A 45,205-nucleotide genomic window follows, 5' to 3' on the forward strand; every position below is an offset into this window, starting at 1 on the left:
TGGCACCGGCGTTGACCGCATAACCCGACACGAGGAATCACGCGACGATCTCGCACACCACCTCACGGGACTTGACCGCGATCGGCCGGTCTCCGGCACCGTCCCGGCCCAGAAAACGCGCTCACCTCGGGATTCGAGGCTGACGGTGCGTAAACGGCAATTTACGACTCCGACCCCGCAGAAACCGTGGGTGACCACGCCACCTGAGTCCGATACGCACGATTAACCGTTTTTGTTGTCGGGATGCAGCGAAGATTAGCGAGATGGACCCGACAGGTTAACTGGATGCTGCGAGGGCTGTGCGCGCCCGACCTGCGTTTTCCCGCGTGCTGTGAACATGCCACGGTCTATGTAGAAGCGCCGCCCCGTCGAACCACTGGCCTGCCTTGCGCAGCACGGAGAATGGAGCTGGGCGGACGCCGCCGGACCGGTGATCGGGCTGCGTGCGTACACGGACCTGCGCCGCGTGGGTGTTCGGCTACCGGAGGCGGGAGCGGTCGAGGAGTTCGGCGACATCGAGCAGTTCCGGTGGGTTCATGTGCTGGCGCGGCAAGGCGTGCACCCCCGCAGCAGTGACCCACACAGTGCCGGCTCCGTCGACGGTGACATCCGGGCGAGGACTGCGGATCGGAGTGCTTGAGATCGGCTCCCAGGTGACCGGATCGAGGCGGGTGAACAGCCAGTATTGGTGGTGATCGGCGGGATACACGGCCGGTCCCGGCAGTGGCCACCACCGCCCATGGCCGGAACCGTCCGGGGGATGGCCGACGATCCAGAGCAGGTCATCGATCTGTCCGCCGCCGAGGACATGATCAGGCAGCGAGTTCGGCTGGGCGAGAGTGAGATCGTCGAGTATCCGGTATGCAGCGGTGCCGTCGACGATCGTCGGTGGAAGGCCGATCAGAAACGGCCGATAGGACATCACCGCGGTCTCCAGCGGCGGACCGACGGTTACGGCGCCGTGCAGATCGACCCGGACCAGGCGCGCCGCTCCGAGCGCGCCCGTGGACGGGTCACGCCGGCGAAACAGCAGGACAAACCCGTCCTCGCAGGTCGTCATCGATTCGAGGTCGCCCCACGGCTCGGCCGGGTGCCTCAGCAGGTCCTGTCCCGGGCGGGCGAAGATCAGCTCGGCTGTGCCGCGGTCCGGGACTGCCACGGCGAGCAAGGTCTGGGCATGGGTTGCGCCGTCTCGAATCGGTGTGTCAGTAATCGCCTCGACGGTGCCACCCCGGGGGCAGTGGAAGATTCCGTCCCAGCCGCCCACCCAGCAGCCGTCGGCGTGCGCCCACACCGAACGGGTGCGATCAGCCGGCGGAGCATCGAAGATCTGCCCGGGCACGATGTACTCGCGCACGCGCCGGCCGGCGTCGAGATGCACCACCAGGGGCAGCTCACGGTCGGCGATCCACAGGTCGCAGTCGTGCGCGGATATCGCGGCGGGGATCACGCTCGGCTGCAACGGCGGTGATGGCACATCGGTCAAGTCGAGATCCACCAACACGCCCACCTCGTGAATGCGTTCGACCAGCGGGTCGGGGCCGGTGGGCCGGGCAACATGGGCGAACGATCGCGGGGACGTGGTGACCTGCCGATAGCGACGGGTGCCGGACACCGGCCTGAACGGCGAGTGCGGCAGATCGACCTCGCGCCGGTACCGATCGGATGCGACGCGAATACGCCTGACCCGGCCGCGGATCCGCCCGGTAGTGGCATAGGACAAATCACCGATCAGCCGGCCGGTGACCTCGACCTGACCGAGCACCGGACGACGGGTATACCAGGTGGCCGTCCACCCCACACCGCGCAGCAGCACGGTCCAGTCCCACCACTGCCGTCCGCCCCCGGGCCGCTGCAACGCGGGCTTTCCCGAGTGCAGGGGCTCGGCCACAGCACCAAGCGTGACGATCGACGGATCCGCCGGATCGGCAGGCATCTCCTCGAACAACAACGGAAACACCGCGACGGCACCGATTTCCGGGGGCGGTGTCTCCCCGTCTTCGATCGACACAGCGGTCACCAACACCGGCAGCCGCGTCTGCGGACGCCACCCCTGGTCAGTCTCTGTCACCCTGCCAGCGTGCCCGACACGCTACCGCCGCGCACAATCGGCGATGCGGTCGACCAAGTCGTGCATTCTGCACGAGCGCTGCCGACACACCCGGGCGTGGCATGCTCCCATGCCGCCGCGGTGGGCCGGCTAACCGCGACGAACGTCCCGGGGCATCCGCTCGGCGCGGCCATCGCCGACTCAAGCCAGGGCGTCGGAAGCGTGTGCGGGGTGCACAGCAGCGGGTTGCGCAACGTGCGGGCCATCGCGATCGGCAGGTAGTGCAGGCTGTGGTTGTGCACGACCTCGAAAGCGTCGGCCAACGGTCCTGCGAGATCGAGCATCAACGACAGGTAGGCGTGGTGGTCGCCGAAGAAACCGTCCGCCGGCGGCATCGACATGTCGCTGCGGGCAAGTTCGCTGACCTCGAACGAGGGCACCTCGAGGAACTCGGCCGGCAGTGTGGGGTCCGATCCCGGAGCGGCGCAGAGCGTCACCTCGTGCCCGTCCTTGCCGAGCGCGTGCGCGAGATGCCGCACCTGTGCTTCGAGTCCCCAAGCGCAAGCGGCATGATGGTGCAGGTCATGACATGCTGCTCGTCGGATACCAATGAATTCTGTTCCGTGTCCCGTCACTCGGCGAGCGTGCTTGGCGAGGTGGGGTTTACAACTTCTCCGTCGAGTGCCAGCGCTGGTTGGGCCTGCTCACCGACAAGCCCCTCCGCGGCGGTCTTCATACCTCGGCCGATGCCCTCAAAGGAGATCGCCGGATGGATCGACGAGTGGAACGACAATCCGCATCCGTTCCGCTGGACCAAGACCGCCAACGAGATCCGCAGGTTTCTCGCGACTACCTAGCCAAGATCAACCCCACCACCACAGCAACAGATCAGTGACTAACCTGTGCAATTACTGACGCGGACACGAGTAGCCCCGACAGAGAGTTCGCAAGCCCAGTAATCGGCTATTGGCTCTGCGCGCTTCACATTGGCTCTGCTTACTTCTACGGTCGAGCGCGCACAGTAGTGGCGGGAGTCAAGCCCCACTCTGTTCGGCCGAGGCGGGAGGGCGCCGCCAGTCTCGCGAAGTCAGGCAGTCCGTCGTCGGCGAGAACCTCGTTCCGTATCGACACGTGCACCACGCGGCCCAAGATCAGCGAGCAGTTGCCCACGTCCAGTACCAGATGCTTTTTACACTCGAACGCGATCGGCGCTTCGGCAACCCGAGGCACCGATACCACGGCGCTCGCCTGAGGTGTCAGTCCCACCGTCTCGAACTCGTCCACCGCCGAATCGAATTCGGCAGAGGTGTCGTTCATCTCGTCGATCAACGACTCGGTCCCGATGTTGACGACGAATTCGCCGGTCTCGGTGATGTTGCGCCAACTGTCCTTGTGCCCCATGGACGTGAACTGAAGGATGGGCGGCTTTGTCGACGCAACAGTGAAGAAACTGTAGGGCGCGAGATTGAGCACCCCACCCCTGGATCGGGAGGAGACCCACGCGATCGGCCGGGGCACGACCGAGGCGGTCAGCAACCGGTAGAAACTCGAAGCACGCATCGACGAAGGATCGAAATACGTACGTTCGTCACAGAGACTGCCGAGGTCGTGCATGTGATATCCACTTTCGCTTGCAGGGTCGGTCGGCGGACCCGTCACGTAACTCGGTGCTGCACTCGATGAACGAGCTACTGCCGACAGAGTCGGATGAAGACGGCGAGTTCATCGATAGGGGTCACGACAAATGGCGGTCCGCCCGACCTGAACTACTTGAGATTCCCTGCACAGCAGCGCTTTCTGCGTCTCGCTTCGCAGACGTGGCCACAGGGCATGCAACACCAAAGAAGGCTCCAAACTGCATACAAAACTGGATTCAAACTGAGTGTAGTCGGAATCGGGCCGAGGTCAAGCGCGGCCGAGAAGTGGAGAACAACCGATGCCGACACCCCGATGGGAACTCCGTCGAGACGTCTGCGGTCGGTGCTGCTCGGCAGCTGTGGATCACGGATCCTCGCGTATTCTGTGATGCATGTTCGTCAAGGCTGCCTCGTGATCGAAGGCCTCGAGCGGGCCACACGGGTTCTGGCCCTCTTTTCTTCCGACGTTCCCGAATGGACGGTCAGCGATGTTTGCCGCGAACTGAACCTGCCGAAGACAACGACTTGGGAGTACATGCAGGCCATGACCGGCCTGGGCCTGCTTCGCCGCTCGGCGCGTGGCCGCTATCGGCTCGGGTGGAGAGCCTTCCAATTGGGACTCCGGGCGCGTATGACCTCGGAGATCTCCGGTCCTGCACGGGTGGAGATGAGCAGACTGGTCGAGAAACACTCCGAGACCGTTCAATTGACCTCGCGCTATCGCAACGAGGTGGTCTACCTGGAGAAGATCTCGCCCCGCACCGGCGTGCAGGTGAATCTGACGCGAGTGGGCGAGCGGGTCGCCGCACACTGCACCGCTGCCGGAAAGGTGCTTCTTGCCAACCTTCCGCCTGCCGAGGTGCGGGATATGTACGACGGTGTCGAACTGACACGTCTCACGGATCGTTCGATCGGGTCTCTGGCCGCACTGGAGGCCGAACTGGCCACGATTCGTGGGCGCGGATACGCCCTCGACGTCGAGGAGACCATCGAGGGCATGTGCTCTGTCGCAGCTCCGGTCAGCAACGAGGACGGTGACGTGGTCTGGTCCTTGAGCATGAGCTTCCTCGAGTACCGGCTGGCCACGCACGGCGAGATCTATGCCCAGGCGGTCGTCGACGCCGCAGAGCGACTGTCACATCCGAAAGGTCCGGCCCCCGTCGATGGCGGCATGCGATAGGTCCGCTCCCGGACCGTCCGCTGCGGGCAGCATCCACCTGTTCTGACCAGCGCAAACGTCCGCGTTCGGCTCAGGCGAACAGCGCCGTTGCGGTCTTCTGTGAGCCGGGCTACTTTTTGGACACGGAAGGACGAAAGCCACTCCCGGTCGAGGAGTCCACATCGGTTTCGACTGCTTCCCCTCTGAATTCTCTGGGGCCCGTCGCGTCCCGATGGCTCCCGACATTGCCCGAATCCACCATGAATCACTGCACGGAGATGTCTCAATGATGAATGCACGAAACAAGGCCGACCGCCGAGTCGGAATCGATATCGGGGGGACTTTCACCGATCTCTTCGTGGTGGAAGGAGACGGTTCCGGGCGAATCTACAAGTCGCCCACCACACCCCACGACCCATCCGAGGGCTTACTGAACGGACTGACCAAAGCTGCGGACGCCGTCGGTGAATCGCTGGAGGAATTTCTCGGCGGAGTGTCCACGATTGTGCACGGCACGACGATCGCGACCAACGCTGTCCTGACCCGCCAGGGCGCGAAGACCGGCTTCGTCACCACACGGGGATTCCGGGACCTGCTGAACATGCGCCGCGGCATCCGGGACCGTCAGAACGACTCCAAGTACGCGCCGCCGGCTGCGCTGGTGCCTCGCGACCTCGTTGCCACCGTGCGCGAACGCATCGACGTGATGGGCAACGAGATCGTGGAACTGCATGAGGACGACGTCAGAGCCGCGGCACAGCTGTTCCGGGAGCAGGGTGTCGAGGCCGTGGCCATCTCCTATCTGTGGTCCTTCCTGAATCCATCCCACGAACAGCGCACCGCAGCAATCCTGCGGGACGAGCTCCCCGGTGTCTTCGTGACGATGTCCCACGAAGTACTGCCGCAGATCCGCGCCTATGAGCGACACAGCACCACGGTGCTCAATGCGTTCGTGGGCCCCAAGCTGCAGAACTACCTGGCCAACATCAAGCGTCAGCTGGCCGACCGCGGTTTCGACGGAACCCTGCTCATCGTCCAATCCAACGGTGGTGTGATGTCGCCCGAGATCGCCAGTGAGATGGCCGTCAACGCCCTGATGTCCGGTCCGGCGGCTGCACCGGAAGCAGCCCTGCAGTACGCACGCCGCCACGGCTCGCAGGACGTCATCACCGTGGACATGGGCGGTACCAGCTTCGATGTTGCCCTTGTGCACGGCGGGGAGCCCCTGCTCACCAGCGACAGCGAGATCGGGGGATATCGTGTGGCCCTGCCGATGCTCGATATCCACACCGTGGGTGCCGGCGGCGGCTCGCTGGTGTGGGTCGACTCCGGCGGTATCCTTCGCGTCGGTCCGCAGAGCGCCACTGCCACCCCCGGACCGGCGTGCTACGGCCGTGGTGGTGAGAACCCCACCACCACCGACGCCGACCTGCTCATGGGCTACCTGAACCCGGACCTGTTCGGAGACGGCGCCTTCACCCTGGACGTGGAGGCCGCCCGCAAGGCCGTCGAGGAGAAGGTCGCCGGGCCCCTGGGTCTGTCCGTGACGGAGGCTGTCGAAGGGATCTACCGAGTGGTCAATGCCACTATGGCCGAGGCCGTCAATGCGGTGTCCGTCAAGCGTGGTTTCGACCCCCGCGAGTTCACCTTGGTTGTGGCCGGTGGCGCCGGGCCGATCCATGCCGTGCCAATCGCCCAAGAACTTGGTATCAGCAAAATCATCGTTCCCCGAGAGTCTTCCGTGTTCTGCGCCGTCGGTACCCTGTTGACCGACCTCAAACACATGTACGCCCGCACCTTCGTGTCCGAGATGCCCTCATTGGACCTGGACAAGGTCAGCGAGTTGTACCGGGAAATGCGGAACGAAGCCATCACCACGCTGCGGTCGGAGAACGTGGCCTCGAAGGCGATCGAGCTAATCTTCACCGCCGATCTACGCTACGTCGGACAGTTCGACGAGATCGAAGTTCCTCTGGAGTTCGACGGCGACCTCACGCCGTCGGCACTCAAGCAGCTCATCGCCGACTTCGAGGACAAACACGAGAGTCTCAACGGCTACTCGATGCCCGGAGAGGCCACGGAGCTGATCAACGTGCGCCTCACCGCGTTCGGCCGCACTAGCAAGCCTGCACTCACCGAAGACCCCTCGGCCGGTCCGGACCCGTCCACCGCGCACAAGGGCACCCGCGAAGCGATCTTCTCGGGCGCACGCATTCAGGCGGACGTCTACGACGGTCTCGCCCTGCGGCGTGACAACCGCATCGTGGGTCCCGCAATCGTCGAACAGCCCACGACCACCGTGGTCCTCATCGAGGGCTACGCCCTGACGGTCGATGCTCAGGGAACTTACGTCATCGAACCGGCCAACTGACCGGACCGAAAGGAACACAGCAGATGACACACGCACGAACCACGTCCGACCCCATCCTCGTAGCGGTGATCGGCAATGCCCTGGACGGCATCACCCGTGAGATCGGTCAGACCATGTTGCGCACGTCGCGTTCACCGATCTTCGTGGAAGCTCGAGATTTCGCCACCTCCATATTCAGCGCGGACTGCCGGCTGCTGGCGCAGACCCACTACATTCCCGTCATCGGCGGAGCCACCCCCTACGCGCAACGCGCCATCGTGGACTTCTTCGGCGACGATGTGCACGACGGCGACGTCTTCATCCACAACGACCCGTTCAACGGCGGCTCCCATCTGCCTGACATCACCATCACCCGGCCCATCTTCTGGGACGGCACGCTGGTCTTCTGGGCAATGACCAAGGGACACAACGCCGACGTCGGTGGCGGAGGCGTAGTCGGCTTCAATCCCGCAGCCCGCGACGTCCTGGACGAGGGAATCCGAATCCCACCGGTCCGCATCATCGACCGGGGCACGCTCCGTAAAGACGCCTGGGAGCTCATTCTCGCCAACGTGCGCATGCGCTCGCTCGTAGAGAGCGTCCTGAACTGCCAGATCGGCGCCACCGCTATCGGCGAGCGTCGGTTGCACGCACTCCTGGACAAGTACGGTGCCGAGACGCTCAGCGACGCCACCGATGAGCTGATGCGAGCCAGTGCACGCCAGGTCCGCGCGCAGATCGCCCAGATCCCCGATGGGGAGTACAGCGCCGAGAGTCTGGTGGACAACGACGGTCTCGACAAGAGCCGACCCTATCGGATTGCCGTGACCATCAAGGTCGACGGTGACAAACTCACCTTCGACTTCGGCGACAGCGACCCGCAGGCCCAGGGATTCATCAACAGCCCGATCGCAAATACGGTGGCCTCGGCCCATCTCGCCCTGTTCGGATCCATCGACCCGGACATTCGCTATAACAGCGGCGCAATCGACCCTATCGAGGTCGTCGCCCCCGCGGGCTCCATCGTCAATCCCAGCGACCCGGCACCTGTGGCAGCCTGCACCGTCCCTACCTGCGAAGCGATCGCAGGAGCGGTCTGGACGGCGCTGTCCCAGGCCATGCCGAGCCTGGCCCACGCCGGCTGGGCACGCTGGTGCACCCCCGCCACCATGGGGGTCAATCCCCGCACCGGGCGCCCGTTCGGCGATCTACACTTCCTGGGCAAGGGCGGCAGCGGCGCCACCGAAGGATTCGACGGCTGGGACCACCTCTCGCCCGCGAACACTCTGGGCGGACTGCGCACCCCGGACCCCGAACTCCATGAACTGGATACTCCGTACGTGCTGGAGGAACTCGAGTACCTTCCGGACAGCGCCGGCGGCGGCCAGTGGCGTGGTGGGCTGGGTGTGCGTTACCGGTGGAGGGTGCAGGCCGACGACATCGCGTGCGCAACCTATGGCAGCGGATTCCTGCCGGCAACCGCACCCGTGGGCCTGCTCGGCGGCCTGCCCGGCATCGTCCAGCGCCTGACCCTGGCCCACGGTGACGCCGATCCCGTCGAGATCGACACCAATTCCTTCTACACGCTCAACGAGGGCGATGTCGTGGAAGTCATCTCCAGCGGCGGCGGCGGATTCGGCGACCCGCATCTTCGCGACGCCGAACTGGTGCTGCGCGACGTCCGGGACGGCGTGGTCTCCGTCGACGCCGCGCGGATCGTCTACGGAGTCGCCATCGATCCGGACACGCTGGAAATCTGCCAGGACGAAACCCGGGATCTGCGCGCCGCCACTCGTTGACATCTGCGCACCACACCTACTTGGGCAGAGCGACCGGTTCACACGAAGCCAGACCAATACCACACGAAACAAAGGAGTTTCACTATGGCCACGACCGCGCTCGCGGTGGCCGCCAGCCACGCTCCAGGACTGATCGGCATGTTCGACCAGGCCCCGCCAGAGTCGCAACGGGTCGTGTCATCGGCCTACGGTTCCATTGCGAAGCAAATTCGTGAGGCCGATCTCGACGTGATCATCATGGTGGCGAACGACCACATGGCCAACAATCGAATTCGGGAGTACCCCGATTTCGTGATCGGCATGGCGCCGGAGCATCGCGGCCCAGCCGAATTCTTCAAGGACTGGTTGTCGTGCGGTGAGTACACAGTGCCCGGACGGCCTGACATCGCAGAAAAAGTCTTCAACGGTCTCAGCCGGCGGGGCGTACGCGCGTCTGCGACCCGCGATAACCTCAACTTCGACGACAACATTTCGGTTCCTGTGGTCAAGACCGAGATCGAAGCCAGCGGCGTTCCGATCATCCCCATCCTCCAGAACGTCACGGTTCCACCCCTCCCGGACCAGAACCGCTGCTACGAGATCGGTCAGCACCTCGCGGAGGTCATCGCCCACGACCTGCCGGACGATCTTCGCGTGGGACTGTTCGCCACCGGCGGCATGAGCCACGAGCCGGGCGGCATACGGGATTTCTGGATCGATGAGGAATTCGACAAGTGGTTCCTCGGACTGCTCGCCAACGGCGATCACGACAAGATTCTGTCCGAAGTGACACCCGAGCGTCTGGACCAGGCCGGCATCGGCGGCACCGGGGAACTGCTCAGCTGGATCCTGGTCATGGGTGCCATCGGCGAGCGGTTCTGCGACGTACTCGGGTACACCGCCTGGGACCAGTGGCGTTGCGGCATCGGCGCAGTCAGCTGGGACATGACATCAGCGCCTGCCGGCAACCAAAAGGAGCAATCATGAGTCTGGAGAACATCAATCGAGCTCTGGTCTCCCACGATCTGGTGCAGGACCTCAAGTGGAACCCTGACCTGCGTCGGGAATTCGAGGAGGACCAGGCGAGCGTCCTCGACCGCTACGACCTGACACCGGCAGAACGAACAGCCATAGAACAGCGGGACTTCCGGACCCTCTACGACCTGGGATTCCACCCCTACCTGGGGGCACAGTTCGCCCGGATCCTGTTCGCCAACAACAAGTCGGGTGCCACCAGTGCGGTCCAACTCCTGCTGGCATCGATCCGCCGAGAACCGGTACCGGACAGCCCTGAAACGAGTCAGCGATGACACCGAATTCGGTCTTGCAGACACCGGTCGAGTCTCGGGACGAGCCCACAGGAACCGGGGGACATCGCGTCCATCACCTGCCCGCCGGTCCAGACACCGTCCGGGTAGGCGTGATCGACGCGGCCGCGCCGCCGGTCCTCACCGTGAACTCCGGCGACGAGGTCACCATGTCCACCTGGGGACATTGGGGCAACCGGGTGACACCGGAGACGGTCATCGGGGACTTCCCGCGCATCCGCGAGGAATTCCCGGAGGCACTCGGCCCGCACTCGATCACCGGACCCATCCACGTGTGCGGAGCCCGCCCCGGCGATGTGCTGGTAGTCGACGTCCTCGAACTCGTCCCGGCCGCCCACGGGTTCAACCTCGTGGTGGCCCATCCCCGCGGACGAGGTGTGCTGCGCGACCGTTTTCCCGACGGCATGATCCGTCACTTCGACCTGGACCGCGAATCCATGACCACGACCCTCGGCGCGAACGTGACAGTGCCACTGAAGCCGTTCCTGGGCATTATGGGAGTTGCCCCCGCCGAGGACGGCCCGCGGAGCACCGTGGAACCCGGACCGTTCGGGGGCAACATGGACCTCTCCGCGCTGCTCGTCGGTGCTCGTCTCAGGTTGCCGGTATTCCGCGACGGCGCCGGCTTCTACTGCGGCGACGGTCATGCCGTCCAGGGCGACGGCGAGGTGAATCAGACCGCAATCGAGACCGGCATGGACCACGTGCGGCTGCGGTTCACCGTGGAGCGGGGTGCCCGGTTGCGGACTCCCCGTGTCGAAACCGCCGATCATTTCATCTCCACCGGCTTCGGGGGCACCCTCGAGGCCGCCGCGCATGACGCGGTGGAGGACTTGGTGAACTGGCTGGTGGACGAGGGCCTCAGCGCCGACGAGGCCTACAGTCTGTGCTCCATCGCCGCGGATGTCCGGGTGACCCAGATGGTGAACAACATCGTGGGCGTCCACACCGTCATCGAGAAACTCACCCGTCAATCCTGACCGACCAGCAGTAGAGCCCTCGGAATCCACTCATTCTCGGAGCACCGGCAGCGGAACTGACTGTCTGCCGGTGCCTCAGGGAATCAATTCCTACCGCTCCCCTACGCCGGAATCGCCGTTCATTCAGTGAAAGGAATGTCTGTGACAACCCTCCACATCCCCGACTACCGGACCGACGCCTTCTTCGGTTTGGAAGACAAGTGGCTGCAGACCGGCGACGGTGAGCTCACCCACTACCACGAACTAGGGAAGGGAACTCCGATCCTGTTCCTGCACGGGTCCGGAACGGGGGTGACCGCGGCGGCCAACTGGTGGCTGAATCTGCCACGGATCGCGGAACAGGGCCGCTGCATTGCCATCGACTCCATCGGCTACGGCCAGACTGTCGTAGCGCCGGGCACCGAATACGGCATACGGGAATGGGTCCGTCACGCGGTGCGCGTGCTGGATGCTCTCGGCATCGACAAGACCTGGATCGTGGGTAACTCCATCGGTGGCTGGGTGGCGCTGCAGTTCGCCATCGACTTCCCCGAACGCCTGCTGGGCATCGTTTCGATGGGCACCGGCGGGGCGAAGAAGACGGCTGCCCTGGCCGGCCATGCCAAGCCCGAACTGTCCGAAGCGGGCATTCGCCGCACTCTGGAGCAATTCGTGGTGGATACCTCCCTGATCACCGACGAACTGGTCAGCCTCCGTTACCGAGCCGCCCTGAACGACACCGCGTCGGATCGCCTCATCGAGGTGGTCGCAGCTCGAGACCGGGACCGCGACGCACTGCCTCTCGACTTCGAGGCCTTGTCCCGATTGAACATCCCGGTACTGCTGATCCACGGCGTGCAGGATGTGGTCATTCCGGTCTCGCGGACGTGGGAACTTCTGAACACGATCCCGAACGCCGACTCGTACATCTTCGGCCGGTGCGGCCATTGGTCTCAGATAGAACGCGCCGGCGAATTCAACGACGTGGTCAGCCGGTATCTCACCTGGCACGACGTCACCATGAACGACTCCCCGGCCTTCCCTCGCGAGTGACGGCGGCGTAACAGACCGAGACTGCGCGGTGCCGGTGGTCGGCACCGCGCAGTCTTCGTCAGCGTCATACCGCGAGGTTCGCGGCCGACAGCTGCTGCCCTCCAGCCGGGCTTCCGATACCACGGATTCCGAAACCGCTGTCCGCCCAGAGACATTCACCAGTCACAATTCTGGCGGCGTCCGATGCCAGATACGCGAACGCAGCGGCGTAGTCCGAAGGCTCGGGGATGAAGCCGAGAGGAATGACTTCCTCGGCACCGGGCAGAACCGCATCGATGGGTTGCTGTTCGAGACGTTCCAGACCCTCCATACGCGTACGGGCAACACCGATCGCGACACCGTTTACGCGCACGTGTGGCGCGCACTCCCATGCCAGTCCACGCACGATACCCAGATTTGCATGCTTGGTGGACACGTACAGCGCGCCGTCGTCGACAGCGCGGTAGCTCGCGAGTGAACACGAGAAGATCATGTTGCCGCCGGTGCGCAGGAGCTCGGGTAGGGCGGCACGGGCGCCCAGGAGGTACCCTTTGACATTGATCGCGTAGATCTCGTCCACGGCTGACTCGAGCCGGTCCAGTGGGATCTGCGACAGGGACAGGTTGCCTGCCCCGACACCGGCGTTCCCGACGAATATGTCGAGCCTCCCGAAGTGATCCACGGCCTCGGCAACCGCTGTGCGGTTGTCGGCAAGATTCTCGACCGAGCCGATTGTGACGTGTGTGTCCGACCCGAGGTCGCTCTCGAGCCGCTTCGACGCGTCGACGTCCCGGTCCAGCACCGCGACCCGTGCACCGGCGTCGAGGAATCCCTCGACGACTGCGCGCCCGATTCCGTTCGCTCCCCCGGTTACCAGAGCGACTTTTCCTTCCAAGGATCCCATATTGTTCCTGTCTCTTTCGGGCGCGGGCATCAAGCCGTAATCGCGCCACCGTTGATGTCGATGACCGAACCCGTGATGAATCCGCCGGCGTCGGAAACGAGATACGGGATCACTCCGGCGATCTCGTCCGGACGCCCCAGCCGCCCCATCGGAATGCGACTCGTCATCGCGGCTTCGCCGTCGCCTCCGGACGCGACAAAATAGTCCGCGAGATGCTCGGTCCCGATGGTTCCGGGATTGACCACATTCGCCGTGACGCCGTGGGCAGCGACCTCGAGCGCGAGCTGGCGGGTGAAGCCCACCAGCCCGGATTTGGCGGCCACGTAGCCGATGGCGTTGTCGCGCTGCGGCGCTGTTGTGACGATCGACCCGATGTTGACGATGCGCCCCCACCCGCGCTCGATCATTCCTGGTAGTGCCCACTGGCACAACAGGAATGGCACCGTGAGGTTGACAGCAAGTTGGTCGTTCCACTCGTCCGGAGTCGAATTGAGCGTATCAACCGGCCTGGTGAATCCGCCGGCGTTGTTGACCAGGATGTCCACGGTGTCGACCAGTCGCCACAGCGCAGTCCTGCCTTGAGCGGTTGTCAGATCACTTGCGCATCCACGGACCCGGCCCGGTGCCGCCTGGCGGAGCTGATTCACCTTCTCCTCGACCTGCCTATGATCGCGGGCACACACGACGACGGTCGCGCCATGATCGAGCAGTGCTGCGGCGATCGCGGCCCCGATACCGCGGCGGGCGCCGGTCACCACCGCGACCCTGCCCGTCAGATCGGTCGCTGTCATCGGGCACCGACCCGTCCGCCCGGTTTGGCGATGCCGCGGATGGCCAGGCCGCTGTCGACAGCTACCAGAGTGCCGGTCATCGCGGCGGACTCGGTGCGCGATGCCAGCATCGTGAATACGCCATCGTAAGCAGAGACCGGGGCGACCTCCTGGGTGGGCAGCGCCCGATCGGTCCCGTCGAGTATCGAGTTGGTGATCGCCTGGCCGAGTGATTCGGTGCCACGCAACCGGGTCGGGGCGACTCCGGGCGCGACACCGTTGACTCGCACGTCCGGCGCGAACTCGTACGCGAATTGGCGGATCAGACCGTGTACGGCGTGCTTGGAGGCGGTGTACAGCGAGCCGCCACCTGCTGCGTTGGTGCTCGCGAACGACCCGGTGAGGATCACACTGCCGCGGGAAGCGACGAGCGCGTCGAAACAGGCCCGCACGCCGAGCATCGGTGCGAGCACGTTGACACCGAAGAGTTCGTCGAACGCCCCGGGTAGCTGTTCGCCGGTGATGTCCCCGAGTCCGCGCGCGTTGTCGGTGATACCGGCGTTGCCGACGAAGACGTCGATTTTGCCCCATGCGTCCAGCGCAGTCTGCGCGGCGGTGGTGTTGCCCGTCCAGGTGGTCACGTTCGCGACAACGGGTACCACGGCATCGCCGAGTTCGGCAGCGACGTCGACGACCTTCTCCGAAACGTCAACGGCAACGACGCGTGCGCCCTCGGCCACGAACCGTGTCACCACGGATCGGCCGATTCCGGCTGCTGCGCCGGTGAATACGACAACTTGATCATCCAGTGCACCCATGAGACGTCTGCTCCAATTCGTCGTCGTCGCCTCGGCGTACTTCGCCAGGCCTGAGTCGGTGGTGTTTCTGTGAGGTGATGTCAGTGAGGGAGCCGCGTGCGCGCCTGTTCTCGGACGATTCGCTCGGACTCGGGCAGTGTGAAGAGGGTCAGCTGCCCGGTTTCGGCGATCATGAGCTGGAGGCACTGCTGCTCCCATGGCGTGTCGGTGATCGTGCCCGCGCGGGTGGCTCCGGTCTCCTCGAGGCGCCGCGCGAGGGCCTCGATCGCTGTATGATCGCGGACCTCCATGCGCAGGGCGTGGTCGGCGTTCAGCCGCACTCCGGTCTCCGAGTCGTCGACGAAGTCCCACTGCGCCTCGTCGAACAGTTCGAGCGCGGCGGGGGCGACCCCGAACAGAACGCCACGCTGGCCTCCCGGATGGGTCCATTCGTCGACGAGCGGCATTCCCAAGCCATCACGGTAGACGCGGACTGCTTCGTCGAGATCGTTGACCTTCAGGCAGATTCGCATCTCGTCGAAGTGGCGCGAGGTGGGCACGGGGTGCATCGCAGGCCGACTGATCAGCGCGTAGACGTGGCCGTCCGGCGCACGGAAATGAGACCATGCCGTACCCCAGGAATCCTCGACACCTCGGTGGACCTCGCCGATGAAGTGCACGCCTCGGGTTTCGAGCTCGGCTCGCGCCTCGTACACGTCGTCGACGATGAATCCGGGTACCGGATGATCGAAGAACGAGTGCTCGGTGTCGGTCGGTTTGAACACCTCGAAAGCCGTGCCGTCGGCGAACGTGAAGACGATCGCGTTCTCCTGTTCGAGGGTCACGGTCAGTCCGAGTTTGTCCGCGACGAACTCGCGCATCGGCTCGAAATTCGAAGTTCGTGAGCCGACCCACCCCATTCCGTAGATCTTCATGCGATATTCCTTCCTCCGACGATGCGCAGGCGGCTGTCGGCTCGTCCGCTCAGATGAGGCGGGAGGTGAAACAACAGCGTCGCTCGCACCGAAGACAGGTCCCGGTGGTTGCTGGATCACTCTGTCGTGGTGAGGAGATCAGGTTCTGCTGGCACGGTTTCGGTGGTTGCTGCGGATTCGAGGGCGGCCCGGCCCGCGGGCCGGGTCAGCAGGTACACCGCGGTGTAAAGCACAACAGAAAGAGCGAGTACGACAAGCTGGGCCGACTGGTTCAGGATCGCAGGGATCCCGGGTGCCTCGATCAGAACGATGCCGACAGCGGACGGCCCGAACCAGGCCACGAGTCCCCACTCGAGGCGGGGCGCGTCAGCGGCCTCTGTCCCCGACGGTGCAGTGCGACGGTTGGCACGGCTGAGTGCGACATGGGTGAAGACGATTCCGACCCAACCGACGATGAGGACTCCTTGCCAGGTGAGTGCTGTCTGCACGTAGCTGAATACATTCGTGAGCATCAGCAGGAAGACCGCGATCGAGACGCCGCCGACCCAGACGAAGCGGGGGAAGCGCAGCGACGTGAACGTGCTGACGATGCGTTCGAAGTTCGTGGTGCACTGGTAGTAGTTCAGCGTGTTCACCCTAGTCTGAGAGACCACGATGAACAGCAGGCCAGCAAGACCGAGGCTACCGAGGATCGCCTGGACGACTCCGGTTTCGGAGGCCGGCTCGTTCGGCAGCACTGTCTGAACCAGGTAGATTCCGGCAAGACCGTTGACGACGAACAGCAGCAGATAGAACACCCATCCGAACGTGACGTTTTCGTGGAACGTCTCGTCACGACGGTCAGCGAACCGCGCGAAATCGACGGTGGTTGGCATCGTGATGAAAAGGCCCATGTACAGGACGAATCCGAGAATCCACCCGGGAAGTGTCCGGGCGTCGGTGGGCACGACTCCCGAGAAGTCGAGCCATGCCGAACTGCCACCGAACTTGACGTACGCAGCGACGAGCGTCGCGACCAGGCCGATACCGTAGAAGGGAAGCAGCAATCCATTGAGCTTGGCCATCCAGGACTGGACGCTGCCGAGCATCAGGGGGAGCATCGCGACCACGACGACTGCGTACCAGATGCGGATGTCTCCGGTTCCGAAGTACGACTGGAACGCCACCGCCAGCGTACTGCTCTCGAAGAGGGCGTAATACAGCGTCGTCGCAGCGATGAGTAGTGAGGTCACGGTGGCGCCCCATCGACCGAACATGGGGGTCGTCAACAGGTAGGTGTTGAGTCCGGAACGGACTCCGAGACGAGTGGTCACAATGTTGGCGACGCCGTAGACGACAGTAGCGAGCACGATTGCGGCAATTGCGTCGCGGGTGCCGAACAGCGAAGCTGCCAGCGCACCGTAGAACAGCCAGACCATCGCGCTGAGCAACGACCAGTATGACATTGCGACCTGCCATCGCCCGAGTCGTACAGCGAGCGGAACCGCGGTGGTACTGAAGTTCTCGTCGGGGTCGATCCCACCGTCGCGGTCGGATGAGGCCGAAGGGAGTGCAGGCATAGACGCCTCCAAAGTGTATACAAAAGTGGATTCAGAATGAGTGTAACCGGGATCACGTAGAGATCAATAGGCCGCTGAGGAAAGTTGTTTCGATGCCAGCGTTTCGGAGCGGGCGGGCCCGACACACTGCCTCCACCGTCGATCGCAGTATCGTCGAACCGAAATGTATACACTCGAGCTCGACTCGATGGGACGAACAAGGGGTGGATGTCCATGACCGGGCCCAAGACCAGATCCGGCACCACAGTGGACGATCTGTACCTGGTGCTGCAACAGCGGATCATCGACGGCACCTACCAGCCCGGACTGCGCATGTCACAGGAACAACTCGCCGCCGAACACCAGGTCAGCCGCACTCCATTGCGCGAAGCCCTACAGCGCCTCGAGGTCGACGGGCTGGTCGTGAGCCATGCGAACCGTGGGATGCATGTAGCCCCCATCGTCAACTCCGAAACCGAACAGAACTATGCATTGCGCGTACTGGTCGAACCACCGACCATCGCCGCTGTCTCCGCGAAACTGAGCAGCGGCGATATCGCCGACATGGAGAACATCCTCGAGGAGATGCAGCGGCACAGGGCCCATAGTCGACGATTCCAGGACGCCCACCAACGCTTCCATGAGGTTGCCCTGCGTCGCTATCCGGAGAACTTCCGGCAACTGACCAATCAGCTGCACATGCGAATCTATCGTCATCAGAGCGTCTATCTCTCCCACCAACGCACCCCTGACGACTTCATCGATGTCGACGGTGATCTCCTGAACGCCATCAAGATCGGGGATTCCGGGCGGGTCCGTCGCATCATGGAATTCCATCTCATCGATGCCGCCCTGGGCCTTGTCCTCGATGCCGATCCCGACCACTGCTTCGATTCACTCCTGGTCGCACTCCACGGACGCCAGATAGAAATCCGGCATCACCCGGATGGCCGCATCGATCGGCCCGCCGAAATCCGCTGGACCTCGGGAGAGCAGGTCGACGTGCCCGACAGAGTGACGCAGAACCTCGTTTTGCGACCGCCTTTCTGACTGTTGCGATCACTCATACCGTCCGGGCCGTGAAGAATGCCGAATGGATTTCGTCGAAGACACGTCCGGGTTTCACAGCCGAACCCACGACACGAACGTCGACACCTGCCGTCCGGAGGTCGTCGGTAAGGCGTGAGTCCGGGTGCGCCCGACCGAGTGCCAGCACGACAGCGTCGGCAGGGAGCACGTCGCGTTCGCTGCCTCGCGCCACGTGGACGCCAGCACGATCCACGCCGACCACCCGGACACCGGTGCGAACGTCGACACCGGCTCCGTCCAGGAACATCGGCAGTCGTTCCACATCGGTGAACACCTCGTCACCACTGAGCAGCTGCGGCTCGGACTCGAGCAGGATCACCTCGAGTCCGGCCATCTCGGACAATCTGAGCGCTGCCTCGCACCCCTGCAGTCCCCCGCCGATCACCGCGGCCGTCCCGGTGTACGGGCGATCCGCACGGACGTCCGCCGCATGCACCACGACAGCCATCGGGTCGATCGGAAAGTCCGGGCGGCGGACCGGTGCGCCGGTCGCGACGACCACGGTGTCGAAACCACGTTTCACGAGGGCGTTCGCATCGGCCTGTTCGCCGATCACCTCGATCTCGCGTCGAGCGATCTCGTTGCTCAGGTGTCGTACCAAGCCGGCGAGATCCTGCTTCACGGTGAAGCCCGAAGCGTGAACGAGCAGACCACCGAGCTGTGCGGGCTCGAACAGCGTCACGGCGTGACCGCGATCGTGCAGCACCGCCGCGCTTTTCAGTCCGGCAGGGCCCCCACCGACAACGGCCACCCGCTTGGGGCGTGCAGTCGGTAGGACAGGAAATCGGCCTTCCTCCGCCACCTGCGGATTGACACTGCACCCGACACTACGTCCGCGGTTGAGTCCACGGTGCAGGCATCCGTCGTTACAGCGAATACACGGAACGATCTCGAGGACCCGGCCTTCCCGAGCCTTTCGGGCCCAGTCCGGATCGGCGAGCATTGCTCGGCCGAGTGAGACGAAGTCCGCGGAACCGGATGCGACGATTTCATCGGCGACCTCGGGCGTCACCAGCGACCCGGATGCGATCACCGGAATGGACACAGCCCTCTTGATCTCTTCCCACCCCCACCAGTGCGGAGCGCGCACCTGATACCAGGGGCTGACTTCCCATTCCATCCCTGCGTGATGACCACCGGAGCAATGGAGCACATCGACGCCGTGTGCCTCGAGTTGCCTGCACAGTTCGACGGTCTCGTCGAGGGGGATACCGTCCGCTTCGTAGTCGGTCACCGAGAGCCGAATACTCAGCGGGAAGTCCGCCGGCACCGAGGCTCGAATCTCGTCCACGATGCGTAGCAGCAGCCGCGCGCGGTTCTCGAAACTGCCCCCGTATTCGTCCTGACGCCAGTTGGTATGAGGCGACAGGAAATTCGTGATGAGGTAGCCGTGTCCCGCATGTACCTCGACAAGATCGAAACGCGCCGACCACGCACGCGCTGCCGCCTCCCCGAACGACCGCACCACACCATCGATCTCGTCGATCGTCATCGGTGTGGGAACGATTCCGTATTGCCCCTCCACGTCCGCCCAGGAAGACTCGGTCGCAGACTTGATCGGCGCGGTGCCCAGGAACTTCTGTCGACCGCCATGCGCGATCTGCAGCCCGACCTTCGCCCCGGTGGCGCGCACCTCGTCTGCAGCCCAACCCAGTCCGGCAACGTGCTCGCGATTGGAGTTACCGAGTTGGTTGTGGATCGCTTTGCTGGCATCGTCGTCGACGTAGCTGTATTCCATCATCACCAGGCCGATACCGCCTTCGCCGAGGCGTCGGTAGTGCTCGATTGTCCGGCGGCTGACTGTGCCGTCGGGATTGGACGTGGCCGTGCTCTGCGGTGATTTCACAACACGGTTGGGAATCTCGAGAGCACCGATCCGGCCTGGTGTGAACAAGGCGGGAAAATTCACTTCGCCTCCATGGGCTCGAAAGTAGGGGGCACGACGGTGGCCGGATCAACGGCCGGCAGGGCTGAGATATGGATACGGCAGTCAGTGCGCGAGCAGCGCACCGGCGCGGGGAACCACCGGATCGAGTCCGAGGCGGTTGAGAATGCGCCATGTCGTCGCGGCTGCGGCGGTTACCACTGGGATGTCGAACTGCTGCTGGACCGCGTCGAGTACCGGTAGTGATGGCATCTGGACACACGCGCTGAGAACGAGCGCGTCGGCGCCGCTTGTCTTCACTCGGCGAGCATGCTCGAGCAGGTTCTGGGGGTCCAATCGTCCCACGGCGAGGTTGTCGGGGACCTCGAGCGACAGCGAATCGACGACGTTGAAGCCTTCGTTTTCGATGTAGTCGCAGACGGTGGCGGTCAACGGCCTCATATACGGCGTGATCACCGCGATGTTCTTGGCATCGAGATGTGTGAGAGCCTCGGTCAGCGCCCCTGCTGAGGACAGAACCGGTATGCCGGTGCCGCTTTCGCGTTGCGCCACCGCCGCCAGCTTCGGTTCGGATTCGGTGTGGTACCCCAACCCTTGCGACATGATGGCCACCAGACATGCGTACGCCATGACGTCGACGCGAGCATCGGCGAGTTCGGCCGCACAGCGCAGCGAGTCGGCGTCCATGGCTACGAGTTCTTCGGGGGTGACCTGTTGCATCCTCATACGGGAGGAGTGGAAGGTGAACTGTTCCGGTCGTATCTCTTCTCTGGCGCGGAGCATCGCTGGGATCTCCGTCTCCATTGTGGTGTTCGAGCTCGGCACGATCATGCCGATGCGGTAGGAGGAAGCCATCTGTACGCCTCTTTTCGGTATTGGTGTCTGCGAGGTTCCGGACGGCGGGTCAGGACACTGCTGTCAAACGTCCTGTTGTCGTGATGAGATTCGCCGTTGTCATGGCCGGTACGCCGGTGTCGCGCTGCCAATCGACCCGAGTAGGTTGGCCTGCACGCAACTGGTCGAAATCGTCGATCGCGATTCCCAAACCCTTCAAAGTGACCGTCAGCGAATCGAACTCGTGACCGGTGTCGAGGGCCATGATCATTCCGATCGCTGTGTCGAGGAGGTGGAACTCGAGCAGTGACCGGGCTCGGTGTCCGTCGCGGTTCCGGATCGCCGCGAGGAACAGTGTGTCGGTGGAGGTGATGTCTCCGACTGCGGCAGGCCGTTCGAAGTACATCCGCTGGTGCCTGTCGATCAGGGTGAGATTCGATTCGATGAGCTCACGCATTCCTATCGGGCACCTGTCGAGGATGACGCAGTGATACCGCCAGTGTGCCAACTGGAACTCACGAGGAGAGATCCGGCAGTCGTCCATTTCAGCCAGTGCTGCCGCCATGGCGTCGGTATCTGTGTCGGTGACGTCGTGCAGTACAGCAGAGACCAGCGCCGGCTCGACCAGGAGTCGCATCGCATACGAGTCCTCGACATCACGGAGTCGGATGGGCGTCACCACCACCCCGCGGTTGGCCTTGTTGACCACCAGATTCTCCGCCTCGAGCCGCCGTAGTGCCTCGCGCAGCGGGGTCCGCGACACCGAGAGCTCTTCAGCGAGATGCACCTGTGACAGGCTCACCCCAGGTCGGTACATTCCCGACAGGATCCGTTCACGTAGTGCGTAATACGTCCGCTCCACGGCGTCACCACGTCGTGGAGCGGACGTGCCATCCGCACGGTTCCAGGCCACACCTGCCGACTTCTCACCTGGCATTGTCAGTTGTCCGCAGAACCGAGTCGGGTCGCTATGAGGCGGGTGAAGAACTCCGGTTGCTGATCGGCGAGGACCTCGAGCGCCATGGGGTCCAGGAGAATGCCGGACTCCGTTCGAGGCACGTAGAGTTCGAGCCGTTCGCCGTTGCGGGTGGATACCTTCCGGAAGCGCACGCCCGCGAACTCGTTTCCGATGCCGTTCCACGGCTCTGCATCGATGACCCCGGGAGGCAGGTCGTGCCGATTGTGCTGGTCGGTCATCGCGCGAGCTCTTTCTGTTCGGTCGAAATGCGGGTGAGGTGCGGTTTGCTGGCATAGACCCGCGGGTCTCGCCGGCCGGCGAGAACGGGCAGCTGTGCGCGGGCTCGGTCGACTTCCGCGAGGTCGAGTTCGACGACCTGTACCGTCTCAGCCGATTCCCCCAGGTCTGCGAGGATATTGCCCCACGGTCCCACTGCCAGAGCGTGCCCGTAGGTGGCGAAGGCATCCGCGTGGTCGGGTGTCGGTGAATGCACCGTGGCCGGGGCTACGACGAATGCGTGATTCTCGATTGCACGTGCCCGCAGCAATGTATGCCAGTGGGCTTCACCGGTGGTCTGTGTGAACGCTGCCGGCACGAGAAGCACTTCGGCACCCGCACCGGCCAGCGCGCGGAACATTTCAGGGAAGCGGACGTCGTAGCAGATCGTCAGCCCCACCTTGATTCCATCGATATCGACCACGACGAGCCTGTCACCGGGTCGCTCGATCGATGACGCCTCGAACGACTGCCCTCCGATGTGCGCGTCGAACAGGTGCAATTTGTCGTAGCGCACGACGATCTCACCCGAGGTGTCGATGACGAGCGCAGAGTTGAATACCTGATCGGCCACCCGGTTCTTCATTCCACCGAGCACGACGACGACGCCAAGACGTTGCGCAAGTGTGCACAGCGCGACGACGGGGGCGGCGTCGATACTCAGCGCGGTCTCCCGCATCTGCACACCGGTGCCCAGCATCAGTCCGTTCTCCGGCAGCACTACCACCGAGGCGCCGTCGGCAGCGGCTCGTTCGATCAAACGGAGCGCCACTTCGAGGTTCCCGTCGATGTCGGTGGTCGCATGCCACTGGGTCAGGCCCACCTTCAATGATCGGGACGCCGTCGTCATGACTGCCCCGTCCTGGCTGCCAATGCTCCGGATCGTTCCCTGGCCTCGTCGAGATCCATGTCGACGACGGTCCACCCACCGCCGGATGCTTCCATCGGCTCATAGGCATAGACGTTTCCGCGGACGGCCGGCCCAGTTACCCCGAGCATGATCATCCAGTTGAGGATCTCGTACTGACCATGCTCGAGCAGAGGAAATGGCTCGAGTGAGCACATGTCCAGCCCGCGGCCACTCTGGAGCAATTGGAGAATGTACGTGTCGAACGCGGTGTCGACACCCCCGAAGTGCCCAGGGTCGAGCCAGTGCGACAGTCCACCTGTGGCAAGAAACGCAACTTTCAGGCCGGAGTTGTCGATCGCGCTGCGCATCGCCTCACCGAACCGTCGGGCGTTGAACGGTGAGAAGCTCCGTGCCGGCTGGGTGATGACCGGGATGACAGGTAGATCGGGCCGAGGCAGGAGCAGGCGTAGGGGTACGACCAGACCGTGGTCGAGATCGACGCGCGGCGCCTCCTCCACCTCGAGTCCTCCCGCTCGGATCGCGTCCGCGAGCGACCGCGCGAGATCGGGATGTCCGGTCAGGTCGAGGTCCAGGTCGGGTCGTTTGAAGAACTCCATCGACCCGGTATGACGTTCGCCGACGCCGAGCACGAAATGTCCGGTGTCGAAACTCTGGAAGTGACAGTCCGCGGACACGAGGATGACATCGGGGTCTGCCGCGGCGATGTCCGACGCCAACTTGTCGTAGCCTGCGAGCAGGCGTGCCACCGCGTCGTCGGGGTCGATCTCCGGTCGGGCCAGAAGGTCCGGCACGTGCGAGCACCCGCCGGCGAACACCAGGTTGCGGGGAACATCCGGTGTCGGAAGCGACATCGACTCGTCCACCACGAATCCACCGGCACTCGAAGCGTCACCGAGGTCGTCGTTGAACCAGCGGCTGACGAGAATCGTCAGCCCGTCACCCAGCCCGATCGACCGCAGTCGGTCGCGGTTTCCGGTCAAGATGGTTTCGGCCCAGTCCTCGTCGATACCCAGTAGTTTCGGTGCCTGCGACGGTTCGTGCTTCACTGCCGCGAGCAGGTCGGTGTCGCGCGCCATCGCGAGGATGGCAGCTTCGATCGTGCTCTTGTCCATGTCGGTCACATCCTTCTTCGTCGATCCGGTTCGGGGTCGATCGCGTTCAGTCGGCGACAAGAGCGCCGTCGCGTACCACTGCCACACCGTCGATCTCGACGGTGCAGCCTCGCATCGGGATGTCGAGGTGCGCCGGGGTTTCGCGGTCGGCGAAGCGATTGGATCCTGTCGACCACATGAAGTTTCCGGCCGTGGACCGCAGCTCCTGCCCGTACAGCGTGCGGGGATCGTAGACGTCGAAGGCCGACCATCGAGCACGCTCGAGCAGGCCCCAGCCCATGTGGCTCAATGCCCAGACTTCACCGTCGTTCCACGCCTCGAAGTAGTCGTTGAGAAGATGTGCATCGGCACCGTTTCCGGACACACTCTTGATGAACCCCTTCTCCACCTCGAGCGTCACCGTGTCGCGCACGTAGCGTTGCCACGGGATGAGGGCGTCGCCCGGTTGCAGAACGATCCGGCCTTCCGCGGTCCGGTCGTGCGGGAAGCAGGCGACGAATCCGGAAGGCCAGTGGTCCCAGCGACCGGGTTCGTCGACATATCCCCACTGGTGGGTGATCGGCAGGTTCTCGCCCGAGATATCGGCGGTGAGATCCATGCCGGCAGCGTTGGTGACGCGAAGGGTGCTTCCCGATCGCAGGCGGTTGCCGCCGGTCTCGACCGCGGCCCGCAGTGCCGCGTTGCCCGATAGACGTTCGAGGACATCGTTCGGTTCGGCGACGAACAGCATCCTCTTGCCGTTTCCTGTGATTCGGGTGCGGACGTCGGAGTGGATCAGTCCGCCGACAGTGACGTCGACGACGAAGTCGCATTCACCTGCGGCAGCGAGAAGGGGAGCGACCTCTCGTCCGTCGGCTGCATAGGGCGGGAGATTCGGGCTGGACAGGCTCGAGGCGTGGAGTACGAGCACTCCAGCTCCGATCTGTCGGGCGGCAGCCACTGCGGCGGCGACGTACTCGTCCTTCTGTCCGAGTTCTGCGATGATACCGACGGTTTCGTCCGCAGTCACCTTGCACAGAGTGAACTGCTCGACGAAGTTCTCGGTCAGGGTTTTCGGCATGTCTGCTCCTCGTATCGTTGTATCCGGCTCGGTTGTCAGTGCGCAGCGCGCACTGCGCCGCCGTCCACGGACAGGGACGTGCCGGTGATGAATGCGGCCCGGGGGGAGGCCAGGAACGCGACCGTGTCCGCGATCTCGCTCGCCTCCGCCCATCGGCCGAGGGGAATGTCGTGCACCACCTTTGCGATCTCGTCGTCGACTGCGGTGGCGTTGTTGCGCGCTTTCATCTCGACGATGCCGTGCATGCGGGCTGTTCCGGTCGCGCCGGGCATGACCTGGTTGACACGCACACCCTCGGAAGCCACTTCGTTCGCAAGTGTCTTCACGAACGCCGATGCGGCCGAGCGGTATGCCGACGACAACACACCGCCTGCGGCGGGCTGGCGCACCCAGGTCGACGACATCAGGACGATCGAGCCGCGCCGTTGCTTCTGCATCTGTTTCGCTGCGGCAGTGCCGAGTTGGACGACCGGGCGCAGCAGTAGATCGTGTGCGGCCCGCCAGTCCGACCACGACGTGTCGAGTGCGGGGACGATGCGTGGTCCCGGTGTGTTCAGCACGGCGACTTCGAGGCTTCCGTATGCATCGACGACCGTATCGACAAGAGCTGCAGTGGCCTCCGCATCAGCGAGATCTACCTCGATCGGAACGATATATCCTTCGCCGAGGTCCTCGCGTTCACTTCCGACGCTGCGCGACGCCACGACGACCGTCATGCCTTCCATCGCGAGACGTTCGGCGGTTGCCCGCCCGATTCCGCGGGATGCCGCGGTGACCAGTGCGACTCCTTTGTCGAGACCGAGATACACGATGACTCCTTCGTAGGCTGTTGGGTGGACGCGCGGCGTCAGGTGATCTCGCGGATCGCCCGTTCCGGGCACAGCGAGATCGCACGCCGTGCCTTCTGACGATCCTTACGGGGAACGGTTCCGTCTCCGGCGGCGACGGCATAGCCCCACTCGTCGAACCGAAACACAGACGGGCAGACATCGAAGCAGATGCCATAGCCGTCGCACTTCGTCGCGTCGACGGTCACTTTCATGACCTCGATCTCGTGATCAACTTTCACGGAAGCACTCCCTCGTTCGAATTGGCGTGCCGCCGAGCGAGTTCGGCTCCCGCAGTGCGGGCAAGCGTGAAGGCTCCATCGATGAAGCCGCATGCACCGCGTCCGGGTGTCGTCGCTCCCCAGCGGATCAAGTTCTGCCTGTGCGACGGATCGTCGTCACCGCGAAGCACCTGCCGGAACGCACGCGCGATCGCGTTCGTGCCGCTCACACACGTTCCGCATTGCTTCGCGGATTCGTGCTGGAACCAGGCACTGAGTTCGCCTGCGATCTCGATGATGTCGTCGTCGGGGCCCAGCACGGTGACGGCGGCGCATCCCAGACCGCTCCCGATCGCACGTATCGCGTCGTAGCAGCACAGCGTCGCGCCATGATCCCCGGTGAGGATTCCCCCGAACCAGCCCCCGATGAGCACACCCGTCATCGGTGTCACCGTCCCACCGGCAGATGCGAGGTCGAGCAGCGGCGATCCCAACGACATCTCGAAGACCCCCGGTGAGGTGCAGGCACCGGTGAGGGTGAACAACGCTGTGCCCTTCGAAGAGGCGCTCCCGACCGAAGCGAATTCGGTGGCACCGTGCACCCGGATCCACGCAGCGTGCGCAAGGCTTTCGACGTTGCTGATCAACGTCGGCAGACCGTGTACTCCCTGCTGGAAAGGGCGCGGCGGCTTACTGGTCGGTTTCGCGGGAAATCCGTCGATTGACCGGCACACCGCGGACTCCTCACCCGCGACATAGGTGTGCTCGGCACGGTGCACGCTGATCCGGATGTTCTCAGGGACGAGTCCTGCCGTGCGAACATCGTCGATCGCGCGCTCCACTGCGGCCACGGTCTCCGGTCGAGATACGTAGACGATGGCTTCGTCCGCACCGACCGTCGCGGCTGCCAGCAGTAACCCGTCGAGTACGAGGTGGGGTCTGCGCGTGAGCAACCAGGTATCTTTCAGCGACGCCGGCTCCCCTTCGTGCCCGTTGGCCACGACGACTTTCGGTCCGGCTGCCTCCGCGACCGTTGCCCACTTGAGGTGCGCGGGAAATCCGGCGCCGCCACGCCCTCGCAGGCCCGAGCGTTCGAGTTCGATGAGAAAGTCGGACCCGTCGATGGGTTCGCCGAAGAAGCCGAGTTCACGTTCGTTCTGTAGTCCCCAGTCGAGGCTGTCGACGCCCGGCAGCACGAGCCGTGGCGGTGTGGAACCCACGACCCGGGCGGGTGTGTCCAGAGAGGGGGCTCGGTACAGGGTCGTGTCGATCGAGGTTGTCATCGCTTTCCCCTGACAAGGTCGAGTGCTTGGTTGAGTGAGACGACATCGCCGTACTTCGCCTCGATGTCGAACAGCGACGCATCATGAGGTGCTCTCTCGCGGTCGCCCACGCATTCGCGGACCACGAATGCGGGGATGTCTGCGGCGCACGCATCCACGATGGTGGCCCGAACGCAGCCGGAAGTGGTCGCTCCGGCAACGACGATCGTGTCGATTCCGGATCCGTGCAGTTGCTCCGCAAGGTCGGTGTGCGCGAACGCCGAAGCGGTTTGTTTGACCACAAGGCTCTCGTCCGCGCGCATGCCGAGACGAGCGTCGATCAAGGTGCTGCGGTGGCCTTCCCGCAAGCCGGTCAGCGCCGGCATCTTGGCAAGCCAGGTGGCACCTCGGCCGTCGTTGTCCGCCGGGAAGGCGATGGTCGTGAACCACACGGGTACACCGTGTTCGCGTGCTGCATCGACCAGTGTCCGGGTACCGGAGACCACCTCGTGGAGATCGAATCCTGGGGCGTACCGAGTTTCGGTGAAACCGTATTGCAGGTCGACCACCACCACGGCGATGTTGCGTCCGGGTGTCAGCTTTCCGAGCAGGCCACCGGACACATATCTGTCTCGGACTCCCCTGTCGGCCTTCAAAACTCGAACTCCGGCCACTCGCCCGGTTCGGAGCGCATCATGTCGGCGTAGAATTGATACAGGTTGCGTTGGACACCTTCCTCGTAGCGCGTCCAGTACACCTTGCCGGGGCCCGGCCAATCGGATACCGGCGTTGCCATGCCGATTCCTGGCATTCCCATCTCGTAGTTCAGTTCGAACCCGAGAAGTTCACCGGCAACCGAACCCCCGGTCCGCGTCACGGTGAGCCACGGTTCGGTATCGTCCATCTCGAACGAACCGCCCAGCGAGAATGTGCCGAGTGCTGCGTGGTAGGTCCGCTCCTTCTGCTCTGGCGTCATGTTCTTGTATCCCACGAACCAGTTCCAGATCTCGATCTGTCCGGGGCCTTTGGGTTGCCATGTTCGGATGGTGAGAATGCCGGTGGGTGCGTGATTGGCCCCGTCCTCGCTCATGGGGAGCGCGAGGATCGAAAAGTTGGGGAACACATTGCCGACGAAGACGCGGGATCGCCGCGCCACCTCGAGCTGTTCGAGCGAGATGTTCTCGCTGTCGACGTGTTCTGCGATCGATTCGGGGAATCCGAAGAAGGTGGGTCCGGGCTCGTCGGCATATTCGGCCATCGAGAACGACAGCGAATGTCCCGGTGATGCCTGGATGTGGTAGCCCATCATGTTCTCGCTGAACGGAACGGGGAACGCGCCGATACTCCACACGGACTTGTGAAGTGTGCCGAGATGATAGTCGTCGCCGGAGAAGTTGTCCGCACCAGATTTCCAGTTGGCGTCGACCACGAAACGCTGTGGTGCGCCGAGCACTTCGACGCCGTCCTTGTCCAGACCGAATACCAGATCCAGGTACCAGGCCATCCCGCCGAGATAGGTCCGCAGCGGCGGCGCAGTCGGGTCGAGGGTCGCGAAGATCAGTCCGTGGAACGATTCGACCTGGGCTGCCTTGGCGAGGCCACTGTCCTCCTTCTTCATTCCCTCGAGAGCGTTTTTCCACAGGGGTGCGCCGACAAGGGATCCGTCCGACGAGTATGTCCAGCCGTGGTATGGACAGCGGAAGTGGGAGGAGTTACCGGAGTCCGCTCGGCAGATCTGCACGCCACGGTGACGACACGCGTCGAACAAGACGTGGATCTGCCCGTGCTCGTCGCGGGTGACGACGAACGAATCTTCACCGATCTTGCGGACCACATAGTCGCCGTTCGCTTCGATCTCCGACTCGTGTGCCATGAACACCCAGGCACGGCCGAAGATTCGGCGGAGCTCGGCCTGATAGATGTCCGGGTTACCGAAGATTTCGGCAGGAATCCGACCACGTGACAGACCTTCGTCGATGCGGTCCATCGCTTGACGAACCTTGGGTGTGAGGGTCGACGCCGCCTTCGTGTCAGGCCTACCGCTGTCGATCACAGGATTCATAGCTGCACTTCCTGATTGCGTGGAGGACGAGAATCGTCAGAAGAAGAGGGAGAAGTTGTGGGTTCCGATGACGGTGAGATCGAGGTAGACCACTCGCCGCAGTAGACGCCAGCGTCCGTCTTCCCGACGCAGGATGTCGTGCCGCTCCCCTGAAAGCAGCTGCGGGGTCGTCTGCTCCTGTCGAGTGCGGTAGATCAGCAGATTGCTTCTGACGTCGAGTAGATCCGGGTCGCCATCGACTGCTTCGCGTGTCCTGATATTGGTCACGAAGTGACGCACACGCGACGGCGGATCCTCTGCCCAGGCGTACTTGGTTTCGCCGCGGGTCACGCGTGAATCGAGTGATCCGTAGGTTTCGTCGAGGTGGAAGGTCGCCGTGTGGAATCCGCGCCCGCGAGCGCGTTCGACTGTCTCACGGACGGGCACGCGGTAGGTGATGTCGCGACTGACGAGTTCGGTGAGCCATGTGCGCTCTTCGAGGTTGTCGAGCAGTTCTGCTTCGTGGTGCAGAAAATCGACCGCCTCGGTGTGCTTCGGATCCGACACAGACAACGGCGGGTTCAGCATCTCGGGCGAGTTGAGAGCAGCCACCGAGGTTCCTCCTAAGTGCATACATTTTTGGATGCACTTAGGATGCCTGGTGATCTGGATTACTGCAAGCCCCAATGTGTGATGCATCGCATCAGCGGTGCTGCTGCGGTTCGATTACCTGAAGCCGCGCGCTGCTTCTGCTTGGCGGCCGGTACAGCGAGCAGGCCCCTCGCATTCACCGACCACAGCCACGGTCTTGCCTAGCTCGACCTCTGCGGCCACGGCGCCGAACCAACAGGTGTTGCCCGAGGCGAAGAACGATCCGATACGAAGTCGTCGACGGCAATGGGTGCGCACCTCGTCGCCGATCTCCGTGACCACTCCGACGTACTCGTGCCCATCGGCGTCGATTGCCCAACGTCGTTGATGCCGCGGTAGTCGGCTCGGCGACGCATCCGACAGCGCCCTGGAGGCGGGCGTCCGGGCGCTGCAACTCGGTGACGAGCGCACCCACCTGTGCCAACTGGCACGTAACGCCACTCCCGGCTTGCGCCGTCGACGCGTCGAACCAGCTCAACTCTCGCGCCCCGCACCCTGCGCGATTCCCCCGAGTCGTTCCTAGACACCCTCGATCCCGGCAGCACCCACCGCACCTTCGCCATCGCGATCGTCAAGTCCGTCGACCCACTCGATGCTCGCGACCGCGATGGGCTCCCTGGTCCGGCCCGGTCCTGAATTCGGTGTCCGATGACGAGATCGGCGCGGCCCTTGAATCTCTCAGGGTCCAAGCTGCGGTCAATACTGGATTGCGCGCCGCGCCGCGGTCGCGAAACGGCTGTCCTGGTGCCGCAAGCAAGGATGGAACGCACCGCAGGTGCCGCCTTCGGCCGCGCGATCGACTCCGCCGGACACGGAGATACCGGTGGGCTCTCGGACTGCGATCGATCGGCTCCTCTCCCCCGCCGCCCATCACGAACACGTCCTGGGAAGCGTGTATTGGGACGCCGGCACTGCCCAGCTCCTCCCGAGACCTGATTCGCGGCCGCACCCGCGATCCCGGTATTTGTGAACCACCGCCGACCCGGGCCCGGCAAATACTTCGCCCACCGCGACCTGTGCCCCGCCCCTATCCAGGCGATGCGCGAACTGACCCGCCTCATCGGGCCCTGGAACTGCCCGAACCCACTGACCGACTATGACGCCATGTCTGCCCGAAATTCGGCCAATACTATGGCGACCTCCTATCGGCTCGTCCACCGACTGCGCCCTGGTTTTGGCTGCGCACCCGAGCTGGCGGTCATCGACATCAGCAAGGTCCGTGAGGACACTCGGGACAGTGACGAGAACAACCCGCTCCCGCCGTGCCCCTTGGGGCAGTAACTCATGCATTCGCCTTCGCCTCTACGCGGGTTCCCTCCCCATCCGGGACAGTAGTCCGCGTGTCCTTCGTCTACGTCGCTCTCTTGCTGGTCAACGAGCCCCGTGTGACTGCTGTGGCACTGCGATAGATGCAGGCACGATTGCGAGACTCTCCTTCGGCGCTCCGACCGTCGCACCGCAACGGCCGCCGTTCCAGTCTTCCGGGCAGAACGCAGGGAGCACACCAGACCATGTCTCACCAGGCCCGGCGCTCGGATTCAGTGGTCCCGCCCCAGACGCCCCACCGTTCCTTGTGTATCCGTGCGAACGCGCGGCATTCCGGCCGAACGGGGCATCGGGCGCAGATTCCGGTGGCAATGCGTTCTCGTCTGACCCGGACTCCCTGGCTCTCCTGTTCCTGCGCGAAGAACACGGTGGGGTCGGTGAACCGACAGAGAGCACGCAACTGCCACTGCCAACCGTCGACGATCGGGCGGAAGCGAGGTGGTCGGCGCGATGATGCCATCGATTCTCGTCCTATCTTCTCGGTGAGGGACGGTGGGAGAGGCTTCGACTCTCACCGGAAAGACGGGAGAAGCCATCGACGATCAGTAGGGGTACACATAGCCGGGACGGGTCCACGTCTCTTGGCAAGGTCTCGGATATCCGAGACCTGTCCTTCGTCAGGAGATTCCGGCGGCCGTATCCGTCCGTACGGACGATTCCGCACCTGTGAGACATGACTCGCAAATGCCGGATCGACCGCCGGGTGTCCCAATCCGGCTATGCGTCAGACGTATCGGAGAGGCCGAGGAACCGCTCGGCATTGCCGCACTGGATCAGATTCCGCGAGGCCACGTCCAGGAACTCGCTCTTGCGTACGACCTCCCCTACCGGCCGCTCCCCCAGCGGGTACGGGTAGTCGCTACCCACCATCACCCGTTCCACTCCAACTGTGTCAACGAGCAGGCGTAGCGCACGGTCGTCGAAGACCACGGAGTCCACGTAGAAGCGACCGAGGTAGTGTGACGGCGGCATCTCGGACGTGCCGATAACGTCGTTACGGCGGTGCCAGGCGTTCTCCATCCGCCCGAGCCAGAACGCGAACGACCCTCCACCGTGGGCGAACCCGATCTTCAACCGGCCATCGATGCGATCGAAAACGCCACCCAGGATCAACGCCAGGATCGACAGATGTGTCTCGGCGGGCATCGCGGTGAGCCACTGCGCCATCCAACGGTCCAGGCGCGGCGAGGAGTCCATGTCCCAAGGATGGACGAACACCGGGACATCCAGCGACGCGCAGTGCTGCAGGAAGGTCACCACGCCCTCGCTGTCGAGGTCACGGTCGCCGACGTGGTTGCCGATCTCGACTCCGCGATGCCCGTTGGCGACGCAGCGCTCCACCTCACGGCAGGCCGCGTCGGCGTCCTGCAGCGGCACCTGGCAGAACGGGATCAATCGGTCCGGGGCGGGGGCGACGATGTCAAGCGCGAGGTCGTTGAAGATGCGCGCGATCCGTTCGGCCTGCGCGCCGGTGCGGCCGTAGTTGAAGAATGCCGGTGTCGGCGAGACCACCTGGGTCCGGACGCCGTCGGCGTCCATGTCCCGCAGTCGGATCTCCGCATCCCAGGCGTCGGCCTGAATGCGGCGGAACTCTTTGGAGCCCATCATTATGACGGCCTCGGCCTCGCTCTCGACCCGGAGCCAGGGGGCGTCGGGTCCGGCATCGGTGGTCAGATCCGGCCACCCCTTGGGGACGTAGTGGGTGTGGACGTCGATGGTGCCGCTCACGTCAGCCCTTTCCGGGATGTAGGGTGCCGCAGTTGTCACACGTGCGGGCCTGCTCGTCCTCGTAGAACTGCACGAACACCGGTGGCAGGTCGGCGACGATGTTGCGCACCTGCAGTTCGATCTCGTGGATCAGGTGGTTGCACTCGAGGCAGTACCACTGGAACGTCTCCAGTGTGCCCTCGCGGCGCACGCGCTCGATGACCAGGCCGATCGAGCCCGCGGTAGGACGCTGCGGCGAGTGCGGAAGATTGCCGGGGAGCAGCCAGGTCTCGCCTTCACGGATGTGTACGCGCTGCGGTCCGTCCTCGGTCATGACGTCCACGTGGATGTCACCCTCGATCTGGTAGAACCACTCCTCGTACGGGTCGAGGTGGTAATCGGTGCGCTCGTTGGGGCCGCCGACGACCTGCACGACGAAGTCGTCGCCCAGCGCCATCGTCTGGTTGTTGACCGGCGGCGCGAGCAGGTGCTTGTTCTCGGCGATCCATTTCTGGAAATCGATGACGGGCGGGATGGTGGTCATGAGCGGTCCTTCGTGTCGAGGGTGTTGGTACGGCGATGAGCGGGTACGTAGGCGACGCCCTGGATTTCGATGAGCAGGTGCGGATGCGGAAGCTGGTGCACCGCAACGGTGGTGCGGGTGGGTCCGGTCTCGTCGAACATCTCGGCGTACACCTCGTTGTATCCGCCGAAGTCGTTCATCGACACGAGGTACGACGTGACCTGCACGAGGTCGCTGAGATCCGCACCGACCTCAGCGAGGATCGACCGGATGTTCTCGATCACCGCGCGCGTCTGTACCCGGATGTCGAGATTCGTCGTTCCCATTGCGTCGACCTCGACGCCGACGAACGTGTTGTCCGGCCGGCGAGAGCTGGTCCCGGAGACGTACATGAAGTCGCCCGCGATCTTCACGTGAGGGAAGCGCCCGCGGGGTGTCGCGAGGCGTTCGATGACCTTGGCGGCATTGTCGCTCATGCCTTTCCCTCCACCGTGACGCTGCCCAGACCGTCGATCTCGCATCGTGCGACACCGGCCGTCAGTGGGATCGCGGCGGTCGCAGCTCCCGCAAGGACTACATCGCCGGCACGTAAGGGGATGCGCCGTCGCCGGCTTACCTCGAGTAGTGAGTGGAGGGCGTTGACGGGGTCGTCGAGGATCGCGGCGGTCGAGCCGTTGACGGCCTGTCCGCCTGCTTCGAGCCGTACCGCGAGATCGCCGACGGCACGCATCGACTGCCACGGGCCGATCACGTACGCGGCCGCGGACGTGTTGTCGGCGACCACGTCGGTGTAGGTGAACCGGAAGTCCCGGTAGCGGGAGTCGATGATCTCCATTGCGGGAGCGACCGCTTCGGCGCAGGATTCGATGTCGACGGTGGGATCGTCGAGATCGACGTCCCGCGCCAGGCGGTACGCAACCTCGGGTTCGATCTTGGGGTGGATGAACCTCTGCAGATTCACGCGGCCGCCGTTGTCGACGCGCATCGCGTCGGTGAGTCGGCCGATGATCACGTCGGACACCCCCATCTGGGCCATCTTCGCCTTGCTCGTGAACCCGAGCTTGACGCCCACGAGTGTCTCCCCGCGGTTCAGACGCCGAGCGAGCAGTGCTTCCTGGATGCGGTACGCGTCGTCGATGTCCATCTCGACGTCGTCCGCGAGACTGGGGGTGTCGTGGACCCCGGTCTGCGCGTCGTCCAGTCGCTTGGTTAAGGCGTCAATTTCGTTGCTGTCCAATGTCTTGGCTACCATCGATCCTCTTCTCCCGGAAGTCACAGCGCCACGCAGATGTTGGTGGGCTCGATGAAGATCTATGACGGCGGCGTCCGCAACGACTACCTCATCCAGCACATCCTCGACAACGTGCGCACACCCGAACAGAACCGAGGCGATCTCGAAGCACTCATCGCCTGTGCGCGCATCGGCGAGAAGCGATTCACCGAGTTGCTCGAGAAGTACGGTCTCGACACCGTCATGAGTGCCAGCGAACGGTGGATGGACTACTCGGAGAACATGCTTCGCAGCCGAATCCGCGAAATCCCGGACGGCAGCTACGAAGCACCTATCGGCTATCTGGACGACGACGGTAAGAACCGCGGTGTTCCCCTCAAGGTCGCCGTGCGCGTGCAAGTCGAGGGAGAAGACATCCTCATCGACCTCACCGGCTCCAACGACCAGGTCCCCACAGCCTTCAACGTGCCATTCGAAGGATCCGTCCTCCCCGTCGCGGTGGCCGCGATCCGCACCATCCTGCTCGACGAAGACCTGACCGAGGAATTCGTCCCCCAGAACGACGGCTGCTTCCGCCCAGTAAGGGCATACGCACCCGAGGGAACGATCTTCAACCCGGACTTCCCGGCATCGTGCTTCGCCCGGTTCTCCCAGGTGAACCGAATCTTCGACTCCATCAACCTCGCCCTGGCACCCGTGCTCCCCGACCACGCAATCGCAGGGTCGTCGGCTGCACTGTGCGCGATCGCCTACTCCGGCGTCGCTGAAGACGGCGAATCATACTGGGTGTACATCGAAATCAACGAAGGTTCGTACGGCGGACGCAACGGCAAGGACGGCATGGACGCCGTCGACTCGCTCATGGCCAATACCCGCAACAACCCCATCGAAGAACTCGAACTCAACCACGCCATGCGTGCCCTCCGATACGAACTCCGCGACGAAGCTCCCGCACCGGGCCAGTGGCGAGGCGGCATCGGCAGCGTCCGCAAATGGCTCATGGAGACCGACACCTTCCTCGGATCCGAAGCCGACAACCGCTCCGACCCGCCCGCCGGTGCGCTGGGCGGTCACGACGGCGTCGCAGGAGCGTTCACCCGCAACGCCGGAACAGACCGCGAGGAGGTGCTCTTCTCCAAGGTCACCCAGGAAACCATCCGCGCCGGCGAAACCTTGGAGATCAAGCTGCCCTCCGGTGGCGGTTTCGGAAATCCGTTCCTCCGCGATCCTTTCCAAGTCCTCAGCGACGTCTGGGACGAGTACCTCACGGCGGAGGACGCTCGACGCGACTACGGGGTCGTCGTCGACACCGAAGCCTGGACCGTAGACGAGGAAGCCACTGCGGCACTGCGCGCAGGGAGCACGTCCTGAGCGGCACCACAGGTCGGGCCGCCGCAACCAGCGGCGGCCCGACCGCTCACGTTCTCGACGAGACGTTGGGCAGCGTCATCACCTGGATCGACACTCCGGACGCCACCATCGATGGTCCTCTGACCGGAATGCGTATCGGCGTCAAGGACAACATCGACGTCACCGGTGTACCCACGACCTGTGCGTCCCGGTTCTTCTCCGACCGCATCGCATCTGCACACGCAGAGGTCGTCCGCAGATTGATCGCTGCGGGCGCGCACATCACCGCCAAGCTGAACATGGCCGAGTTCGCGGTCGGGGTCACCTCCCAGAACTCCGCCGCGGGCCCCGTCCGCAACCCCTGGGACCCCAGCCGGGTCCCGGGCGGTTCGAGTGGAGGCTCCGGCGCCGCAGTCGCTGCAGGTCTGGTGGACGCCGCCCTCGGTACTGACACCGGCGGATCAGTCCGCCTACCCGCAGCAGCATGCGGCATCACAGGACTGCGACCAACCTGGGGCGCAATCAGCAATACCGGAGTCTTCCCGGTCAGCGACGCCTTCGACACCGTCGGTCCGATGGCACGATCGGTAACCGAGGTTGCCCGCCTCTTCGACGTACTGCGCACCGACCAGGCTCCGGCGCCTCGCCCCGCTCGACGGATAGGGCTGCCGTCGGTATTCATCACCGACGACGTCGACGCTGCCATCAGCGACGCAATCGACGCAGCGGCACAGCAATTGCAGACCGTGGGATACGAGGTGGTACCGGTCGATGTTCCCGGCGCTGCTCACGCGCAGGACATCGTATACACCCTGCTGTACTCGGATCTTGCTGCGCTCCACCATGACCGAGTGCAATCGTCGCCCGATCTGTTCCATCCCGATACCCTCGCGCGTGTGTCCCTGGGTCTGTCCATTTCGGACTCCGAGAGAACAACAGCCCTGGCCGCCAGGGCGGAGTTCCGTCGCGGACTCAGCGCGCTGTTCACAGACGTCGACGCCGTATTGACCCCGACCATGCCGGTCGACGTACCGCCCATCGCCGGTGATGACGACGTCATTGCACGCTCGCGGCGACTCGGCCAGTTCAGTTATCCCTGGTCCCTGCACGACGGACCCACGCTTGCGCTCCCGGTCGGATTTCACCCTCGATCGGGTATGCCGATCGGTGCTCAACTCACGGCCGCGGCTCATCACGAATCACTACTGTTCGGCATCGGTGAAGAGTTTCAGCGCACCACGGACTGGCACACCAGGAGACCACCGCTGTACATCACGCGCTGAGTCATTCTCGGAGATCACTGGCCGTCACCCTGACCGAGGACGCGAAGAGTCGCCTCCCACTCCACAGGCAGCGGGTGAAAGGCGACCTGGTCCGTCAACTTCGGCGCACCTGGTGCTGTCAGCACCGAACTGGTCGCAGTCCTCACCCAGTCGACCTGAATCTGGGCGCGGGGATGGTTTCAAAGCGTTGAGCCAACCCGGCGGCCTGGACCGATCGATATCCAGTTCGTCGGGGCCCGCCATGATCATGCGGCATTTACCGCGCAGGAACGTTTCCGATCCGATGGTTCGGCGACTGGTCGATCGTGCGACTTTCGGTGATGGCCATTGGTTTGACCTGGCTCGCCGACGTGGCAATGACCTGCGCATCCCTTGCAAGCAACCGAGATGGATGCGTCCCGCCGTCAGCTTCCCGTTGCTCGCATGGCTTGCGAATGAAGATGCCCCCGGTCGATCTCCCCGCTGCTCAGGGCGTCTGGGCGGTGCCCGATGTGGAACAACCCGTCGATGTGGGGGCAGGCGAACACTGCCATGCCCTTCTCACCTCTGTGACGTTTGCGGACCGTCTTTGCGTCTCCGCGGGTCAGGTATCCCCGGTGTTGACAACGGCCGCACCAGATCCAACGGGTGGATGGGTTGTGGGCGCGGGGATTCATACGGCACGTCCGATCTGGAGATTGAGCCAATCCGACAGCCATCGGATGGCACTGCGGCCGGCGTTGTCGACCACGAGAGTGTTGTAGTTGGTGTGGGCGTTGGAGGCTAAGAAACTTGCGGCACTGAGCCCTTCGCTGACCAGCGAGGCCAGATCATCGGCGCCCTGGGATTGTGAGAGCTCAACAAGTGGATCCGACAGCTGCCACAAGTCCAGGTTCGCGTCCTGGTTCGTGATCGTCGGCGACGCAGCGTGTGTGGTCCTGCCCAGTAGCTCAGGAGCGGTCTTGGTCGGCTTGCCCGAGAGCATGTCGGTCGCTACCGATGCCAGGTCCAATCCGACGGGCAGCAAACCGGTCATCGTCGCAGCGGCCCCCACCGGGTCGGGCGCGATACCGGGAGGGGGAAGTACCTTTTCCACTGCCGACCATGCGATCTCCTGGATCTGACCGACGATCGTGGCCAGCCTGATGACGTCGACATTCGACAGGATCGACGCGACCAACGCCGCGATCTGCGTCGCGCCGGACGGATCCGGGATCACGGCCAGCACCTGCGCTACCCACCGCAAGTCCACACCTGCCGCCATCTCCACCAGCGGCGAGAACTGATTGTTCAACTCCCCGGCCACCTGATGGGCGCCGCGGGCGTCGAGCGCGGCAACCTTCTGCGGAAGCACGGTCAAGTTGTGCAGGATGCCGGGCATATCCAGCGAGCTCACGCCGGTCACGACGTTCAGAACCTGATCGATCACCACCGTCGGTTTGAGCACCGACAACACGCTGCTCGACGACGCAAGCACATCGGCAGGGGCGGACGCCAACGGGCCGATCTGCCCAGTCAACGCGTCAACATTCTCCGTAAGAGCACGCATCTCGGGAGCTGACGTCGGCAGGGACGGTGACTCATTCCCGGTGAGCATTCGTGCCGTGTCAGCGATCTCGACGGCAGCGTCGACGGCACCTGCAAGGTCGGATTCTCCGGCTCGGGTGAGCACGTCGTAGGCGTGATGTTCGGCGGTCCCGACCGGCGCGGCACCGAGTTGTCCGGTCGCCGCCGGGTTCGCCGCCCCGGAGGTAAGAAGGTCGGCCAGCGGAGCAAGAGTCGACTCAATCGACTGCGCACTCGCGGCGACCTGCCCGAAATCGACACTTTGTGCGGTGATCTGCCGGCCGAGCCTTGCAACGTCGGCGCGCAAGGCCGGCAGATCCGCATCGGAGAAGTCCGCGGTCAGCGCGCCGGCAAGCTGTGCGTTGCTGCCAGGCGTGGTGACGTTGCCGAGACTGGGGGTCTTACTCAAGATCGAGCCGAGCGAACCGATCAGAGGGTTCGACGTTTTCTCGATCGAGCAGTACAGATCACCTGGATCGCAGATCGAGGCCACCCGACCCGACAAAGTACCCATCCCCTGGGGCCGTGGATCGGCGATACCGTGTCCGGACGTCCGCGGACCCACCGTCGCGGTCCCCGGTGTTCCGGCGCCCGGATCGGCCAGCAACCCGACGGCAAGCACACGACTCGCATCGACCGGTCCCCTGCCGTTGCCGATATCCGAGGCGAGATCACCCGCAGCATCGGCGCCCTGCGAATAGCCCGTCAGTGTGAACTTCGTACGAGGACACGACTGTGCGACATCCTCGAGCACTCGCGTGGCTCTCGACACCGCGTCCGCCTTGCTGTCCGCGTAGGTGTGGCCGTTGTCGAAGGCACGCGCCATGTAGGGCAGTGTGTACACCTCGACCGCGTCGCCATGGGCACTTTGCAGCGCGTGCGCCACAGGAGCGAGCATGCCCACCGGCACAGCAGGGTCGGCGTTCTCGTCGGTCTCCCACGTCCCGGGGATGAGCAGATTGAACGTCGGCACACAGTCGCTCGTCCCTGTCTGGGCAACCGCGGGAACGGTAGACAGCGTGCAGCCTCCACCGACGATGGTGGTGACGATCAACGCTGCGGTGCGATGGGACTTCGATTGTCGGGCAGGCATGGGTACCTCTGATGGCCGAAAGGACATATGTGTGCCTACGTTCGCTCACACGTCCGATTTCCCCAACGCGGTGAACCGTGTCCCGAAGCCCACTTTCGATCCGTGATCGGCACGATCAGCCGATCTTCAGAGACGGTACGGCGTCCGTTCGCAGCGTGCACGAACTGAAGAAGCTGCCACCGATCGACAACGCGGACCGCTGCTCTCTTGGGCCCGAAAGGCGGCACCGGTGCCTCGATCGTCTGCCCGCAGGCTGTCCCCTTTCGAAGGCGCGACCACGCTCGATCGGATGGAACGATTCACGCACCCGGCGACGAACGGGTCGTCACGCACAGCAGCGACCTGATGTGAGCGAGCATCACACGAACCCGACCGTCAGCCGGAGACATCGCTTTTCGGGCCACTACTTCTCATGCCGGTGACTGCCACCGGAGCTCGCGAACTCTCTTTCAGGTGTCCTGACAACGTCGGGGCCGATAGTCCCCCGCCACCGAATACAAGAGGCACCCGCCACCCCGGCGACAACCAACGAGCTATGCGATGGCGCGCCACCAGTGGTCTTCTTCCTCTTGCCGGTCCAGCACATCGCGATATTCCGCCGCACAGGCGACCGAGCACAACCCGCCATGTTCCTCACCGGCCAGGCGCTGCCGACACACCTCGCACCGAATCATGCGGTCAGCAGGAAACCGGGCCATCCCGAGGATTACGCTGACAACGATCAGGACGGTTGCCGCACAGACGAACACGGCGGCGACACTGGACTCCCGGAACAGAACGGCAACCACTGCACACGCAATGGCTGACGAAGCAACGGCGGCCGGCGCCTGATGAAGATTCACACACCGTGAGTCGCAACCTCGACCCCGACCGTTACCAGCCAGCAGACCACGAGGGCTCACACCAAAGGCCCCAACCGTCACAGCCCGTCGCCACCGACCTCGTGCAGAACAATTCACGTTCGAAAGCGTCGTGTCCCAAGCACAACACAGACGCGAGGCCCCCTCATCGGCTCCCATGAAGGTGGGCAACGGCGACGTACCGCTCAACGTCGGACGCCGAGACCAGCCCGCCTCCCTCTGCAGCCGACACGCCACTCGACATCGGCAGTCTCCCCCGTTCAGTGGGTGTGTGAGCGATGGCCATGCCCCGCAACCGGATCAGACAACGACATAGCCGAGTTCGTGCGCCGCGGTATCAACGGCATCAGCCAGACCCGGATGCGACAAGGGAAGCGACAGCACAGGACGTTGCGGAAACGCATCGGCAGCACGTTCGACGACAGCCACGGACGTGCTACCGGCAAACCGGCCGCGATAGATGACCCCGTCGAGTCCAGGGTGAGCGCGATGGATCGTGCGGGCCCAATGCTGCGAAAGACGGTGCGGTGCGGAATCGAGAGCATGGTTGCCTCCCACCCGAGTGGCCCATGCACCTCCACCGATACCGGATACATCGAGCAACCGCAGAACGCGGGTGAAACGCACACCGGTCAGATAAGGGCCACCGCGATGGCGATCGATCACCCGCGCCGATTGAAACGCTTCCGCCAATGCACCTCGGGGGCTGGACGCGCCGTACCACACACCGTAGCCGGGATGCTCCCCACGCGGGAGCGGATGCTGATCGAACCGCAGAATCGGCCCGAACTCACGCAACGCATTCCATGGAAGAACATGTGAACCGGTCGTACGGTGCACGCGCCACACGATCTCGCTCGGCTGCCACTCGAGTACTTCCTTCGGCAGCAGACCTGCCGCACGAAGCTGCGCGATGGAGGGCGGCGGCGGAAGCATTGCCCCCATCTACGCCGATTCCCACTCGACGGCGGCAAGCACGTCGACCACAATCTCGATCTCTTCAGGTGTGCCTGCGCTGCCGGTCAACCACGCGACGATCGAGACCGGCCGGCCATCGACGACCAATGACGACTGCGGCTGCGTGAGCAGCGTCTGAACCGTCAGCGGGTGCAGGTCCTTCGGGATGTGGGGCATGACTTTGTCGAGGTAAGGCACGGCCCCGCTGTCGGTGAATTGCGCAGGAGGCAACAAGCGGTTACGGCCGGAGTCGAATGCCCACAGGGTACCGTCGGCGATTCGTTGCCTGATGCGAGCCGGCGTGACGCCGAGGCGGACTGCAGCGTCTGCAATGGACAACGAGGTCGCGACGAGGTTGGCCATCCGAACATCGCGATGAACTCGCGCAGCCGTGGCAGCGGCGGGACTCGCGGTGAATCCGGCATCGGTAAGCACGCGTGCGTCGTGCTCGGACAATGCGGGCCCGGCGGGGTTCGCCGTATGGAGGCTCTTGAGGATCTGTACGAGTTGATCACGGCCGATGTCGACTCCGGTCACTTCACGCAAGGCATCTTCGAAATTGAGGTCGCCTCGCAAATAGCGGCTCTCCGTCGTTGCTTCACTCACCACGACCTCCTGATTTGCGATGATTTACGCTCGCAAATACATGATAGCGAACTCGGTTGAGCAGGCACACCCTGACGACTCCCAACACCGGCGCCGGCAGCCACATAGACCCAGAACAACGCGCCACGGCCATCATGCGTCCCTTCCAACGACCATGACATCCCAAACCGGGGTCGACGCCGCCAACACCTTCTCGTCATCGAACAGCGAAGATCGACCCTTCCGACATGGCTGCCGACCAGGATGATCGTCTCCGCAACGATCCCCATCGCCGGCTCGAGCAGACAGTCGATCATCCCACTGGGATATATAGCGTTCGCTCCCCGAGTCGCCGTGCCCCGGAATCAGGGACTCCGGGGCACAGGGCGGGCAGCTTCGAGGGGCGAGCCGCCTGCCAGGACTCGACCACTCCAAAGATGGAGTTGAACATTCGTCACCGCAGCTCGGTCGACGGAGCCACAGCCAGACCGCAACACGCGCGTGGGACGTTGCGGCCGAGGTCACTGTACAAACCCGAGGGGTTCACCTCAGGCCTTCACCCCACCCGTCATGACGGAAGAACCCCGGAGCCGTACTGGCGCCGCGTTGGCACCCCTATCTCCCCTCGGGCGGTTCAGACCTCCGAACTCCCTGAGCTCGCGCTATTCGTCCCCTGCACCAGTGAGACACGCACCCGCCATCCACATCGACGCCAATCTCAGCAAGATCATCGACCGCGGCACTACCAACCCGCCAATGCAACACCACACCCGCTCTCGACCGATTGCCGCCGACTAGCAATTGACTCCCCTCGTACGACCCCACAGACGACTTCGTCAGCGCGTGGGCGATGACAGCCCACCGCCCCGCCGTCCGTGGTCCTCACGCGCGACGCCCCGGGGGGGCTACTACAAGACGCAACAGGACGCCGTGCACATCCCAGGTAGTTTCACCGTCGCGCCAGTGACGAGCCTTGCGCTCCAGCCCCTTCACTACCTACTCATCAACTCCGCCGACGTATGCATTTGGGAACTTCCTTGCTGACGCACTTATCACGGTCGCCGGTGCTTTCGAGCATCATCTCGTGGTCCCTACTGTCCATGCACGCAGGAGGCGGCGCTGGTCCGTCGAAATCGATGGCACACAAGTCTGATTCGCGTCCCTCGGCACGCCCTTGCCACCGTGAGCGATCCGCTATCGGAGCCCATCGACAGTAATGGAAGACGTCGTCAGTATCGAAATCCTGTTCGACCACAGCGCATATGTTGTGCTCGATGTAGCGCTGCACCGCCCGTATCAGAGCGGCATTCGAGATAGACCACACCCGGCGAAAGACGACGGTGCGGTTGCGGACTCGCACATCACCCGAGGGCCTACGCTCTGCCGTGTGCCCCAAGACAGTAACTACCGAAACAGCTGAATGGATAGCGACGACATCGGTCAGCATCGAAGGACGTCGATACTATCGACGCGAGCACCTCACCGCGCCCTTCTTATCCCTGACATTCTGTCCGCGACAAAGATACAAAGGTGCCCTGCCGATCGGATACGGCAGGGCACTCGAGCAGGGTCGTCCAGTTATCGCCACCCGAAGACGGCCACGCATTCTCCCTATTTCCTCATTGTCGATCGCACTGACTCGACCTCCCTAGATTTGGCTCATCACGAGTGCTCCAACCACGGTGGACGAAGACGGGGCGAAGCAGTGAGCCGATGCTTCTGCAGAGAGCTAGCTGTCAGTGAGCAGCGACGTACTCGTCGACGAGGGATTGAGGCAGACGTCCTCGCGCGGGAACCTCGAAACCTTCTTCAACCGCCCACTCTCGAATCTCCTTGGAGCTCGGAGAATTCGGATCGGATGACCGAGCCGTTCCGGCTCGCTTCTTGCGTCCTCCGACGCGGGTCGCACGCTCGACGTAGTAGTCGATCTTCTTCCGGAAGTCGCGAGCGTTCTTCTTGTTCAGGTCGATGGTGTACTCCACCCCATCGACAGCGAAACTGATGGTTTCTCCGTCATCGTCCAACGCAGTTCCATCGATGTCGTCGAAAGTCTCAACGATTGTTCTACGCGCCACAGGTTGATCTCCTCTTCGAATGCATCCGGCCGGAGTCTAAGAGCATGTCTCTTATGGCCTAGATCGTTTGTGCGGCATAATGCACTGCCGTGGTCGATGCGTTGTCTTCCCGGCTGGTACCGGATGCGTTGTGGGAGATCGTCGAACCGTTGCTGCCCGGATTCCGGGCGCGGCCCCAAGGCGGCGGCCGGGCGGCGATCGATGATCGGGCCGTGTTCACCGCTATCGTCTACGTGCTTACCAGCGGCTGTGCCTGGCGGCACCTGCCGCCGTCGTTCGGGGTCAGCGTTCCGACCGCACACCGCCGCTTCACGACCTGGGTTCGGGCCGGGGTGTTCGACGAACT

At 63.8% G+C, this 45,205-nt stretch carries 41 protein-coding genes and 1 pseudogene; 11 read left to right on the forward strand and 31 right to left on the reverse strand.

Annotated features, from left to right (window positions below; translation table 11 throughout):
- Positions 1–478 precede the first annotated feature (478 nt).
- From PV766_RS22045 to PV766_RS22055, 3 genes and pseudogenes are all read right to left on the reverse strand, one after another.
- On the reverse strand, positions 479–2,071 hold the full coding sequence (locus PV766_RS22045) for a hypothetical protein (RefSeq protein WP_421097884.1): 1,593 nt from the start codon (positions 2,069–2,071) through the stop codon (positions 479–481).
- A gap of 95 nt (positions 2,072–2,166) precedes the next feature.
- A pseudogene (locus PV766_RS22050) lies at positions 2,167–2,655 on the reverse strand (glycosyltransferase); the annotation flags it as partial.
- A 397-nt stretch (positions 2,656–3,052) separates the two neighbouring features.
- Entirely contained in the window at positions 3,053–3,664 is a 612-nt protein-coding gene (locus tag PV766_RS22055; RefSeq protein ID WP_421097885.1) for a flavin reductase family protein, read from the reverse strand.
- A gap of 435 nt (positions 3,665–4,099) precedes the next feature.
- Between PV766_RS22055 and PV766_RS22060 the strand changes: the two genes are divergently transcribed.
- From PV766_RS22060 to PV766_RS22090, 7 genes are all read left to right on the forward strand, one after another.
- On the forward strand, positions 4,100–4,867 hold the full coding sequence (locus PV766_RS22060; protein WP_421097886.1) for an IclR family transcriptional regulator: 768 nt from the start codon (positions 4,100–4,102) through the stop codon (positions 4,865–4,867).
- A gap of 265 nt (positions 4,868–5,132) precedes the next feature.
- On the forward strand, positions 5,133–7,217 hold the full coding sequence (locus PV766_RS22065) for a hydantoinase/oxoprolinase family protein (RefSeq protein WP_421097887.1): 2,085 nt from the start codon (positions 5,133–5,135) through the stop codon (positions 7,215–7,217).
- A gap of 23 nt (positions 7,218–7,240) precedes the next feature.
- Positions 7,241–8,995 (forward strand): hydantoinase B/oxoprolinase family protein, encoded by a 1,755-nt coding sequence (locus tag PV766_RS22070; RefSeq protein ID WP_421097888.1) that lies wholly within the window; start codon positions 7,241–7,243, stop codon positions 8,993–8,995.
- 84 nt (positions 8,996–9,079) lie between these two features.
- Positions 9,080–9,961 (forward strand): hypothetical protein, encoded by an 882-nt coding sequence (locus tag PV766_RS22075; RefSeq protein WP_421097889.1) that lies wholly within the window; start codon positions 9,080–9,082, stop codon positions 9,959–9,961.
- Positions 9,958–10,284, forward strand: coding sequence for a hypothetical protein (locus PV766_RS22080; protein ID WP_421097890.1), 327 nt, complete (start codon positions 9,958–9,960; stop codon positions 10,282–10,284). Before PV766_RS22075 ends, PV766_RS22080 begins: the two co-directional genes overlap by 4 nt.
- A gap of 110 nt (positions 10,285–10,394) precedes the next feature.
- The gene (locus PV766_RS22085; RefSeq protein ID WP_421097891.1) at positions 10,395–11,282 is read left to right on the forward strand and encodes an acetamidase/formamidase family protein; all 888 of its coding nucleotides are present in this window, start codon (positions 10,395–10,397) and stop codon (positions 11,280–11,282) included.
- 135 nt (positions 11,283–11,417) lie between these two features.
- Positions 11,418–12,314 (forward strand): alpha/beta fold hydrolase, encoded by an 897-nt coding sequence (locus PV766_RS22090; RefSeq protein WP_421097892.1) that lies wholly within the window; start codon positions 11,418–11,420, stop codon positions 12,312–12,314.
- A gap of 64 nt (positions 12,315–12,378) precedes the next feature.
- On the opposite strand, the gene PV766_RS22095 is transcribed toward PV766_RS22090, so the two are convergent.
- The 5 genes from PV766_RS22095 to PV766_RS22115 form a co-directional block, all read right to left on the reverse strand.
- On the reverse strand, positions 12,379–13,227 hold the full coding sequence (locus tag PV766_RS22095) for an SDR family oxidoreductase (protein ID WP_421097893.1): 849 nt from the start codon (positions 13,225–13,227) through the stop codon (positions 12,379–12,381).
- Positions 13,227–13,988, reverse strand: a complete 762-nt coding sequence (locus tag PV766_RS22100) for an SDR family NAD(P)-dependent oxidoreductase (RefSeq protein WP_421097894.1) — start codon at positions 13,986–13,988, stop codon at positions 13,227–13,229. The genes PV766_RS22095 and PV766_RS22100 overlap by 1 nt, the downstream gene beginning before the upstream one ends.
- A complete protein-coding gene (locus PV766_RS22105) occupies positions 13,985–14,785 on the reverse strand; it encodes an SDR family NAD(P)-dependent oxidoreductase (protein WP_421097895.1) in 801 nt (266 codons plus the stop codon). The genes PV766_RS22100 and PV766_RS22105 overlap by 4 nt, the downstream gene beginning before the upstream one ends.
- Positions 14,786–14,865: 80 nt before the next feature.
- On the reverse strand, positions 14,866–15,699 hold the full coding sequence (locus PV766_RS22110; protein WP_421097896.1) for a VOC family protein: 834 nt from the start codon (positions 15,697–15,699) through the stop codon (positions 14,866–14,868).
- A 116-nt stretch (positions 15,700–15,815) separates the two neighbouring features.
- Positions 15,816–17,258 (reverse strand): purine-cytosine permease family protein, encoded by a 1,443-nt coding sequence (locus PV766_RS22115; RefSeq protein WP_421097897.1) that lies wholly within the window; start codon positions 17,256–17,258, stop codon positions 15,816–15,818.
- Between the two features lie 213 nt (positions 17,259–17,471).
- On the opposite strand from PV766_RS22115, the gene PV766_RS22120 reads away from it, so the two are divergent.
- Positions 17,472–18,287 (forward strand): GntR family transcriptional regulator, encoded by an 816-nt coding sequence (locus tag PV766_RS22120; protein WP_421097898.1) that lies wholly within the window; start codon positions 17,472–17,474, stop codon positions 18,285–18,287.
- A gap of 13 nt (positions 18,288–18,300) precedes the next feature.
- Here the strand turns inward: PV766_RS22120 and PV766_RS22125 are convergent, their stop codons facing one another.
- From PV766_RS22125 to PV766_RS22210, 18 genes are all read right to left on the reverse strand, one after another.
- Positions 18,301–20,235, reverse strand: a complete 1,935-nt coding sequence (locus tag PV766_RS22125; protein WP_421097899.1) for an FAD-dependent oxidoreductase — start codon at positions 20,233–20,235, stop codon at positions 18,301–18,303.
- Between the two features lie 81 nt (positions 20,236–20,316).
- Entirely contained in the window at positions 20,317–21,066 is a 750-nt protein-coding gene (locus tag PV766_RS22130) for a maleate cis-trans isomerase family protein (RefSeq protein WP_421097900.1), read from the reverse strand.
- A gap of 49 nt (positions 21,067–21,115) precedes the next feature.
- Positions 21,116–21,982: a GntR family transcriptional regulator gene (locus PV766_RS22135; RefSeq protein WP_421097901.1), complete on the reverse strand. Its 867-nt coding sequence runs from the start codon at positions 21,980–21,982 to the stop codon at positions 21,116–21,118.
- Positions 21,983–21,984: 2 nt separating this feature from the next.
- On the reverse strand, positions 21,985–22,242 hold the full coding sequence (locus tag PV766_RS22140) for a hypothetical protein (protein ID WP_421097902.1): 258 nt from the start codon (positions 22,240–22,242) through the stop codon (positions 21,985–21,987).
- Positions 22,239–23,129 (reverse strand): carbon-nitrogen hydrolase family protein, encoded by an 891-nt coding sequence (locus tag PV766_RS22145; protein ID WP_421097903.1) that lies wholly within the window; start codon positions 23,127–23,129, stop codon positions 22,239–22,241. The genes PV766_RS22140 and PV766_RS22145 overlap by 4 nt, the downstream gene beginning before the upstream one ends.
- Complete coding sequence (locus PV766_RS22150) at positions 23,126–24,262, reverse strand: protocatechuate 3,4-dioxygenase (RefSeq protein WP_421097904.1); 1,137 nt, start codon at positions 24,260–24,262, stop codon at positions 23,126–23,128. The genes PV766_RS22145 and PV766_RS22150 overlap by 4 nt, the downstream gene beginning before the upstream one ends.
- 46 nt (positions 24,263–24,308) lie before the next feature.
- Complete coding sequence (locus tag PV766_RS22155; protein ID WP_421097905.1) at positions 24,309–25,322, reverse strand: hypothetical protein; 1,014 nt, start codon at positions 25,320–25,322, stop codon at positions 24,309–24,311.
- A 35-nt stretch (positions 25,323–25,357) separates the two neighbouring features.
- Positions 25,358–26,131 (reverse strand): SDR family oxidoreductase, encoded by a 774-nt coding sequence (locus tag PV766_RS22160; RefSeq protein WP_421097906.1) that lies wholly within the window; start codon positions 26,129–26,131, stop codon positions 25,358–25,360.
- A 38-nt stretch (positions 26,132–26,169) separates the two neighbouring features.
- Entirely contained in the window at positions 26,170–26,364 is a 195-nt protein-coding gene (locus PV766_RS22165; RefSeq protein ID WP_421097918.1) for a ferredoxin, read from the reverse strand.
- A gap of 23 nt (positions 26,365–26,387) precedes the next feature.
- On the reverse strand, positions 26,388–27,653 hold the full coding sequence (locus PV766_RS22170) for an NADH-ubiquinone oxidoreductase-F iron-sulfur binding region domain-containing protein (protein WP_421097907.1): 1,266 nt from the start codon (positions 27,651–27,653) through the stop codon (positions 26,388–26,390).
- Positions 27,650–28,306: an isochorismatase family protein gene (locus PV766_RS22175; RefSeq protein ID WP_421097908.1), complete on the reverse strand. Its 657-nt coding sequence runs from the start codon at positions 28,304–28,306 to the stop codon at positions 27,650–27,652. Before PV766_RS22175 ends, PV766_RS22170 begins: the two co-directional genes overlap by 4 nt.
- A complete protein-coding gene (locus tag PV766_RS22180; protein WP_421097909.1) occupies positions 28,285–29,619 on the reverse strand; it encodes an aromatic ring-hydroxylating oxygenase subunit alpha in 1,335 nt (444 codons plus the stop codon). The genes PV766_RS22175 and PV766_RS22180 overlap by 22 nt, the downstream gene beginning before the upstream one ends.
- 111 nt (positions 29,620–29,730) lie before the next feature.
- Positions 29,731–30,285 (reverse strand): aromatic-ring-hydroxylating dioxygenase subunit beta, encoded by a 555-nt coding sequence (locus PV766_RS22185; protein ID WP_421097910.1) that lies wholly within the window; start codon positions 30,283–30,285, stop codon positions 29,731–29,733.
- Between the two features lie 1,555 nt (positions 30,286–31,840).
- Positions 31,841–32,110 carry a WhiB family transcriptional regulator gene (locus tag PV766_RS22190; protein ID WP_421097911.1) on the reverse strand — a complete coding sequence of 90 codons (270 nt, stop codon included), beginning with the start codon at positions 32,108–32,110 and terminating at the stop codon, positions 31,841–31,843.
- A gap of 257 nt (positions 32,111–32,367) precedes the next feature.
- Positions 32,368–33,378, reverse strand: coding sequence for an amidohydrolase family protein (locus tag PV766_RS22195; RefSeq protein ID WP_421097912.1), 1,011 nt, complete (start codon positions 33,376–33,378; stop codon positions 32,368–32,370).
- 1 nt (position 33,379) lies between these two features.
- Positions 33,380–33,901: a 3-hydroxyanthranilate 3,4-dioxygenase gene (locus tag PV766_RS22200; protein WP_421097913.1), complete on the reverse strand. Its 522-nt coding sequence runs from the start codon at positions 33,899–33,901 to the stop codon at positions 33,380–33,382.
- Positions 33,898–34,356 (reverse strand): RidA family protein, encoded by a 459-nt coding sequence (locus PV766_RS22205; RefSeq protein ID WP_421097914.1) that lies wholly within the window; start codon positions 34,354–34,356, stop codon positions 33,898–33,900. Before PV766_RS22205 ends, PV766_RS22200 begins: the two co-directional genes overlap by 4 nt.
- The gene (locus tag PV766_RS22210; RefSeq protein ID WP_421097915.1) at positions 34,353–35,132 is read right to left on the reverse strand and encodes a 2-keto-4-pentenoate hydratase; all 780 of its coding nucleotides are present in this window, start codon (positions 35,130–35,132) and stop codon (positions 34,353–34,355) included. The genes PV766_RS22205 and PV766_RS22210 overlap by 4 nt, the downstream gene beginning before the upstream one ends.
- A 51-nt stretch (positions 35,133–35,183) precedes the next feature.
- On the opposite strand from PV766_RS22210, the gene PV766_RS22215 reads away from it, so the two are divergent.
- Complete coding sequence (locus tag PV766_RS22215; RefSeq protein WP_421097916.1) at positions 35,184–36,482, forward strand: hydantoinase B/oxoprolinase family protein; 1,299 nt, start codon at positions 35,184–35,186, stop codon at positions 36,480–36,482.
- Between the two features lie 65 nt (positions 36,483–36,547).
- Complete coding sequence (locus tag PV766_RS22220) at positions 36,548–37,744, forward strand: amidase (RefSeq protein ID WP_271047990.1); 1,197 nt, start codon at positions 36,548–36,550, stop codon at positions 37,742–37,744.
- A gap of 652 nt (positions 37,745–38,396) precedes the next feature.
- Here PV766_RS22220 and PV766_RS22225 read toward each other — a convergent pair.
- The 5 genes from PV766_RS22225 to PV766_RS22245 all read right to left on the reverse strand — a co-directional run bounded on the left by PV766_RS22225 (position 38,397) and on the right by PV766_RS22245 (position 44,859).
- A complete protein-coding gene (locus PV766_RS22225) occupies positions 38,397–40,382 on the reverse strand; it encodes a cutinase family protein (protein ID WP_421097917.1) in 1,986 nt (661 codons plus the stop codon).
- A 533-nt stretch (positions 40,383–40,915) separates the two neighbouring features.
- Complete coding sequence (locus PV766_RS22230) at positions 40,916–41,224, reverse strand: hypothetical protein (protein WP_413768776.1); 309 nt, start codon at positions 41,222–41,224, stop codon at positions 40,916–40,918.
- A gap of 318 nt (positions 41,225–41,542) precedes the next feature.
- Positions 41,543–42,178 carry an RES family NAD+ phosphorylase gene (locus tag PV766_RS22235; protein ID WP_421097919.1) on the reverse strand — a complete coding sequence of 212 codons (636 nt, stop codon included), beginning with the start codon at positions 42,176–42,178 and terminating at the stop codon, positions 41,543–41,545.
- A gap of 9 nt (positions 42,179–42,187) precedes the next feature.
- Positions 42,188–42,805 carry a hypothetical protein gene (locus tag PV766_RS22240; RefSeq protein ID WP_413768774.1) on the reverse strand — a complete coding sequence of 206 codons (618 nt, stop codon included), beginning with the start codon at positions 42,803–42,805 and terminating at the stop codon, positions 42,188–42,190.
- A gap of 1,715 nt (positions 42,806–44,520) precedes the next feature.
- Positions 44,521–44,859: a histone-like nucleoid-structuring protein Lsr2 gene (locus PV766_RS22245; RefSeq protein WP_192379047.1), complete on the reverse strand. Its 339-nt coding sequence runs from the start codon at positions 44,857–44,859 to the stop codon at positions 44,521–44,523.
- A gap of 89 nt (positions 44,860–44,948) precedes the next feature.
- On the opposite strand from PV766_RS22245, the gene PV766_RS22250 reads away from it, so the two are divergent.
- The coding region (locus PV766_RS22250; protein WP_143533473.1) for a transposase at positions 44,949–45,205 on the forward strand (257 nt) is incomplete at its 3' end.

Origin of the sequence: Rhodococcus sp. As11, from assembly GCF_048957735.1 — a bacterium.
Taxonomy (GTDB): domain Bacteria; phylum Actinomycetota; class Actinomycetes; order Mycobacteriales; family Mycobacteriaceae; genus Rhodococcus; species Rhodococcus gordoniae.

What these genes read in the sequence shown, in the direction of transcription:
- PV766_RS22055 (WP_421097885.1), bottom strand. Translation starts at nt 3,664, where the DNA reads ATGCACGACCTCGGCAGTCTCTGTGACGAACGTACGTATTTCGATCCT.
- PV766_RS22065 (WP_421097887.1), top strand. Translation starts at nt 5,133, where the DNA reads ATGATGAATGCACGAAACAAGGCCGACCGCCGAGTCGGAATCGATATC.
- PV766_RS22070 (WP_421097888.1), top strand. Translation starts at nt 7,241, where the DNA reads ATGACACACGCACGAACCACGTCCGACCCCATCCTCGTAGCGGTGATC.
- PV766_RS22075 (WP_421097889.1), top strand. Translation starts at nt 9,080, where the DNA reads ATGGCCACGACCGCGCTCGCGGTGGCCGCCAGCCACGCTCCAGGACTG.
- PV766_RS22080 (WP_421097890.1), top strand. Translation starts at nt 9,958, where the DNA reads ATGAGTCTGGAGAACATCAATCGAGCTCTGGTCTCCCACGATCTGGTG.
- PV766_RS22090 (WP_421097892.1), top strand. Translation starts at nt 11,418, where the DNA reads ATGTCTGTGACAACCCTCCACATCCCCGACTACCGGACCGACGCCTTC.
- PV766_RS22095 (WP_421097893.1), bottom strand. Translation starts at nt 13,227, where the DNA reads ATGCCCGCGCCCGAAAGAGACAGGAACAATATGGGATCCTTGGAAGGA.
- PV766_RS22100 (WP_421097894.1), bottom strand. Translation starts at nt 13,988, where the DNA reads ATGACAGCGACCGATCTGACGGGCAGGGTCGCGGTGGTGACCGGCGCC.
- PV766_RS22105 (WP_421097895.1), bottom strand. Translation starts at nt 14,785, where the DNA reads ATGGGTGCACTGGATGATCAAGTTGTCGTATTCACCGGCGCAGCAGCC.
- PV766_RS22110 (WP_421097896.1), bottom strand. Translation starts at nt 15,699, where the DNA reads ATGAAGATCTACGGAATGGGGTGGGTCGGCTCACGAACTTCGAATTTC.
- PV766_RS22115 (WP_421097897.1), bottom strand. Translation starts at nt 17,258, where the DNA reads ATGCCTGCACTCCCTTCGGCCTCATCCGACCGCGACGGTGGGATCGAC.
- PV766_RS22120 (WP_421097898.1), top strand. Translation starts at nt 17,472, where the DNA reads ATGACCGGGCCCAAGACCAGATCCGGCACCACAGTGGACGATCTGTAC.
- PV766_RS22130 (WP_421097900.1), bottom strand. Translation starts at nt 21,066, where the DNA reads ATGGCTTCCTCCTACCGCATCGGCATGATCGTGCCGAGCTCGAACACC.
- PV766_RS22135 (WP_421097901.1), bottom strand. Translation starts at nt 21,982, where the DNA reads ATGCCAGGTGAGAAGTCGGCAGGTGTGGCCTGGAACCGTGCGGATGGC.
- PV766_RS22140 (WP_421097902.1), bottom strand. Translation starts at nt 22,242, where the DNA reads ATGACCGACCAGCACAATCGGCACGACCTGCCTCCCGGGGTCATCGAT.
- PV766_RS22145 (WP_421097903.1), bottom strand. Translation starts at nt 23,129, where the DNA reads ATGACGACGGCGTCCCGATCATTGAAGGTGGGCCTGACCCAGTGGCAT.
- PV766_RS22150 (WP_421097904.1), bottom strand. Translation starts at nt 24,262, where the DNA reads ATGGACAAGAGCACGATCGAAGCTGCCATCCTCGCGATGGCGCGCGAC.
- PV766_RS22155 (WP_421097905.1), bottom strand. Translation starts at nt 25,322, where the DNA reads ATGCCGAAAACCCTGACCGAGAACTTCGTCGAGCAGTTCACTCTGTGC.
- PV766_RS22165 (WP_421097918.1), bottom strand. Translation starts at nt 26,364, where the DNA reads ATGAAAGTGACCGTCGACGCGACGAAGTGCGACGGCTATGGCATCTGC.
- PV766_RS22170 (WP_421097907.1), bottom strand. Translation starts at nt 27,653, where the DNA reads ATGACAACCTCGATCGACACGACCCTGTACCGAGCCCCCTCTCTGGAC.
- PV766_RS22180 (WP_421097909.1), bottom strand. Translation starts at nt 29,619, where the DNA reads ATGGACCGCATCGACGAAGGTCTGTCACGTGGTCGGATTCCTGCCGAA.
- PV766_RS22190 (WP_421097911.1), bottom strand. Translation starts at nt 32,110, where the DNA reads ATGGCATCATCGCGCCGACCACCTCGCTTCCGCCCGATCGTCGACGGT.
- PV766_RS22200 (WP_421097913.1), bottom strand. Translation starts at nt 33,901, where the DNA reads ATGACCACCATCCCGCCCGTCATCGATTTCCAGAAATGGATCGCCGAG.
- PV766_RS22205 (WP_421097914.1), bottom strand. Translation starts at nt 34,356, where the DNA reads ATGAGCGACAATGCCGCCAAGGTCATCGAACGCCTCGCGACACCCCGC.
- PV766_RS22210 (WP_421097915.1), bottom strand. Translation starts at nt 35,132, where the DNA reads ATGGTAGCCAAGACATTGGACAGCAACGAAATTGACGCCTTAACCAAG.
- PV766_RS22215 (WP_421097916.1), top strand. Translation starts at nt 35,184, where the DNA reads ATGAAGATCTATGACGGCGGCGTCCGCAACGACTACCTCATCCAGCAC.
- PV766_RS22225 (WP_421097917.1), bottom strand. Translation starts at nt 40,382, where the DNA reads ATGCCTGCCCGACAATCGAAGTCCCATCGCACCGCAGCGTTGATCGTC.
- PV766_RS22235 (WP_421097919.1), bottom strand. Translation starts at nt 42,178, where the DNA reads ATGCTTCCGCCGCCGCCCTCCATCGCGCAGCTTCGTGCGGCAGGTCTG.